The sequence below is a fragment of the Kribbella antiqua genome, from assembly GCF_004345665.1.
GTDB lineage: Bacteria > Actinomycetota > Actinomycetes > Propionibacteriales > Kribbellaceae > Kribbella > Kribbella antiqua.
The window spans coordinates 57,028-113,223 of the sequence record NZ_SLWR01000017.1 but is presented as its reverse complement, the minus strand read 5'-3'; the positions used below and the strand labels follow the sequence as shown (position 1 = coordinate 113,223).

The following is a 56,196-nucleotide window of genomic DNA, read 5'->3' as shown; positions in this document are numbered from 1 at the left end:
TTCGACCGCGGCCGACCGGGCCGCGCGGGAAGCAGCCACCCGGAAGCTGATGGAGCAAAGGGCTGCCAGCACCGATGAAGCCGAGCGGCAACGTCTGCTCGAAGAAGTCGTCGAGCTCAACATCGAGATGGCCCGGGGGATCGCGCGGAGGTTTCGCGGCCGCGGCGCCGAGGCCGACGACCTCGAACAGGTCGCGTACCTGGGCCTGGTAAAGGCCGCACACCACTACCGGCTGGAGGCGGACACGCCGTTCATCGGGTTCGCCATCCCGACCATCCGCGGCGAGGTGAAACGGTACTTCCGCGACTGTGCCTGGACGGTCCGGATCCCGCGCCGGCTGCAGGAGATGCAAGGCACCATCGCCACCAAGCTGCCGATCCTGGAACAGCAACTCAACCGCGAGCCGACCCCGGCCGAGATCGCCGAGCACCTGCACGTCGAGGTCGAGGATGTCGAGCAGGCACTGGCTGCGAAAGGCTGCTTCAACGTGCTCTCGCTGGATCGGCCGTCCGATGTGGACGCCGATCTGACGCTTGCCGACGTGGTCGCGGACGTCGAGGACGGCAGCATCGACCAACTGGAGACGGTCGAGATGCTGCAACCGGTCCTTGAAGATCTCGGTCCACGCGAGCGCCGCATCCTGCAACTGCGGTTCATCGAGGGCTGGACGCAGTCCGAGATCGGCCGCGACATCGGAGTCAGCCAGATGCAGGTCTCCCGCGTCCTGCGCAAGATCCTGGACGACCTCCGCGCCAAACTCACTCCGATGGCGGCCGCCGCCTGATGCCGCGTACGGCGCCTGCACGTCTCGCAGGCGCCGTACGTCGATGCCTGGATCTCCTGAAGACTCGCGCGGTGGGGGTGGTCACTCACGGTGCTGGGTACCGGCACAATGGGGGAGAGCTAGGGATGGAGTCGGTGGTTTGGCGTTCGGGATGATCAGGACGGTGCCCGCGGACGCGGTGGCGATCGTGCGGGCGTATCCGCCGATGGTGGTGTGCTTCGCGGCCGCGCTGACCGGCACCGCGCTGGTCTTCGATGTCTTCTACCTGGCGGCCAACCCCGGATTGACGCTCGCGCTCGTCTACACCGTGCCGGTCCTGGCCGGGCTGATCGCCGGCCTGGTCGCGGCGGCCGACGACGTCGAGCTGGACCGGCGGGTGATGATCCGCACGGTCGGCGTTGCCGTTGCCCTCGGCATCACCAACTCGGTCGTGGTGGCAATGATCGCCGCGATGCGCCGCACCGATCCGTCGAACTGGTCCGCCGGCGGCCAGGCGGTCCTCTTCGCCGGCTGCTCGGTCCTCGCCGTCGCCGTCTCGATCGTTGCCTGCCGCAAACTGATCGATGCGCTCGGCATCGAACTGCGGACGAAGCTCCCACGCCGCCCGGCCCGGGTCCCGATCGCGGCCGCAGCGGTAGCCGCCCCCGAACCACGGGCGAGCAAGGAATCCGTCGCCCGCGCCCAGCCCGCACCGGTCCAGCCACCGCCACCTCCGCCACCACCCCCGGACGAGGAGGAGACCATCGCCGTCTTCGTCCCGCCACCACCGCGTGTGGTCGACCTGGACGAAGCCCGCCCAGTCACCCCCTGGACCGAATCCACCGGCCACGCCGACCGCCTCAACCGCCCCAGCCGCGTCCAATCCCGTCGTACGCGCAAACCTGGCCAACGCCCGGGGACTTAGCAGCCTGCGACACACTGGAAGGGATTTGGAGGCAGTGTGTGGGATCTGGTGGTGGTTGGGGGTGGGCCGGCTGGGGCCTCGGCGGCGTTGGGGGCGTTGGCTGTTGATCCGTCGTTGTCGGTGCTGGTGGTTGATCGGCGGGAGTTTCCGCGGGACAAGGCTTGTGGGGATGGGATCGCGCCGCACGTGTTCGACCTGCTCGGTGAGGTCGGCGTGAGTGGGATTGTCGATGACTGGACGCCGGTACGGCGGTTCGCGCTGACCAGGGGTGACGTCGGAGTCGACCGCGAGATGGCCCGGCCGAACTGGGTCGTGCCGCGGACCGTCTTCGACCAGCGCCTCGTCGAAGCCGCGCAGGCAGCCGGCGCCGAACTCATCCGCCGCCGCGTCCGCGGTCTCGAAATCCAGCCCCGGTTCGTCACAGTCGACGGCGACCTCGAGGCGCGGTTCGTGGTCGGTGCGGATGGCGCGTATTCCGTCGTACGGCGGGATCTCGGGCTGGCGGCGGGACCGGTGGCGCTGGCGGTTCGCGGGTATGCGCCGACGCCAGCAGGCCGGGCCGCGAGTCAGGTGATCGCGTACGGACCGGGGCGGCAGCCGTCGTACGCCTGGTCGTTCGATCGCGGCGACGGCTGGTCCAACGTCGGGTACGGCGAGCAGCTCACCGGGACGCGTCCGACCAGGGCTGAGCTGATGGAGCATCTGGAGGCGTTGCTCCCAGGTGCGACCGATGGTGGCAAGTCGTGGTGGGGCCATCATCTGCCGCTGTCGAGTTGGTCCTGGCGACCGCAGGCGGGGCCGGTGATGCTGGCGGGCGACGCGGCCGGGTTGATCAACCCGATGACGGGGGAGGGCATCTACTACGCCGTGGCGACCGGTCTGCTCGCCGGACGAGCGGTTGCGGAGGCCCTGAGCAAGAACAGCGCCGACGCGGGATCGTCGTACCGGCATCAGGTCACGCGGCTGCTCGGCCGGCACCTGCGGCACACCGCACTCACCGCTCAGCTCAGCCGCTCCGGCCGAGTCCTGAACGCGGGAATCCGCGCGGCCGCGGCGGATCAGCGGATCTTCGACGACCTGGTCGAGCTCGGCCTGGCCGACGGCCTGATCACCCCTCGACTACTGCGCGCCCTGGTGAAAGCGCCGCGACCTGAGCAGGTGTGAGCTGAACTGATTCGTGGGTACCGGAGAGTGACTGGCTTCGAAACCGAGGAGCGAGAGATGCAGAGTCGCGCAAAGGCTATGGGGCATGCGATCCACCCGGTGCTGATCGTGTTTCCGCTCGGGCTGCTGAGTACGGCGGTCATCTTCGACATCCTGTACCTGATCACCGACCGCGACGGGTTCACCGTCGCGGCGGCGTACGCCATCGCGGCCGGAGTGATCGGCGGACTGCTCGCCGCCGTCTTCGGCCTGATCGACTGGCTGGCGATCCCGGGCGGCACCCGGGCCAAGCGCATCGGCGCCCTGCACGGCATCGGCAACGTCGTCATGGTCGTCCTGTTCGCCGTCAGCTATCTGCTGCGCTCGCGCGCGGTCGACTGGGACCCCAACGCCGGCGCCCTGATCCTGAGCTTCCTCGGCTTCGCCCTCTCCGGCGTCACCGGCTGGCTCGGCGGCGAACTCGTCGAACGCCTCGGCATCGGCGTCGAGGAAGACGCCAACCCCAACTCACCGAGCTCCCTCGGCCATCACCCCCGCCACGGCCACGCCTGAGCATCCCCTGAGCACGCTGTCTGAGATCGTCGAGGCATGGGTGAGCTCATGGAGGTGTGGGCGGTGGGGCGGCCGGGGCCGGTCGATGAGGGGGCGTTGCAGCGTGTACGGCGTGCTGTGCCCGAGCCGGCGGCTGGTGAAGTGCTGGTGCGGGTGGAGGCGTGCGGGATCTGCCGGACCGACCTGCACCTGACCGAAGGCGATCTCGAGCCGCGCCGGCCGAGCGTCGTACCAGGTCATCAGGTAGTTGGATCGGTGGTGGGCCGCGGCGCTCGGGCCGACCGTTTCGCTGAGGGAGACCGGGTGGGGATCGCGTGGTTGCGCGGGACCTGTGGGACGTGCGACTTCTGCCGGACCGGGTCCGAGAACCTCTGCCCGCGGTCGTCGTACACCGGCTGGGACGCCGACGGCGGATTCGCCGAGTACGCCGTCGTGCCGCAGGACTACGCGTATGCGTTGCCGGCCGACCGGGCAGCCGACGAGCTGGCGCCGTTCCTGTGCGCGGGGATCATCGGCTACCGGTCGTTGCTGCGGGCCAACCTGCCGCCGGGCGGGCGGCTGGGGATCTACGGCTTCGGGTCGAGCGCGCACCTCACCGCGCAGCTCGCGGCGGCGCAGGGCGCCGAGCTGTTCGTGATGACCCGCGGCGAGCAGAACCGGGCCTTGGCTCGCTCCCTGGGAGCGGCGTACGTCGGTGAGACCGCGGACCGGCCGCCGGTCCAGCTGGATTCCGCGATCGTCTTCGCGCCGGCGGGCGAGGTGGTGCCGTATGCGCTGGAGGCGCTGAAGCCGGGTGGTACGTGCGCGATCGCGGGGATCCATCTGAGCGACGTACCGGTCCTCAACTACGAGCGTCACCTCTTCCATGAGCGCGATCTGCGCAGCGTGACGTCCAATACGCGCGCCGACGGCGAGGAACTCTTCCGGCTGGTTTCCCGGCTGCCGGTGAGCGCCCATACGACGGTCGTGCCGTTCGCGGAGGTCGACCGGGCGCTGTCCGACGTGGCGCACGGCCGCGCCGCGGGCTCCCTGGTCGCGGTGCGAACGGATCGTTAGAACTGGGTGAAGATTGAATTCCGGCACTACCCCGGGCTTCAGGCCTGACGGCTAGCTGCGTTAGATTTGATCAAATCTTACCGAGCTGCCAGGGAGTGTGAACGCCATATGCGGGGTCTGACCGGGAAGTCGAGGTCGGTCCTTGCGGCTGCCGATCCCTGCGCACTGCCCGCGGAAGACGGGCTGTGCTGAGCAAGGTTCTCGGCGCGGTGGGTGTGGTCCTGCTGATCGCCGGGGTGTCGTTCGCCGTCCGCCCGGTGGAGGTGGACGGGCGCCGGTGCGGCTCGGTGTTCCAGCCGGAGAAGGGCATCACGCCGATGCAGTGCGACGCCCGCCTCGGCACCCGTGGCGACCTGGTCGTTGGTCTCGGCGCCGGCGGAGTCGCCTTCATGCTTGCCGGCTTCACCGTTGCCGCTGTCCGCGACCGCCGTACCAGCGTCGCCTCGTAACGGTTTGAACCTCCCGGCTCTGGATACCCGGGACGGTGGGGTTCCTTCGAGCGAGCGCGAGGTTTCCTGGTGGCGCGGGGCATGCAAGCGGAACGGGCACGGTTGGTGCAGGACGCGTTGATGGCGCGGGACATCGCGGACCAGCGAGTGCTTGCCGCTGTCAACGACGTACCGCGGGAAGCCTTCGTCGCACCTGAGCTGGCCGAGTTCGCGTACCAGGATCGCGCCCTGCCGATCGGCCTCGGACAGACCATCTCCCAGCCGTACATCGTCGCCCTGATGGCCCAGGCGCTCGAACTCGGGCCGGACGCCCGGGTGCTGGAGATCGGCACCGGCTCCGGCTACGGCGCCGCGATCCTCAGCCGTCTCGCCGCCGAGGTCTTCACCGTCGAACGCCACGCGGAGCTGGCCCTGCTGGCCCACGACCGGCTCGCCGAACTCGGGTACGGCAACGTCGTGGTCCGCCATGGCGACGGCGGCTCCGGCTGGGCCTCCCATGCGCCGTACGACGGAATCCTCGTCACCGCGACGACTCCGGAAATCCCGGCCGCCATCCGTGACCAGATGTCGCTCGGCGGGCACTTGATCGTCCCGGTCGGCGACCAGACCGGTCCGCAGCAGCTGCTCAAGCTGACCAGGATGAGCCCCGACGAGTTCGACCGGACCAGCCTCGGCTCGGTCCGTTTCGTCCCGCTCCGCCCCGGCCGCGCCGGCGACCCCAGACTTTGAACGTCTGGGACTGTTGACCTTCACACGGTGTCAAGCCGGAAGGTGGTCGCATGTTCACCATCGGAGACTTCGCAGCGTTCGGGCAGGTGTCCGCCCGGATGCTTCGGCACTACGACGCGATCGGGCTGCTCCGGCCGGCGGTCGTCGACCCGGCGACCGGCTACCGGTACTACTCCGCGGACCAGCTTCGTCGGCTCAACCGGGTCATCGCGCTGAAGGATCTCGGGTTCACCCTCCAGCAGGTGCAAGAAATCGTCGAGGCCAAGCTGAGCGCGGAGGAACTCCGCGGCATGTTGCGGCTCCGGCAGGCCCAGCTCGAAGCGGACCTGGAGCGCAGCGCGGCCCGCTTGGTCAGTGTCGAGGCGAGGCTCCGGCTGATCGAGAAGGAAGGTCACATGCCCACCGATGACGTCGTCCTGAAACGCATCGCACCCACCAAGGTCGCCGAACTGTCCGCGATCTCGCCTAGTTACGACGGCGAGGACATCGGCCCGGTGATCCAGCCGCTGTTCGGCCAGTTGTTCGAGCGTCTCGGCGCGGCCGGGGTGATGCCGGCCGGCTCACCGGTCGCGTACTACGAGGATGCCCCGGACGACCAGATCGTCGTCCACGCCGCCGTACCGGTCGAGGCCACCGAGCTGGCGGACCTCGAGCTGAAGGAGCTCCCCGAGCTCCCACAGGCCGCGACCATCGTGCATCAGGGCGACATGATGGACGCCGCGCGCAGCATGCAGATCCTGGCCCGCTGGATCGACGACAACGGCTACCGCAGTCAGGCGTACGCCCGCGAGGTCACCCTCCAGTTCGACCCGGAGAACCCGGCCAACTGGGTGCACGAGTTCCAGATCCCGGTCACCCGCTGAGGAGAGCCCCGGCTCCAACCGGAGCCGGGGCCAACAGCTACACCTCGACAGTGATCGTCGCGAAGGAGTGCGGCGGCAGGGTCACCCGCAGCCCCCGGGCGTCGGTCTCCAGATCAAGGGCAACCGGCGCCACCGCGGCCGGATCCGCGGTCGTGTTGTGGAACTGCAGCTTAGGTGCCGTGAGCAACCGTCCCGCCGGGTTCCGGATCTCCGCTCCACGAAGATCCAGTACGACGTCCGCCGACGCCGACGGGTCAAGGTTCGTGACGGACACCAGCGCCTGGCCGTCCTTCACACTGGCCGACGCGGACAGCAACTCCAGCGCCTTGCCGTCGTGCTCGTACGGCGCCGGCCGCTCGACCACATGAACCGGGACGGACGTCGCGTCGTGGTGACCCTTGTTCATCTCGAAGACGTGGTACGTCGGAGTGAGCACCAGACCGCCGGACTCGTCGGTCAGGATCATTGCCTGCAGCACGTTCACGGTCTGCGCGATGTTCGCCATCACGAGTCGCTCCGCGTGCTTGTGGAACACGTCGAAGTGCACACTCGCCACGAGCGCGTCCCGCAACGCGTTCTGCTGGTACAGGAACCCGGGGTTCGTGCCCGGCTCCACGTCCCACCAGGTGCCCCACTCGTCCAGCACCAGGCCGATCTTGCGCTCGGGGTCGTACGCGTCCATCACCGCGGAGTGGCCGCGGATGATCCGGTCGATGTCTTGCGCCTTGACCATGGTCCGGTAGTAGTCGTCCAGGTCGAAGTCGGTCGCGCTGCCCTTCGAGTCCCACGGCCCGGCCAGCGTGTAGTAGTGGAACGAGATCGCCTGGAAGAGGTTCCGGACGTCGCGCCCACATCCCAAGCAGCTGACGGCCTTCATCAGCGCCTCGGTCCATACCAGGTTGTCGTCGGACGCGCCGGCGGCGATCCGATAGAGCTTGTTGTCACCGTGGTCCCGGCAGAACGTGGCGTACTGCCGCGCGAGATCGGCGTACGCCTCGGCGCGCATGTTCCCGCCGCAGCCCCAGGTCTCGTTGCCGATACCCCAGAACGGGATCTTCCACGGCTCGTCGCGGCCGTTCGCCTTACGCAGCCGGACCATCGGGCTGTCGCCGTCGCGGGTCAGGTACTCGACCCACTCGCTCATCTCCTGGACGGTGCCGCTGCCGACGTTGCCGTTCACGTACGGCTCGGCGCCGAGCAGCTCGCACAGCGCCATGAACTCGTGGGTGCCGAAGTGGTTGTTCTCCTCGACGTTGCCCCAGTGCGTGTTCACCATCGACGGCCGGTCGGCCTTGGGCCCGATGCCGTCCTTCCAGTGGTACTCGTCGGCGAAGCAGCCGCCGGGCCAGCGCAGGTTCGGGATGTTCAGCGCCCGCAGCGCCTCGACCACGTCGAGCCGGATACCGCCCTCGTTCGGCAGGTCCGAGTCCTCGCCGACGTAGAAACCGCCGTAGATACAGCGCCCGAGATGCTCGGCGAAGTGCCCGTACAGATGTCGGCTGATGATCGGACCGGGAACGTCCAGGTCGATCACGACCCGTGATGCTGTGGACAACGAAAGCTCCTTGTTTTCTTGGCGTTTCACACAGTACGACGTAAGTCGAGTTCGACCGCTTCGTTGCGGTCACAGGTGAGCCGGTTGCCATCGGCACGCAGTACGGCGACATGGACGTCGGTCAGCCGGCGTGGGTCGACGACATCCGCAGCGAACCCGAAGCTGCGGTGAGTGAAGTAGAAGATCCAGCCGACCTCGCGGCCGTCGGCGTCGCAGCCGATCACGACATCCGCGTGGTGGCCGAAGCCCTGGTCGAGCGCCCGCGAACCCGGCTCGTCGAGGAGCTGCCCTGCTCGCTCCCAACTCGCCAGATCGAGCGACCGGTACACCGCCTGGCCGCGCCACTCGTCGGTGATCATCCAGTAGTAGTCGCCGAGCCGGAACACGTTCGGCCCCTCGTGCGGCGGACCGCCGATGGCCTGCACCGGCTCAGACCACGTCACCAGATCAGGCGAATCCACCGACCACGTGGTCGATCCGTGGGCCTCGTCCTTGTACCAGAGCCGCCAACCGCCCCCGGGTAGTTCGTGGGCGCACGCGTCGATCACCCGGTCCGACGACAGCGGCAGCACTCCGTCGTACTGCCAATCGACCAGGTCGGGCGAGGCGTGGTGCAGGATCGTCCGGGAATGCCCTTCCCAGCGATCGGGTACGCCGGGGATGTAGCTGGTGAACATGTGATAGCGGTCGCCGTCGAAGACCACCTCGGGCGCCCAGAGCGTGTTCCGCCCTGGATGGGGATCGAGGCCGGCGACGACTCCGTCGTACGTCCAGGTCAGTCCGCCATCCGTCGATCTCGCGACGCCGATGTCGGTCCCGTGCACCCAGGTGTGTCCGCCGGCCTGCTCTCGCGCCCGGCGTTGGGTGTAGAACATCCACCACGACCCGTCCGGCGCGGCGATCAGCGACGGATCGGTCGGCGCGAGGTGCACCGGGTCGGTGTAGAGCGGTGAAGGGGCAAGGGTCATGACTTCACGCTGCCGGCGAGGAGTCCGTCGACGATGTGCCGTTGCGTCAGGATGAAGAACACGACCATCGGGATCAGCACCACGACGCTCATGGTCATGAAGCCCGGCCAGTCGGTGCTGAACTCGCCGACCGAGCGATAGACCTGCATGACCAGCGTCTGCTTCTCGGGTGAGCTGATGAACACGTTCGGGGTGATGAAGTCGTTCCAGATCCACATCGTCTGGAACACGCCGACGGTGGCCAGGATCGGCCGGATCAGCGGCAGCACGATCCGCCAGTAGATCTGGAACGGCCCGGCGCCGTCGATCCGGGCCGCCTCGATGATCTCGAACGGCAGCCGGCTGATGTACCCCTGGATCAGGAAGTAGACGAAGATCGAGCCGCCGGTGTAGATCACCACCAGCCCGCGCAACGTGTCGACCAGTTCGACACCGACCAGCATCCGGTAGAGCGGGATCAGCGTCGACTGGCCCGGCACGATGAAGCCGAGCAGCAGCAGCGCCCCGAAGATCCGGTTGAACCGGCTGGCCCGCATCGCCATCGCGTACGCCGCGGTCGAGCCGACGAACAGCATCACCAGGATCGAGGCGACCGTCACCAGCAACGTGTTCAGGAAGCTCCGCCCCAGCGGCACCGTCTCCAAGACGTGCCGGTAGTTGTCCAGGAACAACTTGGCCGGCAGTCCGAGCGGCGACCGGGCCATCTCCTCCTGCGTCTTCACCGTGTTGACGACGATGTAGTACAGCGGCACGCCCACCAGGCATGCGAAGCCGATCATGATCACACTGGTGATCGGAGACCGTCGTTGTTTCAAAGCACCCTCCGTTCGATCCGGCGCGACACCCATAGCTGCGCGACCGCGACCAGGCCGACCGCGAACGCGAACAGCGTGGCCAGAGCCGAGGCCAGCCCGTACCGCCCCTGCGCGACACCGCTGGTGATGATCGACTGCGTGATCGTGTACGTCGCGAAGCCCGGGCCACCCTTGGTCAGGGTGTACGGCAGGTCGAAGACCTTGAGCCCGCCGGTCATCAGCAGGAAGTTGCTGATGACAACCGCCGGAGTGAGCAGGGGCAAGGTGATGTGGAAGAACTGCTGCCGCGCCGACGCCCCGTCGATGGTTGCCACCTCGTAGTAATCGGCCGGAATCGACTGCAGATAAGCGAGATAGAGCATCGAGTGCCAGCCGGTGCCACCCCAGACCGCGACCACGATCACCGACAACCGGGCCAGTGTGTCGTCCGACAACCACGGGTACGGCCCGGCGTGGAACAGCGTCTCCAGCACCGAGTTCAGTACGCCGGATCCCAGCGGGGAAAGGATGTAACCCCAGACCAGGCCCAGAATGGCGATACTCGGGATGGCCGGGAAGAAGAACACCGACCGGACGAAGTTCCGCCCGAAGAACTTCTTGTTCAGTACGACGGCCAGCGGAATCGCGAAGGTGGTGATCAGCAGCGCCGTACCGATGGTGAAGGCCAGGGTGAAGCCGAGACCGGCCAGCATCGACGGGTCGGTCAGCACCTTGCGGTAGTTCGACAGCCCGACGAAGTTCACGTCGGCGGAGTATCCGGTGAAGTCGGTGAAACTCCAGTAGAACGTTTGCGTCAGCGGCACCACCAGGAGCACCACGAAGACCAGTGCGACCGGCACCAGGAACAGCTGGTTCGCGGAGGTCTCGCGCGCCCGCGCCCAGTTGAACCGTGGTGGCCGGCCGGCTCCGGCCGGGACCTCGGTGGAGGTCCCCGCCGGAGCCAGGGTTTGAGCGGTCACGACGTACTCGCGAGCTTGGTGTCGAGGGCGTTCGCGACTTGTTCAGGGGTCGCCTTGCCCTGGACCAGCAGCTGCAGCTGCGCGGTCGCCTCGACGTTGAGGATGTCCTCGGCCCGCTTCCAGGCGATCTGCGGCAGGTAGACGTTGCCGGCCCGGACGTCCTTCACGATCGGGCTCAGCGCCGGGTCGATGGTCGGCTGGAAGTCGGAAGTGACGGTGATCGCGCCGGTCGCCTTCTGGTAGATCGCCATCGCTTCCGGCGTGGCCAGGAAGGCGAGGAACTTGTCCGCCGCCTCCGGGTTCTTCGCCTTCGAGTTGATCGCGTAGCCCGGGCTGGCCGCGCCGGCCAGGTACGGCTTGCCGCCGGCGATACCGGGAACGGGCGCCATCTCGATCTTCAGCTTCGGCGCCGCCTTGCGGATGCCCGGAATGTCCCACGGGCCGGCGATCATCATCGCGGCCTTGCCGGTGACGAACTCCTGGCGGACCTGGTCACCAGTCAGGCCGACGGCGGAACGAGTGACCAGACCCTCGGTCCACAGGCGCGACCACTGCGTCAGCGGCTCGACCCAGTAGTCCTTGAACTTCGCCGACCCGTCGAAGATCTTCTTGTCCATGGTGTCGCCGGTGGTCTGGTTCTCGGCACCGAGGAACGCCGCCAGCGGCGTCGACATCCCCTGCACGGACTCCAGGTACGGCGTGACGCCGGCGTCCTTCAGCTTGTGGCACAGGGCAAGGAACTCGTCCCAGGTCTGCGGGATCGTGGTCGCGCCGACCTTGGCCAGCAGGTCCTTGTTGTAAAGGACTCCGGCGCCCCAGGACGCCACCGACAGCCCATAGACCGCACCGTCCGGGCCGGAATACGTGGTCTGGTTGAACTTCGGCACATTCTTCAGGTACGGCTTGTCGCGCAGGTCGACCACGTGCTTGCCGTTGATCAGGTTGGTCTTGTTCTCCGCGGCGATGGCGAACACGTCGGCCGCCGTACCGGACAGAATCCGCGACTGCAGCGTGGAGATGTACTCCGGGACCGGCGGCGCGTTGGAGAACTCGACCTTGATGCCCGGGTTCTCCTGCTCGAACTTGGCGATCACCGGTTTCATCGTGTCTTCTCCGTCCCAGGAGAAGAACGTGAGCTTTCCGCTGTTGCTGCCGCCGCTCCCTCCCGAGCCGCCGCAGGCGGCGAGCGGAAGAGCCAGGGCGATGGCCGCCAAGGCGGCCAGTGTGCGACGTTTCGTCATCGCGACTCCAAGTTGTGCTTTAGGTTGGGGCTATGAAGCGACCGGGGCGGTGGGGCGGGGATAGCAATAGACGAGCGTCCACCGTGGTGACGATGGCGGATGTGGCGCGGTCCGCGGGGGTGTCCACGATGACCGTGTCGAACGTGATCAACGGGCGTCCGCGGGTTGGCGCGGCGACCCGGGAACGGGTACTGGCGGCGATCAACGAGCTCGGCTACCAGGTGAACCTGGCCGCCCGGCACCTGCGCGCCGGCCGGACCGGCGTGGTCGGACTCGCCGTACCGGAACTGGAACGCCCGTACTTCGCGCAACTCGCCGCCCGGCTGGCCGACCGGTTCGAGGCGCACGGGCTGCGGATCGTGATGGAGCGCACCGGCGGCGGCCGCGAGGGCGAGCTGGACGCGGTCGCGTTCTCCCGCCTGCGGATGTACGACGGCCTGATCCTGAGCGTGGTCGACATCGACCCGGCCGAGCTGAACCAGCTCCGCACCGACGCACCGGTGGTGATGATCGGCGAGCGGGCGCTGCCGTCGCGGTTCGACCACGTGATGATGGACAACGTCGGCGGCGCCCGGCAGGCGACCGCGCACCTGCTCGCCGTCGGTGCCCGGCGCATCGCCATGCTCGGCGGCAATCCCGACACCGCGGCGACCATGCCGGCACTGCGGGCCGAGGGCTACACGCTCGCGCACGAGGAGGCCGGCGTACCGGTGGATCCCGCGCTCACCGTCCGGACGAGCTTCGGGCTCCAGGACGGGTACGATGCGATCCAGTCGCTGCTGGACCGGAAGATCGCCTTCGACGGGGTGTTCGCGCTCACGGATGTGGTCGCGATGGGCGCACTCCGGGCCCTGGCCGACGCCGGGCTCAAGGTGCCGGACGACGTCCAGGTGGTCGGCTTCGACGACATCGACGAGGCGCAGTACCTGGTCCCGTCGCTGTCCAGCGTGAACCCAGGCCACGAGGAGATGGCCGACGCCATCACCTCGCTGCTGATCGCCCAGGTCGCCGGTGGCCAGGCCGACAAGCCCACGGAGCTGATCGTGCCTGCGCGCGTGGTCGAACGCGGCACGACAAAGCGGGCCGGCTGACGGTACGCACCTCATCGACGAACTCCCCGGGGGCTGGGCTGTTGGTCAGAGGTATATCGATAAACCTCGCCTCCGGCAAGACCTCGGCCTGGTCTTTCCGGGACTGTCCGGCCGGTCAGGCGTGGGTCAGCTCGGCGCCGCCGCCTTTGGTTGGACGAGAGCGCCGAGCTGGTCTTGTTGTCAGCTGTCCGCGTGCTGCGGCGTACGCATCCGCCGCTTGCCCTGCAGGGTCGGGACGTCGCCGGCTTCCTCATGCACCGTCCACTGGACGTCCATGAACTTCACGCCGGGAATCCGCTTGATCGCGTGCCGGGCCGTCTTCTCCTCGTCCGCCAGTACGTCGCCGACCAGCGTCACGGTCCGGCCCTCCACCCGCACCTGGATCGCGTGCGGATGACTCACACACCGCCCGAGCTCAGCACGCACCCGGTCATGCAGTACGGCGTCGTCCGCCCAGCGCCCGGTGAGCCGGTAGCGCGCGGCCATCGCCATTCCGCGCCCGCGGTTCGACATGTTGTGCGACATGCCCCCGAGCCCGTCGTTCAATTCGTGCGCCGTGTGCATCGTCTTGTCGCGCAGCCGGGCGCGTCGTGCCCGCCCTCGGTCCGGATCCAGCAGGTACTCGGTCAGCATGCCGGCTCCTACGCCGGCAACGGCGAGCCCGGCTCCCTTGAGTACTCGCATGTGCCCTCATCCTCTCGACGATCGCTCACCCACGCGGTACCCAATGGGCTGAGGCTCAGTCGTCGAGCAGTTTCGCGATTTCCGCCATCTGCTCCGCACTGAGCGGGCCGTGCGCCATCGCGGCCGCGTTCTCCTCGGCCTGGGCGACGGTCCGGAAGCCGGGGATCGGCACGGTCCGCGGGCTGCGCGCCCAGATCCACGCCAGCGCGCCTTGCGCCAGCGTCCGGCCGTCGCTCTGCAGTACGTCGCGGATCGCCGACACCTTGTCCCACCACTCCGGCGCCGGTACGCCGCCCTTGTCGAAGAACCGCAGCCACGACGGCGGCAGGGTCCGGATGTCGGCACCGGTCGCCGGCCTCGTCGTGTCGCGCCGGCCCAGGATGCCCATGCCCAGCGGGGTCCGGTTGATGCTCGCGAGGTCGGCGCGTTCGCACAGTTCGAGCATCTCGGGAGCGTCGTGCAGCACGCTCAACTCGTGCTGGACCGCCGCGCAGTGCTCGCCCTCGGAGAACAGTTCCGCGCTGCTCGGGGTGTCGGTGCTCCACGCGTAGCTGCGGATCAGCCCTTCGCGGACGAGATCCTCGCAGGCCTCGCGCAACGGCAGCGCGACGTCCGCGGTGGTGTCGAAGTGCAGCTGATAGAGATCGATGTAGTCGGTGCCGAGCCGGTCGAGGGACGCCCGTACGGCCTTGTGCACGTATTCGACCGAGCTGTCCTTGTCGTACATGGTCCGGGTCGACTCGTCGAAGGTGTTGCCCCACTTGGTGGCGATCACCACCTGGTCGCGGATTCCGGCCAGTGCTTGCCCCAGCACCCGTTCGCTGTGCCCGGCGCCGTACACATCCGCGGTGTCGAAGAAGGTCACGCCGAGCTCGACGGCTCGCCGTACCGCCCGGATCGACTCTTCGTCGTCCACCTCACCCCAGCCCAGCGGCTCCCTGGTGGGATGGGCGAACGGCCCACCGATCGCCCAGCATCCGAACCCGACCGGGCTGACCTCGATATCAACTCGTCCCAACGTGCGCATATCCATACGGCTGACTCAACCATCGTGAGGTTGATCCGTCCAATGCATCTTTTTCTTAGTTTTGATGCACAGCGAACATCAACGCTCGACGCCGGTCACCCGGCCTTGGTCGTCGGTGATGTAGAGCCCCTTGGACAGATCCAGCAGCACCAGCGTGTTCCCGAACGGATCCTCGACCACGGCGCACCGCCCGACCGGGATCTCGAACGGCTGCTCGATCACCCGCCCGCCGGCGCGCTCGATCTCCTCGGCGGCCTCGTCGGCGAAGTTCACCAACCAGCTCGGCGCGTACTCGAGTTCGGTCGACAGGACGATCTCGGTGTCGCTGTCCGGCAATCGCAAGCCGGCCTGCCCGATCGTGTCGCTTCGCCACACCACCTCGTGCCCGAGCCGATCCCGGTAGAACTCCAGCCCGCTGTCCAGATCCGGAACCCGGACCGTCACCGCATCAACCTTCCGCAGAAGTCCACTCATACGACCAGCCTCCTGCAACCCACCGACAGGTTGGGTCAGCGGGTGGCGCGGGTGGCGACGGCTTGGTTCATGGCGATGAACTGGGGCTTGATGGTTTTCATGAGCATGGAGTGGGTGAAGGGCACGGCGACGCCGCGGAAGGTCTCCTCCTGGATGAGCCGGGTGCGGCCGTCGGGGAGAGCCTCCAGGCGGAAGGCATGTTCGCCGTCGAAGACGCCGCCGAAGGCGACCTTGCCGATCCAGCGGAGTTCCTTGTTCGGTACGACGGCCAGCAGCTCAGGGCTGAACGTGGTCTCCTTGCCGTCGGTGTCGCGCAAGACGTTGGTGATGGTATTGCCAACTGTCAGCTCCCCGGTCGAGGAGATGATGAATGGGTTCCACTCCGGGTACGCCTGCCGGTCTGCGAGCACCTTCCATACCTGCTCCGGTCTCGCGTCGATCTCGAGCTCGGTGTGCAGGACGAACGGCCGGGCGATCGTGTAGACGGCGTACCCGGCGAACAGGACGACGATGGTGCCGAGGGCAACCAAAAACTTCTTCATGACTGCTCCAAAGGGCCGAGGGCGCTGTCGACCAGCTCCCCGACATAGGCGGAAGTGATCGGCTCCCCGGTGATGAGGAGCCGGTAGTACAAGGGCCCGACGAGCTGATCGACCAGTACGACGGGGGAGGTGCCGGCCGCGACGAGTCCGTCCTCCTGCGCCTTCGCCAGGACCGCGACGGCCGCCGCATGCCGCTCGCCCCACAGCGCCCGAACGCTCTCGCCGACCCTCGGCTCGCGCGCAGCCGCCGCGGCCAGATCGGCGATCAATGTCCTCGGTACGGCGGTCAGCGTTGACGCGACGGCGGATACGAGCTCGGAGAGATCCCGCCGCGAGTCACCGCTCGGCTCGAACGGTACGGCGGAACGCAGCTGGGCGATCATCGCGATCACCAGCTCGGCTTTGGTCGGCCAGCGCCGGTAGAGCGTCGTCTTTGCCACGCCGGCCCGCTCGGCGACGCGGTCGACGGCCATCCCGTCGTACCCGCGCAGCCGCATCTCGGCCATGGCGGCCTCCAGCACGCGTCCCTCCACCCCGGCATCCCGCGGCCGCCCTCGCCCAGCCATCGCCATCCTCTTTTCGCTACAGCGGTGTCGAAAAGAACTCTAGGCCGGGCGATCGATTTACGCAACTGCGGTAGCGAATCAGGTGTTTCATCGCTGACATGTACGTGAAGCGGCGCGGATCCGACAGGACTTATATAAGTGCTGTTATGATGCGGTCATGGACGATCCGACCGAGCAGAGTCAGTGGCGGGGCCTGCATCACTTGCTGGCGCGGATGGATGCCGATATCGCCGGCATCTACACCGAGCGGGAGATCAAAGGGCTCAAGCCGAGCTTCGTGATGGAGTTGCTGCGGCTGCACGCCAAGGGGCCGATGACGATCACCGAGCTGGCGGAATCAGTGGGACGGACCCACTCGGCGCTGAGTCAGAAGGTGTCGGCGATGCGGGCGGCCGGCCTGGTGCGGACTGTGCCGGGAGCCGATGCCCGGAGCAAGAAGGTCGCGCTGACCGCCAAGGCGAAGGGCATCGTCGAGTTGCTGGCCGCCGAGTGGCGTGCGACCGAGGCCGCGATCACCGAGCTCGAGGCCGAGCTCCCGTACGCGATGACCCAGGTCGTCCGGGATGTCGAGGAGGCCCTGGCCCGGAAGAGCTTCCACGACCGCATCGCCGAGAAGCTCGAAGGCCACCAGAAGTGAAGCACGCGCTGATCGACCTGGAGCCGTTGCGCGTCTCCAGGGTCTTCAGAAGGCTCTGGGCCGGGCAGTTGTTGTCGGCGTTCGGCGGCCAGTTGGCCTTCGTCGCGGTGATGTTCCAGGTCTGGGATCAAACGTCGAGCCCGGCCTGGACCGGCGCGGTGGGGATGGCCCAGGCGCTGCCGTTGATCGTCCTCGGCCTGTTCGCCGGAGCCGTCATCGACCGGGTCGAGCGGCGCCGGGTCTATCTGATCACCGTCACTGGGCAGCTGCTCACCTCGGCCCTGATGGCCGGCCAGCTGATCGTCGGTCCGGTCCCCGTCGGCGTCCTCCTCGGACTTGTCGCCGTACAGGCCTCCTTCGGCGCGGTCGGCGGGCCAGTGGCCCGGACGGTCCTCCCGCAGTTGTTGCCACGTGAACTCCTTGCCGGCGGGATCGCGCTCAACCGGATCGCATTCCAGGGCGCGATGCTGATCGGCCCGGTTGCCGGCGGTCTGATCGTCAGCGCCTGGGGCGCCGGCGTCTGCTACCTCGTCGATTGCCTGAGCTTCCTTGCCGCCCTGTACGGCGTACTCGGTCTGCCGGCCATGCGAGTCGAGGCGGTCGCCCGGCCGGGTCTGCGAGGAGTGCAGGACGGATTGGCCTTCGTGGTCTCGACGCCTGTGGTGCGGGGCGCGTTGATCACTGATCTCGCGGCGACGGTGTTGTCGATGCCGATCAGCCTGTTCCCGGTCATCAACGCCGAGCGGTTCGGCAACGATCCGCGGACGCTGGGGTTGTTCCTGACCGCGATCGCCGTCGGCGGGGTTGCGGCGTCCGTACTGTCCGGGTCGTTCACGCGACTCGGGCGGCCCGGTGTGGTGATGCTTGCCGGGTCGGCGGGGTGGGGGATTGCCCTTGCTTTGTTCGCGTTCTCACCCAACCCGTGGGTCGCACTGGCGTTCCTCGCCGTGGCCGGGGCCGCCGACACCGTCTCGGTCGTCTCCCGCAGCACGATCATCCAGTTGCACACGCCGAACGAGCTCCTCGGCCGCGTTGCCGCTGCCGAACAGATCGTCGGTCAGGCCGGTCCCGACCTCGGCAACCTCCGCGGCGGCCTGGTCGCGCAGGCATCCTCAGCCCTGATCGCCCTGGCGAGCGGCGCCTTCCTCTGCGTGGCCGCGGTCGCCACCGTTGCCGCTACCACCCCCGGCCTGCGCGCCACCGTCGTACGCGAGAAGGTCTGAGACCGTGCGGAAGCCGGCGTTGCCCATGGAGGATTCGGGCGTGTTGGAGGAGCGGGCGGCGTTGCGGTAGCGGTTGCAGTAGGAGTCGTGGCAGAGATACGAGCCGCCACGCATCACGCGGGCCGCGCCGAGTGACGGGCCGCGCGGGTCTTCGTCCGGCGAGAACTTGTAGTACCGCGGCCCGAACCAGTCCCCGCACCACTCCCACACATTGCCGACCGTCTGCCACAAGCCGAATCCGTTCGGCTTGAAGGTCCGCACGGGCGCGGTGTTCAGGTAGCCGTCCTCCACGTCGTTCCGGTCCGGGAACGATCCCTGCCAGATGTTGCAGCGCCACTCACCGTCATCACCGAGCAGCTCGTCACCCCACGGATAGCGCGCGCCTTCGATACCGCCGCGGGACGCGAACTCCCACTCGGCTTCGGTCGGCAACCGCCGCCCAGCCCACGTGCAGTAAGCAACCGCGTCGTTCCAGCTCACATGTACGACGGGATGGTCGTCGAGCCCATCGAGATCGGACAACCGCCCACCGGGGTGCCGCCAGTCTGCTCCGCGGACGCCGGCCCACCACGGCGTACTCGCGGCCGGACCCATCACGTCGTCCGGCTTCGCCTGCAGCGCGAGGTGGAAGACGGCCGAGAACCCGAAGATCTCCGCTTCGGTCCGATAACCGGTGTCGTCGACGAACCTCCCGAAGTCGCGGTTGGTGATCGAGGTCGCGTCGATGCTGAACGGCGCGACCCGCACCTGGTGGATCGGCGTCTCCCCGTCACCAGGGTTGCCGTCCCCGGTGCCGTCACCCATCGCGAACTCACCGCCGGCGAGCGCGACCTGCTCCACCTCGTGCCGGCCCCTGGAGGTCGGCGCGGCCGGGGGAGCGGAGGTCACCCCCCGCGCAGGTGCGCAGCAGGACGGTTGCTCGTCACTCATGCTCCTAGGATCTCAAAGCGCCGGCGGGCCTTGTTCGATGCGGCGCAGGACCGGATCCAGACGGTAGAAATCGTCGCCGGTGATGAGTTGGCGTTCGTCCCACCAGGTGGCGCCGGCTTCGGCCAGCGGCTCGATCAGCGCTGCGGCGTTCTTGGGATCGCTCATGCCGCCGACGATGACGTCGTACGGGCGTTCATCGTCACCGCGCAACTCGCGCAGGTAGGCGATCAGGTCGCGGAGTTCGTCGACGGGTGGCGCGACGCCGTGGTTGGCGTCCAGGAACAGCGGTACGGCGCCGTCCCAGCGGGCGGCGCGGCGCATCGGGGTCTTGCGCGGCCAGTAGCCGGCGATCCAGACCGGCGGGCGCGGCTGCTGAACCGTTGCCGGGAGCAACGTCACGTCGTCGACCCGGTAATGCCGGCCCTCGTGGTTCACCGGCTCACCCGACCAATAGCGAGGGAGCAGGTCGAGCCCTTCGTCCAGGCGTTCCGCGAGGACCTTCGGGTCGGTGGAATCGCCGAAGCTGCCGAACTCGTCCTGGATCGGGCCACCGAGCCCGGCGCTGAAGATCACCCGGCCGCCACTGAGTGCATCCAACGTCGCGACCTGCCGGGCGAGCTGCTCCGGCCGACGTCGCGCGACCGGGGTGACGAGCGTGCCGAGCTTGAGCCGCGACGTCGCCAGGGCGGCCGCGGTCAGCAGCATCCATGGATCACCAAACGGCTGGCCCTGCCGCTGCACCTTGCTGTGGACGACATGGTCCCAGACGAACAGCCCGTCCCAGCCGGCCTCCTCGGCCACTGCCGCCACCCGCGTGACCGTGTGAGCGTCGGCGAAGTCCCCGAAGTTCGGAATATTGACGGAGAAGCGCACGCTGGGATCCTCCCTAAGACAGGTGGAGGTGGATGAAGGGGATGGTGTCGCCGGGGAGCAGGTAGGTTTCGACCTCGGTGAAGCCGTGGGACTTGGCGAAGCGGAGGCCGTCCTCGTTGCTGGCGAGGATGTGGGTGTCGATGCCGTCGGTGCTGAGTTCGCGACCGCGGGCCAGGCTGCGGCGGTAGATCGCCGTACCGAATCCTTGGCGGCGGTGCTCAGGCAGTACGCGCGCGATCACGGTCGCCGCGGGGGTCTCGTCCGAGGGTGGGCGGACGGTCGAGCAGCCGACCAGGACGTCACCGGCGTAGGCGACTTCGAGGACGTGGTGTCGGGCCCGCTCGCGGATCTCGTCGACGGACAGGGGCGCGGTCGGGATGATCTCGTTGTGTACTCGCTGCCAGTCCAGCAGGGTCGCGTCATCGCTGACCGGCACGATCCGAAGGTCACTCACCCGGGAAGTCTAGTAGCGTCCGTGGGGTGCGGATTCTCTTCGTGGGAAACAGCTTCACGGCCCGGAACAATCTGCCCGGCCTGCTGACCGGGCTGGCGGGTGCGCGGGGGATCGACCTCGAGCACCGGTTGATCCAGGCTGGTGGCGCGTCGCTGCGGCAACATCTCAACGCCGGGAAGGCGCTCGAGGCGATCGCCACCGGCGGCTTCGACGTCGTCGTACTGCAGGAGCAGAGCACGCTGCCGATCAAGAGCCCGGATCGGTTCCGCGAGAGCGCGCGCGACTTCGACGCCGCAATCAAGGCGGCGGGCCTGCGGACCGCTTTGTATATGACATGGGCGCGACGGAATGCTCCCGAGACGCAGCAGGCGCTGACTTCGGCGTACGCCGGTAGCGCGGCTGAGCTAGGCGCGACGCTCGTGCCGGTCGGCGTGATCTGGGAGCGGTTCATCAAGCAGTACGACGAACCCGTTCTGCACGACAGCGACAACAGCCACCCGGCGCTGGCCGGCAGTTATCTCGCGGCGTGCGTGTTCCTCATGGCGCTACTCGAGCAGGATCCGGTCGGGATCGACGTACCGGTGAAGGGCCTCGATGCGGACACCGCCGCCCTTCTCCGTCAAGCTGCCTGGGACCTAACGGCCGCCGAGTAGACCGCCCATCAGTAGCGCGAGCTACTTGGCGTCGTGGAAGACGAGTCCGAGGGTGTGACGCTGTCCGCTGCGGATTGCGGAGACGCCATGCCGGACGGGCGAGGCCGACCAGCCGCGGGCGGATTTCACCGGGCGGTCCCGGGTGGTGAACACGAGTCCGTGGCCGTGGGGGATCAGCGTCGCCGTACCGCGAGATTGTGCCCGCGGCCGTTGTTCCACCAGGAGGAACTCCCCGCCGGTGTGATCCACTCCGGGGTCGTTGAGGTTGATGACGACCTGCAGCGGGAAGACCTTGTCGCCGTACAGGTCCCGGTGGAGTGCATTCCAGTCACCTGGTCCATACCGCAACAGGATCGGGGTCGGTCGAGTCTGGCCGGCCCGGTGGCAGATCTCCAGCCACTCGTCCAGCGTGTCGGGCCACTCGGCTTCCCGACCGAGCCGGGCGTACCAATCCCGTGCTATCGGCAACAACCGCGGGTACAGCGCCTGCCGCAGCGACTGAACGGCCTCCGGGAACGGCTCGCCGAAGTACCGGTACTCACCCTCCCCGAACCGGTGCCTGGCCATGTTGATGGTCGCCCGGAAGCGCTCGTCGTCGTCGTACAGCCCGGCGATTTTGGCGGCCTCGGTGGGGGTCAGCAGCTGGGGTAGCAGCGCGCATCCGTAGTCGTCGACCTCGGCAGCCACCGCCTGCCAGTCGGCCTTCGCGACGCGGTTGGCGAACCTGTCCATCAGAGCAGTCCTCTCCAGTCGTCCTCAAGTCATGGAACGGCCCGGGGGCCGGAGGTGTGAGGGTCTTCTCCGCCGGGGCGCGCGGGTGCATCCTGGGATCGTCGGCAGTGGTTTGAGAGGGCGCCGGCTCGGCAACTGGATGAATATGGTGGACAACGGGGCCCGCTATCGAGTGGCGTGGCGATCGGCCGTGGTGGTGCTGACCACGGTCGGTGTTCTTGCCGCGTTCCTGTTCGTCGGCCTGTCGAGCATCGTGGTCGCGTTCCTGATGGGCGGGATCATGGTTGGTTCGGTCCAGCTGAGTGTGGGGCTGGCCCAGGAGCGGCAAGCGCCCGAGCTGGTCCGGTCGGTGGTCCGGTGGGCTGTCCGGGCCGGGTTCGTCGTGGTGGCGATCTGCGGGTACGCGACCGCGACCGGGACGGCCACCTTGGCCCTGCTCCTGCTGATCGGTGCGACCTCGCCACCCGCGATCCGGTGGCTGTATCCGAACCTGGCGGATCCGGCCGCGGCGCCGGCCGAACCCAGGCCGGTCGAGACGATCGTGGTCGAAGCCGAGCCGCCCAAGCAGAAGCGGAGACGCCGGAAGCGCGTCGAGCCCGAGCCGGCCAGCCCGGAACCTGAGGTCTCGCCGCCACCCGCACCGGTCGTCCTGACCGAGCTCAGCGAGGAAGAGCTGTGCCTGGCCTGGCGGCGAAGTTTCACCGAGCTGGAGCACTGTACGACGGACGCGCAGCGGCTCGAGGTGGCCGCCCGTCGTACGGCGGTCCTCGACGAGCTGGAGCGGCGCGATCCCAAGGCGTTCGCCGAGTGGCTCGACTCGGGCCCGCGAGCCGCGGGGGATCCTTCCAAGTTCTTCACACCCCGGACAAACCACGGAGAGCCGGACTGAGACGTGCCGGTCGCACCGCCCATCCGCCGCCCGATGAGCGGGGTGCACTGAGCAGTTCGGCTGCGATGAGGTCGATCGCGTGCCGGGCGGCGGACAGGACCGCGGGGAAGTTGAGGAAGGCGTGCATGGTGTGGGCGTACTCGACGAGCCGCGCTTCCTCCAGACGCGCCGCGTAGTTGCGGGCGTCGTCGCGGAGCGGGTCGCGACCGGCGGCGAGGATGAGCGCGGGCGGGAGACCTTTGAGACTCTCGGCCCGCAGTGGTACGGCGGCTGCCGGGAGCTCGCCTTCGGGGAAGTACTGCCTCGACGACCAGCGGCCGGGAGCAATGCTGAGGAAGGTGCCGTCGAAGAGCCGGTACGACTCGGTGTCCTGGTCCAGATCGAGGCAGGGATAGCAGAGGATCTGCCGATCGGGGAGTGGCCGCCCCTCGTCCCGCGCGAGCAGACAGGCTCCAGCAGCTAGCGCTGCGCCCGCACTCTGTCCGCCCACGACGATCGTCCCGTCGCCACCTAGCTTTGCCGTCCGCAACCATTCGAGCGTGTCCCGTACGTCGTGAAGCCCTGCTGGATAAGGGTTTTCGGGCGCCAGGCGGTAGTTGAGCGAGACAACGATCACGTTGCCTCCGGCGGCTATCCCTGATGCGGCGTACTCGATGTCGCGCAGATCGCCGCCGATGAACCCACCGCCGTGCAACCAGAGCACGATCGGTCGGGGCTCCTCGGTGTGCGGCCGGTAGAGGCGTGCTTGGAGAGAGCGGCCGGGGAGGGGGATCGTCAGGTCTTCCTGGCGAGTCTGTGGATTGCATTCGCCGGCCAGCTCGGGATCGGGCAGCTCTTTCCGGTCGAGCAGGAGCGCTTGATACGGGCCGAGGTCGGGCCCCTCGGGTTGAGCGGCGAAGTGTGCGAGGAGTGCGTCGGTCTCGTGCTTGAAGCCGGGGAGGTCGATGGTGTTCATGCGGAAATCTTCGCGGGGTTGAGGTGACGGGCCGCGTGCGCGAACAGGTTGCCGTCGGGCGGGGTGGCGGCGTACTCGGCCAGTGCCCCGATGCTGCCGTCGTACGGGCCGCCGGTGGACGCGTCGTTCCAGGACGTCTCGTCGTACTGCTCGATCTCGGCGACGATGGCCTCGGTCACGTTGTGGAAGCGGTGCAGGAGGAGCCCGGATGGGATGTGGCGGCCGGCTTCCACGCCGCCCACGTTGAGGGCGCTGCCCGCGTCCGGCGTCTCCCAGCGCGGGTCGAGGCTCCAGTGCAGCCGCCCGGCCGCGGCGTCCCGCAGTACGGCCAAGGTGATCTCGTCCCACATCAGGATGTGCGCGGTCAGGTCGTGCAACGAGTCGCAGAAGTGGCCGAGGATGCCGGCTTCCACACGGTACGGCGCTCGCAGTTCGGCCTCGGTCAGTCCATCGATCCGGTCCCGCAGCAGTTGATGATCGGCCCGCAGTAGTTGAGCGGCCTCAGCCGGGGAAGTAGTCGGTGTACGCATGCCTCTAAGCGAATCATCGCGGCCGCAGGGTGACGCTTGGATTGAGCAAAACCTTCAATCCATCGACGTGCGGTACTGCTTCATCTTCGAGCGGGCGCCGCAGGTGTTCATCGAGCACCAGCGGCGCCGGCCGGCCCGGCTCTCGTCGACGAAGAGGAGCGAGCAGTCGTCACTCGCGCAGGTGCGGATGCGGCCGGCCAGCGGGCCAGCCAGCAAGTCGACGGCGTCGCGGGCGAGGAGCGACAGCACGCCGTCGGCATCCGTCCTCGGGTACTCGAGCTTTAAGGTCGCTGTCAGTTTTGGGCCGGGGAGCGGGCGGGCGCTCCACCGGTTCACCAGCTCCAGGTCGGGTCTGAGCGTCGTACCGGTGAAGAGGCGGTAGAGGGCTTCGCGGAGCTCGAGCGCTTGCGTGTAGTCGCGGCGCGAGACGGCCACGGTCGACAGCTTGGCTTCGCGGAACCAGCGGGCCAGGTCTTTGGGTCCGGGCAGCCGTTCGAACTCTTCGTCCAGTCGGCGCTTGCCCACGGTGGCGGTGAAGTCGACGGACGGGCGGCCACCGACCCAGGTGAATTTCATGACGATAGTCTACCATCGCTGTTACCAGTTGAACCGGTAACGAAAGAGTGAGGTCATGACACGGATCGCAGTGGTCGGAGCGCGGCGTCGGTGGGTACTTCGGTGGCCGGCTCGCCGCCGCCGGGCAGGACGTCAACTTCATTGCACGCGGCAAACACCTGGACGCGCTGCAGTCCGGTGGCTTGGTGGTGCGGAGCGTGGTGGGTGACTTCGACGTACCGGTGCATGCTTTTGGCGACTGCGCCGAGGTCGGCGAAGTCGACTACGTGCTGCTCTGCGTGAAGACCTGGCAGTTGCCGGACGCAATTACCGCGATCGCGCCGCTGGTCGGTTCAGGTACGGCGATCGTCACCGTCCAGAACGGCGTCGAAGCTCCCGATCAGGTCGCCGCCGTCTACGGCCGGGCGGCGGTGCTGCCCGGCGCGGCCGCGGTGATCGCTTACGTCGACGGTCCCGGCATCATCCGGCATCTCGGCGGGCCCGGCCGGCTGACCTTCGCCGAATGGGACAACGAGCCGACTCCCCGGATCGACTGGTTGCGCACGGCATTCATCGACGCAGGCCTGGACGCGGTGGTCGCGGCGGACATCTGGGCCGCCCTCTGGTCCAAGTTCCTCGCCATCGTCCCGTCCGGCGGCCTCGGCACCGCGACCGATTCGCCGTACGGCGTCCTGCGCGCCAGCCCCGGCACCCGCCGCCTGCTCACCGAAGCCACCACCGAGATCCGCGACGTCGCCCTCGCTCTCGGCATCAACCTTCCCGGCAACATCGTCGAGACAACCCTCGCCTGGATCGACCAGCTCCCCGCCGACGGCACCACGTCCCTCCAACGCGACCTCCTCGCCCGCCGCCCAACGAACTCGACGCCTGGACCGGCGCCGTCGTACGCCTAGGCGCGCAAGCCGGAGTCCCCACCCCTGTCAACACCGTCCTCTACGAACTCGCCGCCACCCGAACCGGAGACCTATGAATCGACGGGCCGCTCACCCGCCGCGGGAGCACTCTGCGCGCTCGCCTGGTTCTCAAGCGGAACCGAAACCAGCAATTGCTCACTCATGCCGCCCCCTCATCGTCCGCGCCGGCCCTGTCTGGCTTAGGCCACAGGTCGTCGCATGAGAGATCCAGAGCGCGCTCAAGGCCCCGGACAAGACACCCGACACGATCAGCCCGCGGTGAGCATCCATCGTCAGCGACGTCTCGCCGACCAGGGCCAGGATGAACAGCCCCGACGTGAAGAGCCCCGCGACGAGCCCGATCGCGGTAGCGAAGCCTGTCGAGATTTACGTATGGTCGGCAGATCGCCGCCGCTACAAGTGCCGGCATCACGATGCCGCCTGCCACCAGAATGAGCCGCTCCCAGCCGCTCATCCAGCCCGAGTTGCCACCGTCTATCTGCCGCCATCCGCTGTCGACGCGGGTGCCTGTCTCCCACCAGGGCAGCGTCCCCGAGAATGCGAGCCCGACCGTCGCTCCAACCAGCAGAATCCGCTCGTGAACCTGCTTCGCCGTCAGCTCCGTCACGCCCGGATGCCACCGGCCACCAGGTCCGAAGCTGGCCGGTTTCGTACGGTGACGCCGTCCTCGCCTCCTTCATATAGTTGCCGCCAGCAACGGCGACCTACAAATGGCCAGCACTGCAACGGATCCCACCATCCACAACCTCACTCCGAGGATTTGGCTCGCTCGAACACTTGTTCTAATATAGCTGCATGAGAGGGCTGACGATCACCAAGGCCGACGGCGACCATCCGGTCCCCGCCGACACGGCCAGGCCTGCCACGCCCGTCTCCCGCCGCGAAAACACCGCCACCGCCGGTCTTGCCGCCGCCACCTCCAGCCTTGCCGCCGGCGCCACATCGCCGCCCCTCGCACGCGTCGACACGGTCCCGTCCACCGCGACGGTCACGTCGTCTGCATCAGTCCGCGACACCACCACGCCGTCGATCTCCGACCGTGCAGCCTGCTGCGCCCACTGCGCTGCCCGGAATACCTGGAAGGCCTGGGATTCCGCCGCACCGGACGACGCCTGGCTGGTAGACGACGATTACGTCCCCGACGACCTGCACTACCCCACCGACCCCGAGATCCCCGGCGGCCCGCCGGTGCTGACCGAGCAGGAGTGGCTGGACGCCCAACTCGACGAGGCCCTCGGCCGCACCCGGTCCTCGCGCGTCGACGACTTCGAGTGGCAGGAATGGCACGGTGTCGAGCAGGACGAGGCCGAACGCGCCCTGCTGGCCCTGGACGCCCCGGCCTGGCTGTCGCTGCCGCCCGGCGGCGCCCTCGCGGCCGCGCTGGAAGACACCCGTCCGCGAGCGATGTCGCCGATGGCGTTGATGGAGCTGATGAAGGCCACCACCCGGATGGTCGCCTGGGCCGAATCGATCAAGGCCGAGGCGATGGCGTCGTTCTACCGGCACCGCCACGCCGAACACGCCGAAGCCCCGCGTCCCACCCAGGTCGACACCCGGGGCCGCCCGATCGACCCCGAACGGTCCTGGCACGCTGAGCTCGCCCTCGCTCTCGGCCTGTCCCCCACCACCGTCGCCCGCCACGTCACCACCGCGCTGCGCCTCACCAGCACCCTGCGCGCCACCCACACCGGGCTGAAGTGCGGCGCGCTGACCTGGGGCAAGGCCCTGGCGATCTCCGAGGCCACCACCAACCTGCCCGATGAGGCCGCCCAGGCCGTCGAGGCCCATGTGCTGAAACGCGCCGCGACCCAGACCCACCGCAACCTGCTCGAATCCCTGCGCCGCCAGGTCGCCAAACACCGCGTCCGCGAGGACGCCGCTGACCACCGCGCCGCCGTCGCCGACCGCACCTGCAAAATCGTGCCCCTCCCGAACGGCATGGCCGGGCTGTGGATCGTCCACACCGCCGACAAAATCCAGCAGATCTGGGTCACCATCCAAGCCATCGCCACCCTCGCCAAACGCGGCACCCCCACCCACCCGACCAGCGACGCCCCGACCAACGGCGCTGCCAGCAACGACGCTGCCAGCAACGAGTCTGCAACAAGCGCCGCCACGAACGCGCCCGCCGCGGGGCAGCCCGCCGCCAACACGAACACCACTGGCCGCCCCACCACCGGCGACACCACCACCAGTTCACCCACCGGCGACACCACCAGCGCCGCAGAGTCAGTCACTTCCGCGGAGGACACTGCCGACGACACTTCGGCCGACGCCCACACGGTGGGCGCCACCGAGCCGACCCCCACTGACACCGCGAGGCCGACTCCCGCGACACCCAAGGACCGGGCGGCCGCAACGAGCACCGCGAACCCGGCAACATCTACCGCATCAGCCACCCCGCCGACAGACACCGGCCCGACCACCCGGCCCGCACCCGACGAACCGGGATCACACACCGCGCACAACAACGCACCGACCACCGCCACCACACTCACCCCGGGCCGTGGTGCACCGACCAACGCCCACCCCACCGAGCAACCCCGCACCGCCGAACAGGCCCACACCGACACCTCCACGGAACCGGCCAAGGACACCCGGACCGCCGAACAACGCCGCGCCGACGTGGCTGCGGATCTGTTCGAGCACATCCTGCGCAACGGGCTGGACTGGCTCGGCCGGCGCCTGCCCGACCAGCATCGCCGCCGCCCCCACATCGAGGTCGTTGTGCCCGCCTCGACCCTGCTCGGCCTCGACAACGACCCCGCCGAGTTGACCGGCTACGGCCCCATCCCCGCAGACCTGGCCCGCCGCATCGCCGCAGACGGGACCTGGCGGCGGCTGCTCACTGACCCGGTCAACGGCATCGTGCTGGAAGCCGCCACCACCCGCCACGACCCCGGCACCCTCGTCACCGAAACCCTGCTCGCCCGCCACCCGGTCTGCGCCTGGCCCGGCTGCAACCGCACCTCCCGCGACTGCGACCGCGACCACACCACCCCCTTCACCCAAACCGGCACCACCCACCCTCACCGGACTGGCGCCGTACTGCGAATACCACCACGTCATCAAAGACACCCCCACCTGGGGCTGGACCACCACCAGCCACCCCGACGGCTCCATCACCCTCACCACCCCCACCGGCCACCGCCACACCACCGTCCCACCCGCCCGCGGCCCCATCACCACCCACAGCCACAGCGATAGGCACAGCGCCACGGCCAGTGGCCTCGGCATCAACGGCATCAACACCGGCACCGGCGCGGGCGTCGAGCCCTGTCCTGAATCGGCCGCTCGCGGACCGATCGGTCTCGGCGTCAACGGCCAGCCCAACTCCGCGGGCAACGTCCGTCACACCGCCAGCGGGTCGACGGTGAGCCCGCGCCGAGCGCCTGCCGACGATCCGCCGCCGTTCTAGAGAACGGTTCTCCACGTCTTGCCGCAGGACGTGTTTCGGTCTTGTTGTTGCCTGCGTTCCGTCTTGCCGCAGGACGTGTTTCGGTCTTGTTGTTGCCTGCGTTCCGTCTTGCCGCAGGACGTGTTTCGGTCTTGTTGTTGCCTGCCTTTCCGCCTCGCCGCAGCACGTGTTTCGTCTTGGCGCAGCACGCGGTTCCGCCTTCGTTGCTTGCGTTCCCGGCGGCGATGGTGTTGCTCGACGAGTGCAGGCTGCGGCTGGATGACTCGCTTGCCGCGGCCTCGTTGTAGTTTGCGTGACTGCCTCGCTGGAGCGTGCATGTGCTTGGGTGAGGGCACACGTCCGCCCAGCGAGGTGTCTCCCATTGCAGCTCGTATGTTGCCTCGCCCTGGGCTGCGCGTCCGACTCTGGCGCACGTCAGTGTCGCTGCCCGCAGGTTGCATACCGACGTCTCGTAGTTGCTAGAAGCAACCTCGGATGGCGATGGCGTGGGCGTCGATGAGATAGCCCATCAGGTGGTGGCTTCGCGTCGGCACGGTGAGGCGCTTGCTGAAGGCGGCCTGAGCTTGAGGGTGGGGCGTTGAGCTCGGGGGTCGGGTGTTGAGTCCTGTCCTGAAGCGGGCGCCCGCGGAGCGATCGGCCTCGGCTTGAACAGCCAGCCGAACGGGATTGGGCAGGGTGTGACGTTGGCGACCGGGCTCGGACGAGGACGGCGGTAGTGCTGAAGGCTGCGGCGTTGGCGTCGTACTGGAAGAAGGAGTACGAACGCCAAGCTTGGCGACCACTAGCACCGAGGCGGCGGCGCGGGTCGCGATCAATCAAACGCGCCGAAGTCAGATGAGTTCGCGTTGGCGTCGGAGGACGCTGCTGACAGGTTCCGGTCGGGGACTGAGCGGTCGGTGATGGGGCGGCGAGGGTCAGGACTGGCTGGAAGAGCCAGAAGTAGATGGCGATCCAGGTTTCGCGGGGACCGATGGTTGAGGACTCGGCGAGGGTGGCGATCGACCAGCCCGGCATCGGGCCGACGGGCGAGGGGCGAGGGGCGAATGCACCGCACGACGCGCATCAGAGCACCGGGCAGGAGGATCCACCCGAACGTGCGGCGCACGTTCGAGCGGATAGTCCTGTCCACCCCTCGCTCAGTGCTCGATTCGGGCGCGGAGGCGGTCTGGGCGGGTGGTGGTTGAGTGGCTTGGCAGCGTGTAGATGGCGAAGTACAGCACGGCGAGAGTCGCGCCGTAGATCGCGACGCCGACCGGCAACGCGCTGGTGAAGCTCAGGCCGATCATGGCCAGCGACCACACCCCCGCAGCGAGCGGCGCGTACCGCCGCCAGCCGTGCCATTCAGTTGATCGCAGTACGGCGACGCCGGCGATGAGGAGGCCAATTGCGGTGAGGCTGACGCCGAGGCCGAACACGCTGCCGACCACCTGGGGGCCAGTCTCATCCATCCGCTGGTCGGCGAACGGGATGGTCGCGAACTCCGCGAGGAAGAGGACAAACGTTCCCACCACCGCCAGCATCGCGCCGACCCGACCGCGCCGGATAGTGCCGGCGAAGGCGAGCATGCCGAGGAGGACGAGGAGGTGGAGACCGGCGAACACGATGGACACCGGCGTCAGTGCGTCGCTGCTCCACGGGTAGCTCCACATGTCGTCGGACACGTCGGAGGCCGGCTTGACGACCGCCTCGATGAGGATGCCCGACGCGACGGTCGCGACAGCGCCGACGAGTCCGGCCACGGCGAGCCGGCGGATGGAAAGGTTGTTCATGATGGTCCCGCCCTTCAGTGGAAAGCTGATGCCATCGACGCTAGAAATCGGCACAGCCCAGCGCATCGGCGCCAGTACGAGACCTGGATCAGCGAGTACGCGCGGACCGCCGTAAGTGCCAGCACTGTTGGCCGCGACCGTCGCGCGCTGTCACGATGGGCGCGTGGGCCGACGGGCTTTGCCGGTAGTGCTGTTCGGAGCGACCGTGGTCGTGGAAATCGCCGCGGTCGTCCTGTCGTGGCGCCTGGAGCCGACGTACGACACCCTCCTGTACGCCGTCTTCGGCCTGACCACTGTCGGCGCCGGCGCGGTGATCGCGCAGCGTCGGCCGGAGAACCCGATCGGCTGGCTCTTCTGCGGCTTCGGCCTGCTCAACACGGTCACCTCAGATCTCCTTCAAGGCTGGGGACTCCGGGCCGCAACCGAGGGCTGGCCGGGCGGCCCGCTCGCTGAATGGATCAGCTCGTCCAGTTGGCTGACCAGCGGCTACGGCTGGACGCTGACGTTCCTGCTCTTCCCGACCGGCCGCCTGCCCGGCCCGCGATGGCGGCTGGTGCCATGGACCGGCGCGGCCGGCCTGGTGCTCGGTACGGCCGCCTGGTCCCTGAGCCCGGATCGCGGTCGCGACTTCGTCGGCGGTCGCAATCCGTGGGCGGTCGAGTCGCTACCGACCGGTCTCCTGCTCGCCGTCGGGATGCCGCTGTTCCTCGGCTCGCTGATCGCCGCCGTACTCTCTCTCGCTGTCCGGTTCCGCAACACGAGCGGCCTGGAACGCCAGCAGCTCAAGTGGTTCGTACTCGCGGCCTGCGTCGCCGGAGTGGCTCTCCCGATGAGCTTCGCGCTCTGGTACGTGACCCCGGTGGCCGGCGTCCTCGCCGCCGTCGCGCTCTCCGGCCTGCCGCTGGCGGCGGGTGCGGCGATCCTGCGCTACCGGCTCTACGACATCGACCTGTTCATCAGCCGCACGGTCGCTTATGCCACGCTGACTGTGTCGCTGGCGGCGGCGTACGTCGTACTGATCATTGCCCTCGGCACCTTGTTCGGCCGGAGCTCGGGCTGGGCCACAGCGGCGGCCACGGTGGTGTGCGCGATCCTGTTCCACCCGCTGCGCCGCCGGATCCAGGACGCCGTCGACCGCCGCTTCAACAGATCCAGGTACGACGCCTTGCGCCGGATGGCAGCCTTCCTCGACGACGTCCGCGGCGGGCGTCGCGCACCGGAGGATGTGCAGACCGTCCTCCGCGACATCTTCGCCGACCCGCACCTCGAGCTGCTCATGTTCCTCCCGGAGAGCCAGCGGTACGTCGATCTGGCCGGGAACCCACGGTACGACGACGACCGGCACCGGATCGCGATCGAGCGGGGAGCTCAACCGATCGGCGTCGTACTGCACAACAGCAAAGCTGAATTCAGCCCCGAGCTGCTGCGTCGCGTGGTCGAGGAGGGCGGGCTCGCGGTCGAGATCGCGCGGTTGCGCGCCGAGGTACGCCTGCAGCTGAGCGAGGTCGAGGCGTCCCGGGCCCGGATTGTTGCCGCGGGCCACGCCGAGCGCCGCCGGATCGAGCGAGATCTGCACGACGGCGCCCAGCAGCGCCTGGTGTCCATCGGACTGGCGCTTCGGCACGCTCAGCATCAACTGGGCTCGTCTGCGGATGCCGTCGGATCGACGCTGGATCGCGCGGTCGCGGAGGTCAGCGTCGCGATAGGGGAGCTGCGCGAACTTGCTCGCGGGCTTCCGCCGACGCAGCTGGACGCCGGCCTGGCTCCGGCGTTCCATGATCTCGCCCGGCGGGCTCCGCTGCCGGTCTCGGTGGATGTGCCGAGTGAGAGGTTCGAGCCGGGCGTCGAGGCGGCGGCGTACTTCATCTGCTGTGAAGGCCTCACCAACGCGGTCAAGCATGCGAACGCCACCCGCGTCGACCTCGCTGTCCGTTGTCATCAGCAACGATTGCTGGTCACGGTGAAGGACGATGGCGCCGGTGGTGCCGATGCCGCTCAAGGCACTGGACTGACCGGCCTCGCCGACCGGGTCGCTGCCCTGGGCGGTACCTTCCACATCGACAGCACCCCTGGCAAAGGGACGACACTCACTGCGGAGCTGCCATGCGGATCGTGATCGCTGAAGACCAGGTGCTGCTGCGCGAAGGGCTGGCGATGCTGTTCGTCGACGGCGGGCATGAGGTCGTGGCGACTCTGGGCGATGCGGAGGAGTTGCTCGCGGCGGTGACGTCGTACCGGCCCGATCTGGTGGTGGCGGACATCCGGATGCCGCCGACGTTCAGCGACGAAGGGGCTCGGGCGGCTCAGGCGGTCAAGCGCGCGCATCCGGAGGTCGGCGTACTGCTGCTGTCACAGCACATCGAGACTCAGCATGTAGTGGAGCTGGTGTCACTCGGCGGGTTCGGCTACCTGCTGAAGGACCGCGTCCTCGACGTGAGCGAGTTCCTGGCGGCGGCGGAGCGGGTCGCGCGCGGTGGGTCGGCGCTGGATCCGCAAGTGGTGGCCGGATTGGTGGCTCGCAGCGATCCGCTGGCCCCGCTGACCGATCGGGAACGGGACGTGCTCGAGCTGATGGCGGAAGGGCTGACCAACAACGGGATCGCGAAGCGCCTGTTCCTCAGCGAACGCACGGTCGAGGCACACGTCCGCCACGTCTTCACCAAGCTGGACCTGCCCGAAACAGAGGACGGTCACCGCCGCGTCCTCGCCGTACTGACCCATCTCAGCGCGGCGGCCCGCTAGTTCATCCCGAGGTCCCGCAGGACATCTCCGGCCCGGCCAGCCTGCGCCGCGATTCCGGACTGGTCGTGCACTGGGCCAACGCGTCGTCCGCCACCCTCGACCTGAATGGCGGAACCGTGTACGGCGCTCCGCTCTGGGATGAGAACCGGGTCACTGCCGACAACCCGATGCAGAACCTCGAGCGGTACCGCGACAAGCGGATCTTCCTGGTCGCCGGCACCAGCCCCGACCCGGTCAACTGGTTCGACACCGTAAAGCCTGAGCCAGGGACGGGTCCCGCCGGGGTTACTGGACCGGCCGGGTTGCCCGCCTGCGGTGGCGCTGGTCTACGACGATCAGCAGGGCGCCGACAGCGACGAAGAATGTGAAGGATGCGACCGCCGAGAGCGCGGGGACCGCGAACACCTCAGCGGTGTGTCGCCGGCCGACGAAGTACTTGACGTCCTGGTTGGTGCAGCTGACTTCGACCGTCTGCGCCGGGACCTTGTGCACCGAGTGCGCGACGACGTAGTACACGGCGCTGCCCCTGTCCCACTTCTCCGACCGCGACGGCTCCTTCAGCGCGATCTCCGCGCCGCTCGCGTCCTTCGCCGTACAGGTCTGACCGGCATTTCGCGTGGTCGAGAAGATCGTCAGCCCCACCCCATCCAGCTGCACCGGCCCACGATCCACCCGCGCCGGCGCGCCCGGGATCACCCCGAGCAGCCGCACAATAAAGAACCCACTCACCCCGAACGCCACCACAAAGGCCCCGACCGCACCCCAAAGCCACTTCGTCATCCCCGAACCGTAGTAGCTCCGCCGGTCGAATTGGACCCCGCGGCCCTCGCGCGGCAGTAACTAGTCCTCCGACAGGCGAGTCAGCAGGCGGAGGAGGTCGCTTCTCTCCGCAGCGGACAGGCGGTCGATGAGGGTGACCATCGCGTCACGGCGGTTGCGGCGGATGGTGGTGAGGAGCTCGGTGCCGGCGGGGGTGAGGGTGACGAGGGTCGCGCGGCGGTCGTTGGGGTCGGGGCTGCGGGCGACCAGGCGGGCGGCTTCGAGGTCGTCGACGACCGAGGTTGCCGAGCGGGGGACGATGCCCAGCTGGTTCGCGAGTTCGCTGAGGCGGAGCGCGCGGTCCGCGTGGTCCAGGGTGCGCAGCATCCGCAGCTGCCCGTGGGTGACGTCGAGACCTTCCTTGGTCGCGCGGCGCTGACGGCGGACGAGGCCGTCGAGCAGGGCCGCGATCTGTTCAGCGGTGTCATCCGGTGCGGGCACGAGCAGAGCCTAGTGGGTTGACGATCTTGTGAGTCTAGCTCATAGTGAGCTAACCTCAGTATATCTGCCCTTTCCAAAGAAAGGCATCTATGTCGATGGCCTTCGGCGGCGGAGGTGGTGGTGGCGGGGGTCGCGCGATGCGTTCCCTGCTCAAAGACACCTCGGTCCGCAATCACAAACTCACCGCGGGCACCTTGCGCCGCATCCTCAAGTTCGCCGTCCCCTACCGCGGCTACATTGCCGTCTTCCTGTTCCTGGTCGCCATCGACGCGGCCACCGGCGCCGCCACCCCGCTCTTGTTCCGCGAGATCATCGACCGCGGCATCGTTCCCGGTCGCACCGACCTGGTGGTCTGGCTGTCACTCGCCGTCGCCATGCTGGCGGTAGTCAACAGCGCGGTCACCCTGGCCGAGCGCTGGTTCTCCGCGCGGATCGGCGAGGGTCTCGTCTTCGACCTGCGTACGGCGGTCTTCGACCACGTCCAGCAGATGCCGGTCGCGTTCTTCAGCCGCACCCAGACCGGTGCGCTGATCCAGCGCCTCAACGGCGACGTCCTCGGCGCGCAGCAGGCCTTCACCTCCACGCTGTCGAACGTGGTCAGCAACCTGCTCAGCGTCGCCCTCGTGCTCGGCGCGATGTTCGTGATGTCGTGGCAGATCACGCTGCTCGCCCTGGTCCTGCTGCCGCTGTTCATCCTGCCGGCCCGGCTGATCGCCGGACGGTTGCGCGAGGCAACGGCCGAGACGTACCGGCTGAACGCGACGATGGCTCAGACGATGACCGAGCGGTTCAACGTCGCGGGCGCCGTACTGGCCAAGGTGTTCGGGCGGTCGCAGGAGTCGTCGCAGGACTTCGCCGGCAAGGCCGCCCGGGTCCGCGACATCGGCGTGACCACCGCGATGTACGCCGCCGTCTTCCGGGTCTCACTCACCATGGTCGCCGCGCTCGCGGTCGCTCTCGTGTACGGCGTCGGCGGCGTCTACGCGATCGAGGGAGCCCTCGGGATCGGCACGGTCGTTGCCCTCACCGCCTATCTGAACCGCCTCTACGGACCGCTCACCGCACTGTCCAACATCCAGGTCGACGTGATGACGACCCTGGTCAGCTTCGAACGGGTGCTGGAAGTTCTCGACCTCCCGCCGATGGTTGCCGACCGCAAGGACGCGAAGGAGCTGCCGGCAACGGTCGCGCCGTCGATCGAATTCGACCACGTCTCGTTCCACTACCCGTCGGCGCAGGAGGTGTCGCTCGCGTCGCTGGAGTCGGTCGCGACCCTGTCGGCCGAGACGGGTGAAGAAGTCCTGAAGGATGTCAGCTTCACCGTGATGCCCGGTCAGCTGATCGCCGTCGTCGGCCCGTCCGGCGCAGGCAAGACCACACTCGCGTCCCTGGTCTCCAGGATGTACGACGTGACCGGCGGCGCCATACTGGTCGGGGGAGAGGACGTACGTGCAGTCACCCAGCGCTCACTGCGATCCGTCATCGGCGTGGTCACCCAGGACTCGCACATGTACCACGACACGATCCGGTCCAACCTGCTGCTGGCCCGCCCCGATGCCACCGAGGCCGACCTGCATGAGGCGCTCGAAGCAGCGCAGATCGCGGCACTCGTGGAGAGCCTGCCCGACAGACTCGACACCGTGGTCGGCGACCGCGGCTACCGCCTGTCCGGTGGCGAACGCCAGCGCCTCGCGATCGCCCGCTTGCTGCTGAAGTCGCCGTCGATCGTGATCCTCGACGAGGCGACCGCCCATCTGGACTCCGAGTCGGAGGCCGCCGTACAAGCGGCACTGGCAAACGCCCTCGAGGGCCGCACGTCGCTCGTCATCGCCCACCGTTTGTCGACGGTCCGCAACGCCGACCAGATCCTCGTCCTCGACGAGGGCTACATCCGCGAACGCGGCACCCACGACCAACTACTAGCCGCAGGCGGCCTGTACGCCGACCTCTACACCACCCAATTCGAAAAGGCTGCCTAGGCCGGGGCGCGGAGGCGGCGGCGTGGGGGTGGGGTGCTGGCGGGGCTGGCCAGGCCTAGGTCGCCGAGGAATCGCTCCAGGGTGAACGCCGCCATTCCCAGGGCGACCGGGTTGCCCGGGACTCGGGAGGCCTCGACTGCCAGGCCCGGAAGCGAGCCGGGTAGCACGTGGTCGGGCAGCTCCTCGCGTACGGCGGGAATCAGCCAGTCGGCAAGGGCCGCGGTGGTCCAGCCGGTGAGGGTGATGTGCGGGATGTTGAGCAGGTTGACCAGATCGCCCAGCGCCGCCGCGAGGTAGTGGGACGTACGACGAGCCAGCTCGACCAAGGCTGGGTCGTCGGCAACCAGACCTTCGGCGACCGCGTCGACGAAGCCGCGTTGCAGGGGCTGGCGGAGCGCGGGGTGCTTCGGCGCGATCTCGGCCAGCGACATCTCGAGCCCGTGCACCCCGAGATACGCCTCGACACAGCCGCGCCGACCACAGCGGCATTGCCGGCCGTCGAGCTGGAGCAGCGTGTGACCCCACTCGCCGGCGTTGTTCGCGGAACCGCGCAGCAGAGTCCCGTCGATCGCGATGCCCGCACCGACACCGGTGCCGAGGTTGACGACGGCCATGCTCTTCGTCACCCGGCCGACGCCGAACCACATCTCCGACAGCGCGACCGCCTTCAGCGGGTTGTCGACGTACACGGAGATCCCGAGGCGTTGCTCGAGCAGTTCCTCGATCCGTACGTCGTGCCAGTCCCAGTTCGGCGCGAAGACCGAGACGCCCGCGTCCGGACGGACCTGTCCGGGCATGCTGACGCCGGCGCCGATGATGCGTTCACGCTCGGTGCCGCTCGCCTCGACCGCTGCCTCGATCGCCCGGACAATGCCGTTGACGACGTACTCGGTGTCGTTCTCGTGCTCGTCGAGGGCGACCTCACCGTGGCCGAGCGGGCCGAGGGTGACGTCGTACACAGTGGCGTCGACGTACGTCTCGGCCACGTCGATGCCGAGGATGCGGCCGCGGTCCGGGTCGATGGTGAGTCGCTCGTACGGGCGCCCGACGGTGTTCTGCTCGACGGTCGCGATCCGCAGCACACCCTCGGCCAGGAACTGCGTTACCAGGGTGGCCACGGTCGCCGTACTCAGTCCCGTGTGTTTGGCGATCTCCTGCCGGGTCGAGGGCCCAAGCGTGAACAGCGCATGGAGAACCTCGAACCGGCTCTCGTTGCGCAGGTCACGGGACGTCTGCCGCGGCAATCTCTCGACCCCCTCAAACGTTGTAGAGACTTATCGTACGCAGCTCCGCATCGGCCGGTCCTTCGACGCCCCTGACCAGCAGCGTCAGCTCGGACCAACCCGCCGGGATCCACAGTACGTCGGGATCGCCGCCCGAGAAGGCCGGTCGGTCGCCCACCCAGACCCGCCCGATGCACTCGCCGGAAGACCAGCCGGTCACGCGCAGTTGCGCTCCGTCGACTCGCACCAGGCGTTCGCTCTCAGACGCCGGCAGCTCCACGTCCAGCCAGGCTTCCTCACCAGGCGCCAAGGTCAGCGGCAGCGTCACGTCAACCGCGGGCTCGGCGTGCCCGGCGAAGGCGGTCAGCAGTTCGTCGTCCTGTACGGCGCACGTCCAGTCCGTCACCGGGTTCAGCGTGAGCAACTCGGCGCGGAGGCCGCCACCGCTCGGGTCGTGCGGCACGGTGATCGAGACCTGCTTGGTCCCGGCCGGCAGCAGCACCCAGGGGTTCTCGGTGTGGACCGTGATCGGCTCGCCGTCGTCGATCGTCACGCCGACCGGCGCGCGAACCCCTTCCAGGTGCAGAGCGGTCAGCTGGGAGAGGTCGACACGACGTGTGTAGGTGATCGGCGTACCGACGCGCGTACTGCTCCAGCCGGTGAGCGATCGTAGTGGCGCCGGCTCACCGGCCCAGTGACCCTCGACGGTCCACAAGGCGGAGAAGTCCTGCGTCTCGACGATGGTCCAGACGCTGCCGAGCCCGCGTAGCGCACCAAGCTGTAACGACGGAAGGCGTACGTCGTCGAAGTTCGCGTGCCCCCAGATCTCCACCGTGGCGTGGATGTCGCCGGTGAGACCGCGGACATCGATCCGTTGTGTCGCGCCGAAACCGGCAAGCGTTTGAACCCGGCCGCCGATCGAGAGGTCCACGATGTCGGACGCCCCGACCAGCAGCAGCTCGTCGACGTCCGTCAGGTCCGCGGTCGCGGTGTAGGTCCCGCGCCCGCGATACGTCCCGAGTGACTCCAACGTCGGCGGAAGCTCATGCGTACCGGCAGGCTTCGCCGGAGCAGTAGCCGTCCGGCGAGAGACCGTACTCACCACGCCTGACAACGATTCCTCGGCCGGTACCACGTCCACCGGCGACTCCACGGTGACCCGGACACCGCCGACGACCAGAGTGGCACCGACCGCGACCTCGACCGGAGTGTTGCCGATGACAACGGTCACCGGCACCTTGGACGAGAACACCAGTCCTTCGTCCGACCACGAGACCAGATCGGCCGATGCCAAGGTCAACGTTGTCTCCGGCAACGGGAAGTCGATCAGCATCAACGGACACGAATCCGCCGCCACCGCGACCGAAACACCGTTGACCAGCGCCCGCCCGTCCTCGTCACCGAGATTCGGTACGGCGACCAGCCGCCCACCACCCGCGAGGTCGAGCGCCGAAGGCGACGCACTCGTGGGGAAGTCGGCGGCAACCTCCACCGGATCTCCCAACGTTGCCAGAGCCAGACGCGACCCGAGCGCCGAGATCACTCGCGCGAACATTTGCGCTTCGCCGTACTCCGGCCGCTCCGCACCGGTTGACGACACGTAGCCGTGGAAGTCGTAGCCGTGGCTCATGAAGTTGCCCGGCTGACCCCAGTTCCCGCTCGACGGCGTGTACCCGAAGTTCCACCCCGACGACTGCAGGTACGGCGCGATCAACGACGCACCGCTGGCCAGCATCCGGCGCAATGTCCGGTGCCGCCGGTTCGTCTCGGTGATCAGCAGCGGCAGCCCGCGATCCGCGAGCAGTGCCGCATATCGTCGTACTTCGGCTTCGATGAACGGCGAATCGTCGTTCGGATAGAAGTTGCACGCCGGTACGACGCCATCGACGTTGCCGGTGGCACCGAAGAGGTCGCCTTGGCCCGCGCAGGCGATCAGCGGAACATCGATGCCGGAAGCAAGCTCCCGCAGGGCGGTGATGTACCCGGTGCGATCCTCGCAGTCGAAGAAGTCCAGCTCGTTCTCCAGTTGGACCATGATGATCGAGCCGCCCGCGCCATATTGACGGGCCGCCAACAGAGGCAGCACCTGGTCGAACCAGGCCGCGACCTGCGTCAGGAAGGCAGGCTCGTTCTGGCGGACGCGCAACGAAGGATCGAGACCGAGCCACGCGGGTAGCGCGCCGCCGTCCCACTCCGAGCAGATGTACGGACCCGGCCGGGCGATGACGTACAGCCCGACCTCGTGGGCGAGGTCCAGGAACGCCGCCACATCACGCCGGCCCTCGAACGACCAGCGGCCGGGCGCGAGCTCATGGAAGTTCCACGGCAGGTACACGTCCACGCAGGTGTAGCCGGACGCGCGTACCTGCTCGAGCCGTGCGCGCCACTGCTCCCGGGGCAGACGGAAGTAGAACAGCGACGCGCACAGCACGACCTGCGGCTGACCATCGATCTGGATGCCGCGAGCATCCAACGAAACCGAACTCACTTGACCCCCGCGCTGCCGCCGCTGATGTCCATTTCGTACAAGTACCGCTGACCGAGGTAGTAGACCAGGATCATCGGCAACGTGAGCAGGATGGACCCGACCATCACCAGGTTCCACGGCGGCGCCTGGAGCGCGGCCGACGTACTGGTGATGTACTGCACGCCCAAGGCCAGCGGCATCTTGGACTCGTCGTTCAGGTAGATCAACGGGCCCATGAAGTCGCCCCAGGTCGCCGTCAGGGTGAAGATGCCGATCGCGATCAGTACCGGCGCGAGCATCGGCAGCATGATCCGGCGGTAGATGCCGAAGAAGCCGAGCCCGTCCACCATCGCGGCCTCGTCGATCTCGCTCGGCAGCCGGGACACGAACTGCCGGACCAGGAAGACGTTGAACGCGTTGGAGAAGAAGTTCGGCACGATCAGCGGCAGGAAGGTGTTCACCCAGCCGAGCTCCTTGAACAGGATGAACTGCGGGATCATGGTGATCTGCGAAGGGATCATCATGGTCGCGATCACGATGATGAACAGGGCGTTCTTCCCCGGTGCCCGCAGCCGCGCGAACGCGTACCCGACCAGCCCGCTGGACAGCACCTGCCCGGCCACGGCACCGAGCGAGATGATCACCGAGTTCAGCAGGAACTTCTGCATCGGCAGGTCGGTGCCGAACACCCGGGTGAAGTTCGACCAGTGGAACTCGCCCGGGATGATCGTGAACGTGTTCGCGTTGACCGTCTGGTCGCTGGCCAGCGCGATCGACACCACGAACACCAGCGGCACGCACAGCACCGCGGACACGATGATCAGCGTCGCGTAGGTGAACGGGGTCGCCTTGAACACCCCGATGACCCGGTCCCTGCTGCCGCGCCCTCGCTCGGGCCCCGGTCCTTGCTCCTGCTGCTGCGGCGGTGCGGCAGCGGAGATGATGGTGGCCATCACTTCACCTCGGTCTCGTAGAACACCCAGCGCCGGGCGGTGCGGAAGGCGAGCAGGGTGAACACCAGGATCACCGCGAACAGCATCCACGAGATCGCCGACGCGTACCCCATGTGGTAGAAGCTGAACGCCTCGTCGAACAGCAGCGGAACCATCGTCTGGCTCGCGTTGTTCGGCCCGCCCTTGGTCAGGATGTACACCTGGGAGAACACCTGGAAGGCGCCGATCAGCCCCATGATCAGGTTGAAGAAGATGATCGGCGTCAACTGCGGAACGGTGATGCTCCAGAACTGCCGGATCGGGCTCGCGCCGTCCACCTCGGCCGCCTCGTAGAGCTCCCGCGGGATGCCCTTCATGGCCGCCAGCAACAGCACCGTCGCACCGCCGGCGCCCCAGACGGACAGCAGGATCAGCGCGGGTTTCACCCACACCGCCTCCAGCAGCCACGACGGACCGGGGATGTGGAAGATCCCCAGTACGTCGTTCAGCGGTCCGGCCGGCGCCAGCACCATCTTGAAGATCATCGCCGTCGCGACCAGCGGGACCAGCGTCGGCAGGTAGATCAGCGTACGGAACACCTTGCGGGCGCGAACCTGCTTGTTCAGCAGGTTCGCCAGCCACAAGCCGATCACCAGACCGAGCGGGACCGAGATCGCGGCGTAGTAGAAGGTGTTCCACAACGCCTTCCAGAACACCGGATCCTCGGTCAGCAGCCGGGTGTAGTTCTCCAGCCCGACCCACTTCGGCGGCGTGAACGAGTCCCAGTCGGTCAGCGAGATGTAGATCGACGCGATCATCGGCCCGAGCAGGAAGACGATGAACCCGATGATCCACGGCGAGGCGAACAGGTAGAACCAGAGCGCCTCGCGCCGGCGTAGTTTGGACATCAGCTCGGCTTGACGATGGTCTCGAGACGCTTCTGGATCGCGGTCAGCGCGGTCCGGGCGTCCTGCTTGCCCAGCCAGAAGTCCGCCAGCCCGTCGTCGAACGCCTTCTGCATCTCGTTCCAGGCGGGGATGAACGGCGCCCGGTAGACGAAGTCGCTCGACTCACCGAAGACGTCCATGTTCACCGGCTTGGTCATCCAGGCCGGCTTGAGGAACGCGTCGCTCTTCTGCACCTCGATGTTGGCCGGCACGTCCTGGCCGGTGGCGATGATCTGCTGCTGTGCCTCCGGCGAGGTGAGGAAGTCGATCGCCTTGAACGCCGCCTCCGGGTTCTTCGCGGTCCGGGAGATGGCCAGGCCGCTGCCGAACGCGGTCACCGCCTGCTGCTTGCCCTTCCACAGCGGCGCGATGTCCCAGTCGATCTTGCTCTTGGTCAGGCCGCTGATACCCCAGAAGCCGGTGGTGTTGACCGCGACCTTGCCGTTGGCGAAGGCCGCGTCGCCGCCGACGTCGGCGCCCATGTTGGCGTAGTCCTTCTGGGTCGGTACGACGCCGTGCTTGAAGATCAGGTCACCGGCCCACTGCAGCGCCTCGATCACCTCGTCGCTGGCGACCGCGGGCTTGCCGCTGTCGTCGATGATCTTGCCGCCGTTCTGGTACACGAAGCTCCACCACTGCGCCCACCAGCCGGAGCCGGCGTAACCCCACTGCTTGCCCGGGACGGTGAGCTCCTTGAACGCGCCGAGCGCGTCGTCCCAGGTCCAGTCGGCGGTCGGCGCCTTGATGCCCTTGGCCTCGAACAGCGCCTTGTTGTAGTACACGATCATGGCGCCGGAGCGGTCCGGAACGGCGTACACCTTGTCCTGGTACGAGTAGAGCTTGCCGATCGAGCCGAATCGCTTCTCCAGGTCCAGACCCGCCTTGCTCGCCAGGTCGTCCAGCGGCTGGATCTGGTTCTTGCTCGAGTAGACGTTCACGCTCTCGGCGACCTGCATGATGTCCGGGCCCTTGCCGCCGGCGATCATGGTCTGCACCTTCTGCGCGTACCCGTCGTTCGGGATCAGCTGCAGCGTCACCTTGATGTCCGGGTACTTCTTGGCCATCAGGTCGAGCCGCTTCTGGTACGTCGTCTTGTCGTTCTCGCCGCCCCACACCGTCATCACCAGGTTGGCGGCGGTGGAGTTGCCTCCCGACGAGGAGGATCCGCTGTCGTCACCCCCGCACCCGGTGAGCGTGATGACGCCCGCGGCGAGCCCCATCCCGAGAAAACCCCGACGCGAGTACTGCGCCCTGTCCATCGTCATCGCGCTGAACCTCCCACGTGTTGAACCCTGAGGTTTTCTGTTGAACCCTGAGGGTTTTCGTGGCGGTTAAACTAACCATTGGAATAATCCTTGACAAGACCTCGTGCGGCAGTTGCCAAACCGTGACCACCGAGAGCACTGGTCCGGTGGCGCAGGGATCGCGCTCTCATGGCGCACACGTAGCGACCACCCGCCTGGACCTGGCGGGTGGTCGCTACGTGGTCAGCGGCGGGGGCGGCCGGAAACGGCGTGGTGTTGGGTGAGGTTTGGTCAGGTGATGTCCCGGACGTGGAGAACGGCCCCGTTCGCGACGTCGCGATCAAGCAGGGACCAGATCGTCCTGGCCACGTCCTCGGGTTTCGCCAGCCGGCCCTCTGCCTCTAGCTGCCGGAAGCGGTAGACCTCGGGGAACATATCGGCTCTGGCGGCGCGGAGCTCGGCCTGCATGTCGGTATCGATCGCGCCTGGTGCCACGGAAATCACCCGGCAACCAGGGTTGCGCCGTTGCTGTTCGAGTCCGACGGCTCGCACCCATTGATCCAGCGCCGCTTTGCCCGCGCAGTAGCTGGACTCGCCTTCGTGCGGACGGCGGCCGGCGCCCGACGACACCATCACGAGGTGCTGCTCGAGCTTGCTATCGGCAACAGCTCGCAGGAACGCATGACCGAGCACCTGCGCGGCCGCCGAGTTGAGCAGCACGTTCCGCGTGTACTCGGCGGTGCTGACCGCGCCGGCAGGACCCAGCGGCGTCAAAGTGGCGGCGTTGTGAACAAACACCACGCCGTCGCCGTCAAAGGTCGCCAGGCGGCGGTTGAAGTCCTCCTCGACCAGTGGCCACATGTCCGGGTTGGCGAGATCTACCGCGACGTGATGAGTCCCCGGCGTACCCCCGCGCCGGGAGATGTCCACCAGCTCGGCATCGAACGGGATCGTTGCCGCCAGCGCGGCACCCAGCCCGGCCGACGCGCCCGAAATCCAGACCAGCATCCGCCGAAACGCACCCACGGCGTTACCTGGCGCACCGGCCTGGTCCACTTGGCATCCGCCCGTGTCTGGATGGCGCACGAAAGTCAGTCATGTGCAGTTCCCCCCTGCAGCTGTACGGATCCCCGTTCAGCGCCACGTGGCGCCCCCGATTGCAGCGTACGTCTTCTGTCGCGACAAACACAGCCAGGTCAGCATGCAATTCTCCGGCAATGAGGCCTCCGGCAACGAGGTGAGCGGAGTGATGCGGAATGGATGACAGGCAGATCGACCGGCAGGGTGGCGGGACGCGCCCGGATGTCTTGGTTGCCGCGGGCACACCCAGTGTCGTGGGTGACGCTGGCGGTGACTTTACCTTCGGGTTTGCTGGGAGTTTCGTGTCGTTCCTGCGGCGGCTCGGAGCCTGAACGTCGACGGTCAAGTCGCCGTGAAGAGTTGGCCGTAGTTGGCTGGTTTCGCTGCGGAGTTGGCGGCTTGGAGGAGGCCCCAGAGGAGGCACTGGTTGGCGGTGAGGACCGGGCGGTGGAGGTCTTGTTCCAGGGCGGCGATGATGCCGACGGTGCGGAAGCCGTTGCCGCCGATGAAGACGGCTTCGGCGTCGGCGGGTGTGTGGCTGGTGATCCAGGCGAACAGTTCCGACGGGTTGATGCTGCGCTGACTGCTCGGCAGACCACACGACATGTGCGCGACGACGTCGAAGCCTTGGGATCTGAAGTACTCCGCGCCGAGCCGGTTGAGTTCGGCGTCGAACCACGGTGGGTCGAAATGCGCTATCCGGTTGGCGTTCAGTTTCCGTAGGCCGGCGACCGCGGAGGTGCAGGTCGCGACCACCGGGATGCCGCCGCTGCGCTCCATCAGCCGGTCGACGACCTTGTGCTCGCCCTCGGCGCCGACGACGTACGCCGAACTCGTGAAACCGATGCCGATGGCACCGATCGGTGCGGCGGCGAGCAACGACACGGCTTCGTCGATGTACGGCGGTTCGACGAACGCCTGCAGCGGTGCGTGCGGAATCGTCGGGTCCATCAGCCCGCCGGTCGTCATCGCCCCGAACGGAACCCGCGCCGCATGCACCCGAACACCCTCCGGAGCCATTGCCTGCAGCTCCGACTCCGGTCCCACATCTGCGTGCGGCGCCAGTACGCCGAGCCGCACCCGCACATCCCACCCATCTGGCTGCCACATAGTTCCCCTCCGTCCCCGTTACTGCCGAGTGTGCGCCGGAAAACCGCTCGACGTAAGGCGGCAGCTGGATAGCATCGGCAGGTGAACTCGGGCGAGTGGACCTGGCAGTGGGACGAGACTTTGTTCGCCGGTAGTGCCGAGCACTACGCGGTGGGACGGATGGAATATCCGGCTGAGCTGGCGGAGGTATTGCGTTCGGAGCTTGGGCTGGACGGCCGGGGGCGGCTGCTGGATGTGGGGTGTGGTCCGGGCTCCCTGACGGTGTTGCTGGCGCCGTTGTTCGAAGCGGCCGTGGGGGTGGACGCCGATCGGGAGATGATCGAGGTGGCGTCTCGGCGATCCAGCACCATCGAGTGGAGGCAGCTGCGGGGCGAGGCGCTGCCCGCGGATCTCGGGACCTTCCGGGTGGTCAGTTTCGCGCAGGCGTTTCACTGGATGGATCAGGAGCTGGTTGCGGAGAGAGTCCGCGACATGATCGAGCCCGGTGGCTTCTGGGTCCATGTCGCCGCCTCCACCCATCGGGGCGTGGACGGCGACGACCCGCTACCGCACCCGCGTCCGCCGTGGGACCGCATCGACGAGCTGGTTGCGAAGTACCTGGGTCCGGTACGGCGTGCAGGCCAAGGACACCTGCCTACCGGCACCCGAGGCGGCGAGGAGAAGGTCATGCTGGCAGCCGGCTACCAAGGCCCAACCAGAGTCTCCGCCGGGGGCAACGAAGTCGTGGAACGCTCCGTCGAGGACGTCACCGCGGCCGTCTTCTCACTCTCCAGCTCAACCCCGAACCAGTTCGCGGACGACCTCCCAGCCTTCCAAGCAGACCTCCGCGACCTACTGACCAAAGCTTCGGACCAAGGCCACTTCTCCGAACGCACCCGCGAGGTCGCCGCAGTCATCTGGCGCCCCTGAGGTGGGTACGGCGACCCTCGCTTCGGCCGCCGCGGATCGCAGTACTGGAAGGCCTTTGTCCTGGTGTGGATCTCGTCGTACGGCGCGTGTGGTCCGGGGGAGGAGGTGACGTCGTTGGTCCAGGCGGGGACGATCGCGGCCAGGTACTCGTCGGTGATGGCGCCGCGACGGTCGAACGGTACGCCGAGAGCGGCGTACTCCTCCGACGACCAGCCGGAGCCGACGCCGAGCACGAACCGGCCGTTGCTGAAGGCATCGAGATTGGCGCCGGTTCGTGCGACCTGCAAGGGATGCCGGTAGGGGAGGACCAACACCGACGTGCCGAGCAGCAGGTCGCTGGTGTTCGCGGCGAGCCAGGCGATGGTGGTGAAGGGGTCGTAGAAGGGGACCGGATACAGCGCCTGCACCTCCGGCGTCAGCGCGATGTGATCAGAGATCATCGCGATCGCGAACCCTGTTCTCCTCGGCGAAACGCGCCCAGCCGAGCAGCACCTCGGGCGTGGTGCCGGGACCGTAGTTGAGCAGGTTCAGCCCGAGCTTCACCGGCGTTGCTCCAGGAACGCGGCGAACGGTTCACGAGCTTCGGGTAGTTCGATCTGCGAGATCCGGTCGGGATCGAGTTGGCGAGCCGCCGCCTGGATGTCGAACAGCACCGGAGCGAACGGCGTGCCCAGGTCGGGCACCCACTCCTTCGGCGCCGCGTACACGATCCGGTCCACTTCCGCGGCGATCGCGATCGTGTGGCAGATCGGGCAGGGCTCGCAGCTCGTGTAGAGCGTCGTACCGGCCAAGGTGATTGTGCCCAACTCCCGGCACGCCGCCCGGATCGCCTCGACCTCGCCGTGTGCGCTCGGATCGTTGTCGCGCAACGAGGTGTTCACCCCGACCGCGACGACCTCGTCGTCTCCACGCGCGATCACCGCCCCGAACGGCAACTGTCCCTCGGCCACGTTCACTCGCGCCAACTCGACCGCCTGCCGCAACAACTCAAGATCTCCCATGAGCCGACGCTACCGGCCGCGAAGAATCCCGTAGACGATCGAATCGTCCTTGCGGCCGAGTCCTTTGCGCCGACCGGTCAGGTAGAGCTGTTCCGCGACGGCGGCCAGAGGCGTGGGTTGGTCGACCGACTTCGCGGTCGTGGTGACGATGCCCATGTCCTTGACGAAGATGTCGAGCGCACTGCGGACGTCGTCGAAGGCGCCGGCGACCATCCGGCCGCCCCGGTCGCCGAACATGAACGATCCGGCAGCTCCGGCCTTCAGCACCTCCCAGGTCGCTTCGACGTCCAGGCCCATCGAGTCGGCCAGTGCCAGGGCCTCGCCGGCCACGGCGATGTGGACCCCGCACAGCAACTGGTTGACGACCTTGACCTTCTGGCCGTCGCCGGGCACCGGGCCGACCACCGGGGCGGTCGAAGCCATCGCGTCGATGATCGGTCGCGTCGCCGCGAGATCTTCGGCGGAGCCGGACACCATCACCAGCAGATCGCCCTTGGCGGCCCGAGCGACACCACCCGACACCGGCGCGTCGACAAGTCCCACGCCAAGCTCGCCGAGCCGGCGCGCCCAGCTCTCGACCGGTCCCGGACCGACAGTCGCCATCACCACGACGACCGCGCCGGGCTCCAGCTCACCGGCCGCGCCACCCTCGCCGAACAGCACAGCCTCGACCTGATCCGGCGTCGCGACCATCAGGACAAGGACCGTCGCGCCCGTGGCAGCTGCCCGGATGGAGTCGACTGCAGTCAGGTCCCCGCCGGCCAACGATCGCGCCCGCTCGAGTGAGACGTCGTACGCCGAAACCGGGTAGCCGGCAGCCGCGACGCACTGCGCCATCGGGCCTCCCATAGCGCCCAGTCCAATCCAGCCGATGGTGGTCATGCCAATGCTCCTTCAGTAGCGGCTCGGAGGCGGTCGAGGACGAGTGCCAATGCGTCGGGTCCGCCGACGTTTCCGGGGAAGACGACGTACGGGCAGCCGATGACTTCGGCCGGGGCCTCGTCCGGGGTGAGCAGGGAGATCTGTCCGGGCAGGAATTGTCCGGCGACCGTCGCCCGCCGGATCCCCAGGCCGCGGACCGCCAGATCGTGGGAGGTGATGCCGCCCTTAGCGACGACCCACGCTGGCCGGGCTGCGCGGGCCTTTTGGACGACGCTGACCAGCGCCGCCGACACTGTGCGGGAGATGTCCAGGCTCGCGTCGGGGTCGCCGTCCACCGCAACCAGGTCGCGGCTGGTGCAGACGAGTACGTCGGACACCGGCAGGGCTGCGACGATTCGTGCCGCAGCTTCGTCGATGTGAGCCGCGGCAGTCCGCGAGTCGAGCAGGTCAGGAACCCGGAGCTCGACCTCGACGAGACCGCCGCGCTGTCGCGCCGCCTCCACCTGCCGAGTGGTGAGCCCGACGTGGCTACCGACCGCGATGAGGCCGTGCCGCGCGCGGGACCTGTCGATCGCGATGTCGGCCGGACCGAGGGCCTCCTTCGCCTCGATACCGGCCAGCGCCCGGACGAAGGAAGGCCCGGACCGGGTCAGGAAGGTCTTGCCCGCGTCCTGGGCGTGCTGCAAACCGAGTGCGACCACTTCGAGATCGGCGTACGACGTGCAATTGACGATGACCCAGCCGAGTCCGGAGACCGCGGTGAGGATCTCGGCGACCCGCTCGGGGCCGCCGACCCGGATGTCCTCCAGCGAGAGGCTGTGCACGACCGCCGTACCGCCCGACCGCTCCGCGAGGAAGTCCCGCAGGTTCGAGGAGGTGTAGCCGAAGGTCTCGTCCCTGGCAAACTCCGTCTGGCCGACCGGCGTCGGCTCGCCGTCGACAACGGCGAAGTGGACGTCCTCGACAGTGAAGCGGCCGGCTTCGAGCATCGCCGGGCAGAACAGCACACCGTCGACTGGTCGGCCGGTGACGGCCAGGTGTTCGGCCGCGATCGTCTCGACCTCGGCGAGCACATGGCCGCGGAGCGTGCTGTCACTGCGCGACACGACCTCGACGGTCGCCCCAGCGGCGTCGGCAAAGGCATAGAGGTCGTGCGCAGCAGTGCGGTTCAGCGCGACGGCCCGGTTCTCGTCGAGCGCCCGTGTGTTCGTGAGGATGAAGCAGGTGTCCCCGGGGGCGGCGAGCCCGGCGGCGTACTCGGACCGTTCGAGCACGGTCACGATCGAGACGCCGTGCACCGCCTGGGAGCCGGTCGGATCGTCGTCCAGTACGGCGAGTCTGCGGCCGGTGCGGAGGTTGTACTCGCGGATCCGTGCCGCGGCGCCGGGAAGCTCGAGCACAGCCGGCACCGTCGGGGAGGCGCTCATACCAGAGCCCCTGCGGTCTTCAGCTTGCGGCCGACCGGCTGGATCTTGCCTTGGTAACCCACGAACGTGATGCACGCGAACAGGACCATCCCGATCACGCCCACTCCGGCGATGGTGTACGTCGCCATGTCCTGGGCATGGGCGTTGACGGCCAGTTGAGCGGCGTCGAGAGTGCCGGTCTTCGGCGGCGAGACGAAACCGTACGCGTTGAGGACGGCGGCCCGGATGTTCGGGGCGAAGAAGCCGCCGAGGTTGCCGAGCGAGTTGATCAGGCCGATGCCGGTGGCCGCGGCGGCGCCGGTCAGGATCGAGGCGGGGAAGGTCCACATGATCGGCTGGACCGAGACCAAAGAGCCCGCGACAAGGCAGAGGAAGGCGATCGCGACGACCGGCTCGGCCTTGAACAGCACCGATCCGGTGAGACCGATGACGGCCAGGGAGTAAGCGAAGACAGCCGTCCAGCGTCGCTGCCCGGTCTTGTCGGAGAACAGCGTCGTGTACCGGGTGATCACCAGCGCGACCACCCACGGGACAGCGGTGATGACGCCGACCAGGAAGCCGATCTTCTGGCCGGTGAGCGCCTGGACCTGGCTCGGCAGGTAGAAGGTGAAGCCGTACATGCAGATCTGGACGGAGAACGAGCACAGCGCGACGTACACCAGTCGCGGATTGGTCAGCGGCTTGTACCAGGGCTCGTGGTGACCATTGCCGGCCGCAGCGCGCTCCTCGTTGTCCAGCGCGATCGCGGCGTTCAGGACCTTCTTCTCCTCGCCTGTCAGCCACTTCGCGTCGTCCGGCTTGGAGTCCAGGTAGAAGTAGATCCACACCCCGAAGACCACGGTGAGCAGACCCTCGAGACCGAACATCCACTGCCAGCCGGCCAGGCTGAGTGCGCCGTGCAGGTCGAGAAACGCGCCTGAAAGCGGCCCGCCGAACACATAAGCCAGCGGGATGCCCATCATGAACAGGCCGGTGAACCGCGAGCGGTACTCCGCCACCGCCCAGTAGGTGATGTAGAGGATGACGCCCGGGAACAACCCGGCTTCCGCGACCCCCAGCAGCACGCGGACGCTGTAGAAGATCCATTCGTTGTGCGCGAACGCCATCAGCGCGGAGATGATCCCCCAGGTCACCATGATCCGGGCCAGCCAGAACTTCGCGCCGACCTTGTGCAGCAGCAGGTTCGACGGCACCTCGAAGAAGGCGTAGGCGACGAAGAAGATGCCGGCGCCGAGCGCGTACGCCGCCTCGGTCAGCCCCGTGTCGGCCATGTACTCGGTCTTGGCGAAGCCGATGTTCACCCGGTCCAGGAAGGCGAGGGTGTACATCAGCAACAGGATCGGGACGAGGCGCCACTGCACCTTGCGCATGATCGAGCCGAGGGTCGCCTCGGCGCTGCCGGAAAGGGTGGTGGACATGGTGTCGGACCTCGATTCGTGGGGAGTGGCGGGAAATCTATATAAAATAGATTTTGAGATCCAGAGGCAGGCTTGTGTGACCTGCGTCACATTAAGGAGAGGGTCAGCGCGACGGCTGTGCGGCCAGGTCCTTCAGGGACCGGCGGCGGATCTGTTCCATGTGGGTGCGCATCGCGGCGATGGCAGCCTGTACGTCGCCCTGCTGGAACCCGGCCAGGATGGCGGCGTGCTCACGGACCGCGAACTGCGTGTCGTTCACCCCGACCACAACACCCTGGCGTCGCCGGTGCAGGTGACCGCCCAGACCTTCGGCCATCTGCAGGACGTACCGGTTGCGCGAATGCCGGAGGATCGCCAGGTGGAAGTCCCAGTCGGCCTCGAAGTACTCGCGTTGCCGGGTCATCACGGCCGGGTCGCCAGGCGGAAGTGCGGCGAGGTGCCGGGCCGCCGCCTCGTGCCGCTGTTGCGCCGCTTCGAGTTGGGGCACCAGCTGATCCAGCTCGCCGGAGATCAACTCCATCGCCCCGAGTTCCACGAGTTCGCGGGCGTCGATCAGTTCCGACATCTGCGGCTCGGCCAGCAGTGGAGCCACCCGGTAGCCTTTTTGGGCGACCCGCGTGACCAGGCCGGTGGCCTCGATCTTGGCGAGCGCCTCCCGGACCGGAGTCGGGGAGACTTCCAGCAGGTTGGCCAGATGCTCGATCCGCAGTGCCTGACCCGGCGTGACGCGGCCGCTGATCAGCAGGTCGATGAGTGCGTCGTACACCCGGTCGCGGAGGACGAGCCGTTCGCTCTCGTCGAGCGGGCCAACCGGCAACGACACAGCTGCCCCCTTCCGTTCCACTGATACCCGATCAGTAGCCTAACCCGGTCGCCCTTGGGCGATGGTGACGACCAGATCAGCCGCGCGACTGGTGAGTTCGCGCTTGCCGATGACGCCGGCGTGGATCTGCATCGCGACGCCGTCCAGCACGGCGGTGACAAGTCGCGCCCGGGCGGCGGCCTCCGCCTTCGGTACGCCGGGGGAGACCTGCCGGATCAGGACGCTGAGTTCGCGGTAGAACGTCGCGTAGATCTCGCGGTTGAGTTCGCGGAACCGGTCGTGGTGATAGGCGAGCAGCGACATCGTCCCGAAGACGCTGCCGGCGCCGGTCGTCCAGTTGCGGACCAGCGCACGAGCGGCCGTCTTCAACCCCTCCGCCGACTCCACGGTGGTCGCCCGCCGCAGGGCGTCGAGATCGCGGTCGAACTCGGCCCGGATCACGGCCTCGAGCAGGTCGTCGCGGGTGGCGAAGTAGTACTGGAGGTTTCCCAGTTTCATGTCGGCCTTCGCCGCGACCCGCCGCAGCACGAACTGGTCGAACCCTTCCTCGACCAGCAGGTCCCGCGCGATCTCCAGCACCGCGTCCCGGCGGACCTGGCCGCGATTGCTCAGCGTCGTACTCATGCGCCTACCGTATCCTAGGTCAATGACCTATATTTGGTCACCGACCTAAAAAACACCTGTAAGGGGAACTCATATGTCAACCCGCCTGACCGTTGCCGAGCGCGAGGCCTTTCTGTCCGACGTCCGGATCGGCGTCGTCAGCGTCGCGTCGGACCGGCCCGATCGGGCACCCGTCAGTGCTCCGGTCTGGTACGACTACAGCCCCGAGACCGGCGTCACGATCATGATGAACGCGAAATCCCGCAAGGGTGTGGCCCTCGAATCCGCCGAGCGCTTCGTCCTCGTCGTACAGTCGGAGTCGATCCCATACCGCTATGTGACCGTCGAGGGTCCGGTGATTGAAACACGGCGTCCCGACACCGAGCAGGATCTCCTTCCACTCGCCGTGCGCTACCTCGGCGACGAAGGTGGCAAGGCCTACGCCAAAGCTTGGGAAGAAGCCGGTGCCGCCGAGACCGATCTGGTCTACGTCATGAAGCCGACCCACTGGAACACAGTCGACTTCACCAGCGATCTCGGGTAACACTCGGTGTCGCTGCCGCGATGTCTGGGGGGAGTCGACGGCGTCGATCGAGGGGTGGGGATCAGGGTGGAGCATGCGCTGGTGGTTGTCTCGCCGGATGAGGCGGCGGAGCTGGAGGAGTTGACCGCATCGGTGGACGGCGCGTCGGAGCCGGTCGGGGCGCGACCGTTCGACGGTGTGGTCGTCGTACAGGCAGAGATTCCGTTGACGGCGGCCGCGGTGGCGATCCTGAAGGACTGGGTCAAGGCGCGGTTCGAGCAGAAGAAGTCGCAGACCGTCGTGGTGCGGGGCGCGAAGTTCATGGGCTACTCCGCGGACGAGATCAGGGAGCTGTTCGCCTGGCTCGACAAGGAGCTCACGCAAAGCTAGTGCTTTCCGGTGGTGCTTTCGCGGACGATGAGTTCGTAGTCGGCCGGGAGTTCGGCTGGAGGGCTGGTGTCGCCGTCGAGGCGGCGGAGCAGGAGCTCGACCGCATGCTGGGCGATCTGGGTCTTGTTCGGGCTGATGGTGGTGAGGCTGGGGGTGCTGTAGCGGCCGTCCTCGATGTCGTCGAAGCCGACCAGGGCGATGTCCTCGGGGACGCGCAGGCCGTGGCTGAGGATGGTCCGGAGGGCGCCGAGCGCGAGCAGGTCGTTGTAGCAGAAGACCGCGTCGGGGGGATCGGGCAACGCGAGCAGGTCCGCCATCGCGGCGGCGCCGTCGGCTCGGTGGAAGTACGTCGTCGGGCGGATCAGCTCGGGTAGCGGCTCGAGACCGGCGGCGTTCAGCGCGGCCTGGTAGCCCTCAGTCCGAAGGCGGCCAGTACGGCGGCTCTCGTCGGACTGGTCGCCGATCGCCGCGATCCGCCGGCGGCCGAGCTCGACCAGGTGCCGGGTCGCGACCTCGGCGGCGCCGACGTTGTCGATCATGATGTGGTCGAGACCGCCCTGGACCACGCGCTCACCCAGCAGTACGACGGGCGTCGACGACGGGCGGTCGCGCAGGTCGGCGCCGCCGAGTGCGAGCGGATTGAAGATCAGCCCGTCGAACATCGCCGCCCGATTGCCGCGCATCACCAGCTCGCGCTCGCGCACTGGGTCGCCGTCGGTCTGATCCACCACCACGGTGTAGCCGGCGGCCGCCGCCTGCTCGATGACGGCCCTGGTCAGCTCGGCGAAATACGGTACGTCGAGCTCCGGCAGGACCAGCGCGATCAGGCCGGAACGGCCGCGCCGGAGCGTCCGGGCGACCGCGTTCGGCTGGTAACCGAGCTCGTCGAGCGCGCGCTGCACCCGCGCCCGGGTCTCCGGTGCGACCTGGGGGAAGTCGTTGACGACGTTCGACACCGTCCGGACCGAGACACCGGCTCGCTCGGCGACTTCGCGCAGTGTGGCGGGCACTGGGCACCTCTTCCGGGGGATAGCGACCTCTTGACACTTGCAACGTTGCAAGCATAGCGTTCCGAGCACCACTTGCAACGTTGCAAGCCCCGCGAAAGTCATGAGGAAGCCGCCATGACCGATCTGTTCTCATCTCCTGTTTCCCGCCGGCCTCTGTCTCGCCGCGCTGTGCTCCGGGGCGCAGGTGCCGCCCTGGTGGCCGGCGGTCTCGGTGCCTGCGCGCCGGGCAGTACGACCGGCAACACCCCGCTGCCGACCAGCAGTGCGACCACGCCGCCCTCGGGCGAGCTCACCATCTGGGACCGCACCGGCGATCTGTTCAAGGTCTTCGACAAGGCGATCGCGACGTTCACCGCCAAGTACCCGCAGGTGAAGGTCAACCACGTCGCCGTCGACATCAACGCCAAGCTCCCGGCCACGCTGATCAGCGGCGCCGGCGTCCCCGACGGCGCGTTCTACGACGACGCCCTGCTGACCGGCGTCGCTCCGCACCTGCACGACCTCAGCCAACTGATCGAGCAGTACAAACCGGACATCGCGCCGTACAAACTCGGCGTCGTCACGGTCGACGGCAAGGTTGTCGCGGTGCCGTGGGATCTCGACCCCGGACTGCTGTTCTACCGCGAGGACATCGTCACCCAGGCCGGTGTCGACCCCGCAAGCCTGACCACGTACGACGCTCTGCTCGGCGCTGCCCGCACGGTCCGGGACAAGTTCCCCAAGGCCAAGCCGATCCATCTGGAGAACGACCAGTTCCTGGCTCAGCTGTGGATCGACATGTTCGCCAACCAGCAGGGCGGCGCGATGGTCGATGCCCAGGGCAAGCTCAGCATCGACTCGGATCCGTACCGCAAGACCCTGACCTGGCTGGACACCGTGCGGTCCGAAGGACTCGGGACCCTGGCCAAGTACACGCAGCCGACCGACCTGCAGACGCAGGACAACGGGACGCAGGTGTTCGTGCCGTGGGCGCAGTGGTTCGTGTTCGCACCGCAGCAGTTGCTGAAGGCAAGCAAGGGCAAGTGGCGGGCGACCGCGCTGCCGGCCTGGCAGGCCGGTGGCCCGCGGGCGGGTGTCATGGGCGGTTCGTCGTTCGTCATCCCGGCCAAGGCGAAGAACCCTGAGCTGGCCTGGAAGCTTTACGAGCATCTGGTCTTCAGCAAAGAGGGGTACACCGCCGTCTATGGACCGAACGCCGTCTACCCGGGTGGGCTGAACACGTCGATCCCGTCGTACCTGCCGGCGCTCGA

At 67.9% G+C, this 56,196-nt stretch carries 55 protein-coding genes and 2 pseudogenes (2 of these 57 cut by a window edge); 22 read left to right on the top strand and 35 right to left on the bottom strand.

Annotated features, from left to right (window positions below; translation table 11 throughout):
* The 8 genes from EV646_RS35990 to EV646_RS35955 form a co-directional block, all read left to right on the top strand.
* Positions 1–784, top strand: partial view of a SigB/SigF/SigG family RNA polymerase sigma factor gene (locus EV646_RS35990; protein ID WP_132156778.1) — the 3' portion only. The gene continues 38 nt to the left of window position 1, outside the view; 784 of the gene's 822 nt are visible here — the last part of the coding sequence; its start codon lies off the left edge, out of view; its stop codon occupies positions 782–784.
* A gap of 151 nt (positions 785–935) precedes the next feature.
* Positions 936–1,688: a DUF2231 domain-containing protein gene (locus EV646_RS35985; protein WP_241996547.1), complete on the top strand. Its 753-nt coding sequence runs from the start codon at positions 936–938 to the stop codon at positions 1,686–1,688.
* 36 nt (positions 1,689–1,724) lie between these two features.
* Positions 1,725–2,852, top strand: coding sequence for an NAD(P)/FAD-dependent oxidoreductase (locus EV646_RS35980; RefSeq protein ID WP_199237406.1), 1,128 nt, complete (start codon positions 1,725–1,727; stop codon positions 2,850–2,852).
* 57 nt (positions 2,853–2,909) lie between these two features.
* Positions 2,910–3,404, top strand: coding sequence for a DUF2231 domain-containing protein (locus EV646_RS35975; RefSeq protein ID WP_132156774.1), 495 nt, complete (start codon positions 2,910–2,912; stop codon positions 3,402–3,404).
* A gap of 36 nt (positions 3,405–3,440) precedes the next feature.
* The gene (locus tag EV646_RS35970; RefSeq protein ID WP_241996546.1) at positions 3,441–4,460 is read left to right on the top strand and encodes a zinc-binding alcohol dehydrogenase family protein; all 1,020 of its coding nucleotides are present in this window, start codon (positions 3,441–3,443) and stop codon (positions 4,458–4,460) included.
* Positions 4,461–4,645: 185 nt separating this feature from the next.
* Positions 4,646–4,909, top strand: coding sequence for a hypothetical protein (locus EV646_RS35965; RefSeq protein ID WP_132156772.1), 264 nt, complete (start codon positions 4,646–4,648; stop codon positions 4,907–4,909).
* A gap of 69 nt (positions 4,910–4,978) precedes the next feature.
* A complete protein-coding gene (locus EV646_RS35960) occupies positions 4,979–5,638 on the top strand; it encodes a protein-L-isoaspartate(D-aspartate) O-methyltransferase (protein WP_241996545.1) in 660 nt (219 codons plus the stop codon).
* A 50-nt stretch (positions 5,639–5,688) separates the two neighbouring features.
* Positions 5,689–6,501 carry a MerR family transcriptional regulator gene (locus tag EV646_RS35955; RefSeq protein ID WP_132156770.1) on the top strand — a complete coding sequence of 271 codons (813 nt, stop codon included), beginning with the start codon at positions 5,689–5,691 and terminating at the stop codon, positions 6,499–6,501.
* A 37-nt stretch (positions 6,502–6,538) separates the two neighbouring features.
* Here EV646_RS35955 and EV646_RS35950 read toward each other — a convergent pair whose 3' ends face one another.
* Genes EV646_RS35950 through EV646_RS35930 form a run of 5 tightly spaced genes read right to left on the bottom strand, consistent with a single transcriptional unit; the run spans position 6,539 to position 12,039 of the window.
* A complete protein-coding gene (locus tag EV646_RS35950) occupies positions 6,539–8,056 on the bottom strand; it encodes an alpha-N-arabinofuranosidase (RefSeq protein ID WP_132156768.1) in 1,518 nt (505 codons plus the stop codon).
* A gap of 26 nt (positions 8,057–8,082) precedes the next feature.
* Positions 8,083–9,024: a glycoside hydrolase family protein gene (locus EV646_RS35945; protein ID WP_132156766.1), complete on the bottom strand. Its 942-nt coding sequence runs from the start codon at positions 9,022–9,024 to the stop codon at positions 8,083–8,085.
* The gene (locus EV646_RS35940) at positions 9,021–9,803 is read right to left on the bottom strand and encodes a carbohydrate ABC transporter permease (protein ID WP_199237404.1); all 783 of its coding nucleotides are present in this window, start codon (positions 9,801–9,803) and stop codon (positions 9,021–9,023) included. The genes EV646_RS35945 and EV646_RS35940 overlap by 4 nt, the downstream gene beginning before the upstream one ends.
* A gap of 32 nt (positions 9,804–9,835) precedes the next feature.
* On the bottom strand, positions 9,836–10,798 hold the full coding sequence (locus EV646_RS35935) for a carbohydrate ABC transporter permease (RefSeq protein ID WP_199237402.1): 963 nt from the start codon (positions 10,796–10,798) through the stop codon (positions 9,836–9,838).
* Positions 10,795–12,039: an ABC transporter substrate-binding protein gene (locus EV646_RS35930; protein ID WP_132156762.1), complete on the bottom strand. Its 1,245-nt coding sequence runs from the start codon at positions 12,037–12,039 to the stop codon at positions 10,795–10,797. The genes EV646_RS35935 and EV646_RS35930 overlap by 4 nt, the downstream gene beginning before the upstream one ends.
* Positions 12,040–12,131: 92 nt before the next feature.
* Between EV646_RS35930 and EV646_RS35925 the strand changes: the two genes are divergently transcribed.
* Positions 12,132–13,130 carry a LacI family DNA-binding transcriptional regulator gene (locus EV646_RS35925; protein WP_132156760.1) on the top strand — a complete coding sequence of 333 codons (999 nt, stop codon included), beginning with the start codon at positions 12,132–12,134 and terminating at the stop codon, positions 13,128–13,130.
* Between the two features lie 180 nt (positions 13,131–13,310).
* Here EV646_RS35925 and EV646_RS35920 read toward each other — a convergent pair whose 3' ends face one another.
* The 5 genes from EV646_RS35920 to EV646_RS35900 all read right to left on the bottom strand — a co-directional run bounded on the left by EV646_RS35920 (position 13,311) and on the right by EV646_RS35900 (position 16,423).
* Positions 13,311–13,814: a BON domain-containing protein gene (locus tag EV646_RS35920; RefSeq protein ID WP_132156758.1), complete on the bottom strand. Its 504-nt coding sequence runs from the start codon at positions 13,812–13,814 to the stop codon at positions 13,311–13,313.
* Between the two features lie 55 nt (positions 13,815–13,869).
* Positions 13,870–14,841 (bottom strand): aldo/keto reductase, encoded by a 972-nt coding sequence (locus EV646_RS35915; protein WP_241996554.1) that lies wholly within the window; start codon positions 14,839–14,841, stop codon positions 13,870–13,872.
* Between the two features lie 78 nt (positions 14,842–14,919).
* The gene (locus EV646_RS35910; protein ID WP_132156754.1) at positions 14,920–15,315 is read right to left on the bottom strand and encodes a VOC family protein; all 396 of its coding nucleotides are present in this window, start codon (positions 15,313–15,315) and stop codon (positions 14,920–14,922) included.
* A gap of 35 nt (positions 15,316–15,350) precedes the next feature.
* Positions 15,351–15,857 carry an SRPBCC domain-containing protein gene (locus EV646_RS35905; protein ID WP_132156752.1) on the bottom strand — a complete coding sequence of 169 codons (507 nt, stop codon included), beginning with the start codon at positions 15,855–15,857 and terminating at the stop codon, positions 15,351–15,353.
* Complete coding sequence (locus EV646_RS35900; protein WP_132156750.1) at positions 15,854–16,423, bottom strand: TetR/AcrR family transcriptional regulator; 570 nt, start codon at positions 16,421–16,423, stop codon at positions 15,854–15,856. The genes EV646_RS35905 and EV646_RS35900 overlap by 4 nt, the downstream gene beginning before the upstream one ends.
* 157 nt (positions 16,424–16,580) lie before the next feature.
* On the opposite strand from EV646_RS35900, the gene EV646_RS35895 reads away from it, so the two are divergent.
* Positions 16,581–17,060 (top strand): MarR family winged helix-turn-helix transcriptional regulator, encoded by a 480-nt coding sequence (locus tag EV646_RS35895; protein ID WP_199237400.1) that lies wholly within the window; start codon positions 16,581–16,583, stop codon positions 17,058–17,060.
* On the top strand, positions 17,057–18,283 hold the full coding sequence (locus EV646_RS35890; RefSeq protein WP_132156748.1) for an MFS transporter: 1,227 nt from the start codon (positions 17,057–17,059) through the stop codon (positions 18,281–18,283). The genes EV646_RS35895 and EV646_RS35890 overlap by 4 nt, the downstream gene beginning before the upstream one ends.
* On the opposite strand, the gene EV646_RS35885 is transcribed toward EV646_RS35890, so the two are convergent.
* The 3 genes from EV646_RS35885 to EV646_RS35875 are packed head-to-tail and all read right to left on the bottom strand — an operon-like array spanning position 18,173 to position 20,540.
* Positions 18,173–19,213 carry a formylglycine-generating enzyme family protein gene (locus tag EV646_RS35885; protein WP_132156746.1) on the bottom strand — a complete coding sequence of 347 codons (1,041 nt, stop codon included), beginning with the start codon at positions 19,211–19,213 and terminating at the stop codon, positions 18,173–18,175. The two genes, EV646_RS35890 and EV646_RS35885, sit on opposite strands and share 111 nt — an antisense overlap.
* A 12-nt stretch (positions 19,214–19,225) precedes the next feature.
* Positions 19,226–20,086: an LLM class flavin-dependent oxidoreductase gene (locus EV646_RS35880; RefSeq protein WP_132156744.1), complete on the bottom strand. Its 861-nt coding sequence runs from the start codon at positions 20,084–20,086 to the stop codon at positions 19,226–19,228.
* A 13-nt stretch (positions 20,087–20,099) separates the two neighbouring features.
* A complete protein-coding gene (locus tag EV646_RS35875) occupies positions 20,100–20,540 on the bottom strand; it encodes a GNAT family N-acetyltransferase (RefSeq protein WP_132156742.1) in 441 nt (146 codons plus the stop codon).
* A 26-nt stretch (positions 20,541–20,566) separates the two neighbouring features.
* On the opposite strand from EV646_RS35875, the gene EV646_RS35870 reads away from it, so the two are divergent.
* Positions 20,567–21,193: an SGNH/GDSL hydrolase family protein gene (locus EV646_RS35870; protein WP_132156740.1), complete on the top strand. Its 627-nt coding sequence runs from the start codon at positions 20,567–20,569 to the stop codon at positions 21,191–21,193.
* A 21-nt stretch (positions 21,194–21,214) separates the two neighbouring features.
* Here EV646_RS35870 and EV646_RS35865 read toward each other — a convergent pair whose 3' ends face one another.
* Positions 21,215–21,925 carry a 2OG-Fe(II) oxygenase gene (locus EV646_RS35865; protein ID WP_132156738.1) on the bottom strand — a complete coding sequence of 237 codons (711 nt, stop codon included), beginning with the start codon at positions 21,923–21,925 and terminating at the stop codon, positions 21,215–21,217.
* Positions 21,926–22,070: 145 nt separating this feature from the next.
* On the opposite strand from EV646_RS35865, the gene EV646_RS35860 reads away from it, so the two are divergent.
* Positions 22,071–22,814 carry a hypothetical protein gene (locus EV646_RS35860; protein WP_132156736.1) on the top strand — a complete coding sequence of 248 codons (744 nt, stop codon included), beginning with the start codon at positions 22,071–22,073 and terminating at the stop codon, positions 22,812–22,814.
* Here EV646_RS35860 and EV646_RS35855 read toward each other — a convergent pair.
* Genes EV646_RS35855 through EV646_RS35845 form a run of 3 tightly spaced genes read right to left on the bottom strand, consistent with a single transcriptional unit; the run spans position 22,780 to position 24,875 of the window.
* Entirely contained in the window at positions 22,780–23,769 is a 990-nt protein-coding gene (locus tag EV646_RS35855; protein WP_132156734.1) for an alpha/beta hydrolase, read from the bottom strand. The two genes, EV646_RS35860 and EV646_RS35855, sit on opposite strands and share 35 nt — an antisense overlap.
* The gene (locus tag EV646_RS35850; RefSeq protein ID WP_132156732.1) at positions 23,766–24,299 is read right to left on the bottom strand and encodes a hypothetical protein; all 534 of its coding nucleotides are present in this window, start codon (positions 24,297–24,299) and stop codon (positions 23,766–23,768) included. The genes EV646_RS35855 and EV646_RS35850 overlap by 4 nt, the downstream gene beginning before the upstream one ends.
* 54 nt (positions 24,300–24,353) lie before the next feature.
* Complete coding sequence (locus EV646_RS35845) at positions 24,354–24,875, bottom strand: CGNR zinc finger domain-containing protein (protein ID WP_132156730.1); 522 nt, start codon at positions 24,873–24,875, stop codon at positions 24,354–24,356.
* A 95-nt stretch (positions 24,876–24,970) separates the two neighbouring features.
* On the opposite strand from EV646_RS35845, the pseudogene EV646_RS35840 reads away from it, so the two are divergent.
* Both EV646_RS35840 and EV646_RS35835 read left to right on the top strand, forming a co-directional pair.
* Positions 24,971–25,845 (top strand): annotated as a pseudogene (locus EV646_RS35840) (2-dehydropantoate 2-reductase); the annotation flags it as partial.
* Positions 25,846–26,584: 739 nt separating this feature from the next.
* Positions 26,585–28,996 (top strand): DUF222 domain-containing protein, encoded by a 2,412-nt coding sequence (locus tag EV646_RS35835; RefSeq protein ID WP_132156728.1) that lies wholly within the window; start codon positions 26,585–26,587, stop codon positions 28,994–28,996.
* A 1,347-nt stretch (positions 28,997–30,343) separates the two neighbouring features.
* Here EV646_RS35835 and EV646_RS35830 read toward each other — a convergent pair.
* Complete coding sequence (locus EV646_RS35830; protein WP_132156726.1) at positions 30,344–30,976, bottom strand: hypothetical protein; 633 nt, start codon at positions 30,974–30,976, stop codon at positions 30,344–30,346.
* Positions 30,977–31,139: 163 nt separating this feature from the next.
* Here EV646_RS35830 and EV646_RS35825 point away from each other — a divergent pair, with 163 nt between their 5' ends.
* Positions 31,140–33,092, top strand: coding sequence for a sensor histidine kinase (locus EV646_RS35825; RefSeq protein WP_132156724.1), 1,953 nt, complete (start codon positions 31,140–31,142; stop codon positions 33,090–33,092).
* The gene (locus EV646_RS35820; protein ID WP_132156722.1) at positions 33,080–33,718 is read left to right on the top strand and encodes a response regulator transcription factor; all 639 of its coding nucleotides are present in this window, start codon (positions 33,080–33,082) and stop codon (positions 33,716–33,718) included. Before EV646_RS35825 ends, EV646_RS35820 begins: the two co-directional genes overlap by 13 nt.
* Before the next feature lie 285 nt (positions 33,719–34,003).
* Here the strand turns inward: EV646_RS35820 and EV646_RS35810 are convergent, their stop codons facing one another.
* Positions 34,004–34,498 (bottom strand): hypothetical protein, encoded by a 495-nt coding sequence (locus EV646_RS35810; RefSeq protein ID WP_132156720.1) that lies wholly within the window; start codon positions 34,496–34,498, stop codon positions 34,004–34,006.
* Between the two features lie 60 nt (positions 34,499–34,558).
* On the bottom strand, positions 34,559–34,978 hold the full coding sequence (locus EV646_RS35805; RefSeq protein ID WP_199237396.1) for a MarR family winged helix-turn-helix transcriptional regulator: 420 nt from the start codon (positions 34,976–34,978) through the stop codon (positions 34,559–34,561).
* Between the two features lie 137 nt (positions 34,979–35,115).
* Between EV646_RS35805 and EV646_RS35800 the strand changes: the two genes are divergently transcribed.
* Complete coding sequence (locus EV646_RS35800; RefSeq protein WP_241996544.1) at positions 35,116–36,957, top strand: ABC transporter ATP-binding protein; 1,842 nt, start codon at positions 35,116–35,118, stop codon at positions 36,955–36,957.
* Here the strand turns inward: EV646_RS35800 and EV646_RS35795 are convergent.
* The 7 genes from EV646_RS35795 to EV646_RS35765 form a co-directional block, all read right to left on the bottom strand.
* Positions 36,954–38,201 (bottom strand): ROK family transcriptional regulator, encoded by a 1,248-nt coding sequence (locus EV646_RS35795; RefSeq protein WP_132156716.1) that lies wholly within the window; start codon positions 38,199–38,201, stop codon positions 36,954–36,956. The genes EV646_RS35800 and EV646_RS35795 overlap by 4 nt on opposite strands.
* 13 nt (positions 38,202–38,214) lie before the next feature.
* Complete coding sequence (locus tag EV646_RS35790; protein ID WP_199237389.1) at positions 38,215–40,668, bottom strand: beta-galactosidase; 2,454 nt, start codon at positions 40,666–40,668, stop codon at positions 38,215–38,217.
* Positions 40,665–41,600, bottom strand: coding sequence for a carbohydrate ABC transporter permease (locus EV646_RS35785; RefSeq protein ID WP_132156712.1), 936 nt, complete (start codon positions 41,598–41,600; stop codon positions 40,665–40,667). The genes EV646_RS35790 and EV646_RS35785 overlap by 4 nt, the downstream gene beginning before the upstream one ends.
* Complete coding sequence (locus EV646_RS35780) at positions 41,600–42,487, bottom strand: carbohydrate ABC transporter permease (RefSeq protein WP_132156710.1); 888 nt, start codon at positions 42,485–42,487, stop codon at positions 41,600–41,602. The genes EV646_RS35785 and EV646_RS35780 overlap by 1 nt, the downstream gene beginning before the upstream one ends.
* Entirely contained in the window at positions 42,487–43,791 is a 1,305-nt protein-coding gene (locus EV646_RS35775; protein ID WP_132156708.1) for an ABC transporter substrate-binding protein, read from the bottom strand. The genes EV646_RS35780 and EV646_RS35775 overlap by 1 nt, the downstream gene beginning before the upstream one ends.
* A gap of 270 nt (positions 43,792–44,061) precedes the next feature.
* Positions 44,062–44,796 (bottom strand): SDR family NAD(P)-dependent oxidoreductase, encoded by a 735-nt coding sequence (locus EV646_RS35770; RefSeq protein WP_132156706.1) that lies wholly within the window; start codon positions 44,794–44,796, stop codon positions 44,062–44,064.
* Between the two features lie 396 nt (positions 44,797–45,192).
* Positions 45,193–45,960, bottom strand: coding sequence for a maleate cis-trans isomerase family protein (locus tag EV646_RS35765; RefSeq protein ID WP_132156704.1), 768 nt, complete (start codon positions 45,958–45,960; stop codon positions 45,193–45,195).
* A gap of 81 nt (positions 45,961–46,041) precedes the next feature.
* Here EV646_RS35765 and EV646_RS35760 point away from each other — a divergent pair, with 81 nt between their 5' ends.
* Entirely contained in the window at positions 46,042–46,869 is an 828-nt protein-coding gene (locus EV646_RS35760; RefSeq protein ID WP_241996543.1) for a class I SAM-dependent DNA methyltransferase, read from the top strand.
* Positions 46,870–46,994: 125 nt separating this feature from the next.
* Here EV646_RS35760 and EV646_RS41095 read toward each other — a convergent pair.
* The 7 genes and pseudogenes from EV646_RS41095 to EV646_RS35725 form a co-directional block, all read right to left on the bottom strand.
* Positions 46,995–47,309: pseudogene (locus EV646_RS41095) on the bottom strand (LLM class flavin-dependent oxidoreductase); the annotation flags it as partial.
* 99 nt (positions 47,310–47,408) lie between these two features.
* Positions 47,409–47,870 carry a nucleoside deaminase gene (locus tag EV646_RS35750; RefSeq protein ID WP_132156702.1) on the bottom strand — a complete coding sequence of 154 codons (462 nt, stop codon included), beginning with the start codon at positions 47,868–47,870 and terminating at the stop codon, positions 47,409–47,411.
* Between the two features lie 9 nt (positions 47,871–47,879).
* The gene (locus tag EV646_RS35745; RefSeq protein WP_132156700.1) at positions 47,880–48,752 is read right to left on the bottom strand and encodes an NAD(P)-dependent oxidoreductase; all 873 of its coding nucleotides are present in this window, start codon (positions 48,750–48,752) and stop codon (positions 47,880–47,882) included.
* Positions 48,749–50,179: a four-carbon acid sugar kinase family protein gene (locus EV646_RS35740; protein WP_132156698.1), complete on the bottom strand. Its 1,431-nt coding sequence runs from the start codon at positions 50,177–50,179 to the stop codon at positions 48,749–48,751. The genes EV646_RS35745 and EV646_RS35740 overlap by 4 nt, the downstream gene beginning before the upstream one ends.
* Positions 50,176–51,597, bottom strand: coding sequence for an MFS transporter (locus tag EV646_RS35735; RefSeq protein ID WP_132156696.1), 1,422 nt, complete (start codon positions 51,595–51,597; stop codon positions 50,176–50,178). The genes EV646_RS35740 and EV646_RS35735 overlap by 4 nt, the downstream gene beginning before the upstream one ends.
* A gap of 103 nt (positions 51,598–51,700) precedes the next feature.
* Positions 51,701–52,420 carry a GntR family transcriptional regulator gene (locus EV646_RS35730; RefSeq protein ID WP_158291112.1) on the bottom strand — a complete coding sequence of 240 codons (720 nt, stop codon included), beginning with the start codon at positions 52,418–52,420 and terminating at the stop codon, positions 51,701–51,703.
* A 39-nt stretch (positions 52,421–52,459) separates the two neighbouring features.
* The gene (locus EV646_RS35725) at positions 52,460–53,044 is read right to left on the bottom strand and encodes a TetR/AcrR family transcriptional regulator (RefSeq protein WP_132156692.1); all 585 of its coding nucleotides are present in this window, start codon (positions 53,042–53,044) and stop codon (positions 52,460–52,462) included.
* A gap of 73 nt (positions 53,045–53,117) precedes the next feature.
* Here EV646_RS35725 and EV646_RS35720 point away from each other — a divergent pair, with 73 nt between their 5' ends.
* Positions 53,118–53,567, top strand: a complete 450-nt coding sequence (locus tag EV646_RS35720) for a pyridoxamine 5'-phosphate oxidase family protein (RefSeq protein WP_132156690.1) — start codon at positions 53,118–53,120, stop codon at positions 53,565–53,567.
* 54 nt (positions 53,568–53,621) lie between these two features.
* Positions 53,622–53,936, top strand: coding sequence for a hypothetical protein (locus tag EV646_RS35715; RefSeq protein ID WP_132156688.1), 315 nt, complete (start codon positions 53,622–53,624; stop codon positions 53,934–53,936).
* Here EV646_RS35715 and EV646_RS35710 read toward each other — a convergent pair.
* A complete protein-coding gene (locus EV646_RS35710; RefSeq protein WP_132156686.1) occupies positions 53,933–54,946 on the bottom strand; it encodes a LacI family DNA-binding transcriptional regulator in 1,014 nt (337 codons plus the stop codon). The two genes, EV646_RS35715 and EV646_RS35710, sit on opposite strands and share 4 nt — an antisense overlap.
* 195 nt (positions 54,947–55,141) lie before the next feature.
* Here EV646_RS35710 and EV646_RS35705 point away from each other — a divergent pair, with 195 nt between their 5' ends.
* On the top strand, positions 55,142–56,196 hold the 5' portion of the coding sequence (locus EV646_RS35705) for an ABC transporter substrate-binding protein (protein WP_241996542.1). Its footprint extends 238 nt past the window's final position; the window shows 1,055 of its 1,293 coding nt (coding positions 1–1,055); its start codon is at positions 55,142–55,144; its stop codon lies off the right edge, out of view.

Coding starts and splice junctions, on each gene's coding strand:
- EV646_RS35925 (WP_132156760.1), top strand. CDS start 12,132: ATGGCGGATGTGGCGCGGTCCGCGGGGGTGTCCACGATGACCGTGTCG.
- EV646_RS35855 (WP_132156734.1), bottom strand. CDS start 23,769: ATGAACACCATCGACCTCCCCGGCTTCAAGCACGAGACCGACGCACTC.
- EV646_RS35975 (WP_132156774.1), top strand. CDS start 2,910: ATGCAGAGTCGCGCAAAGGCTATGGGGCATGCGATCCACCCGGTGCTG.
- EV646_RS35810 (WP_132156720.1), bottom strand. CDS start 34,498: ATGACGAAGTGGCTTTGGGGTGCGGTCGGGGCCTTTGTGGTGGCGTTC.
- EV646_RS35720 (WP_132156690.1), top strand. CDS start 53,118: ATGTCAACCCGCCTGACCGTTGCCGAGCGCGAGGCCTTTCTGTCCGAC.
- EV646_RS35750 (WP_132156702.1), bottom strand. CDS start 47,870: ATGGGAGATCTTGAGTTGTTGCGGCAGGCGGTCGAGTTGGCGCGAGTG.
- EV646_RS35910 (WP_132156754.1), bottom strand. CDS start 15,315: ATGAGTGGACTTCTGCGGAAGGTTGATGCGGTGACGGTCCGGGTTCCG.
- EV646_RS35845 (WP_132156730.1), bottom strand. CDS start 24,875: ATGAAATTCACCTGGGTCGGTGGCCGCCCGTCCGTCGACTTCACCGCC.
- EV646_RS35970 (WP_241996546.1), top strand. CDS start 3,441: ATGGGTGAGCTCATGGAGGTGTGGGCGGTGGGGCGGCCGGGGCCGGTC.
- EV646_RS35865 (WP_132156738.1), bottom strand. CDS start 21,925: ATGGACAGGTTCGCCAACCGCGTCGCGAAGGCCGACTGGCAGGCGGTG.
- EV646_RS35915 (WP_241996554.1), bottom strand. CDS start 14,841: ATGCGCACGTTGGGACGAGTTGATATCGAGGTCAGCCCGGTCGGGTTC.
- EV646_RS35850 (WP_132156732.1), bottom strand. CDS start 24,299: ATGCGTACACCGACTACTTCCCCGGCTGAGGCCGCTCAACTACTGCGG.
- EV646_RS35765 (WP_132156704.1), bottom strand. CDS start 45,960: ATGTGGCAGCCAGATGGGTGGGATGTGCGGGTGCGGCTCGGCGTACTG.
- EV646_RS35860 (WP_132156736.1), top strand. CDS start 22,071: ATGGTGGACAACGGGGCCCGCTATCGAGTGGCGTGGCGATCGGCCGTG.
- EV646_RS35745 (WP_132156700.1), bottom strand. CDS start 48,752: ATGACCACCATCGGCTGGATTGGACTGGGCGCTATGGGAGGCCCGATG.
- EV646_RS35820 (WP_132156722.1), top strand. CDS start 33,080: ATGCGGATCGTGATCGCTGAAGACCAGGTGCTGCTGCGCGAAGGGCTG.
- EV646_RS35785 (WP_132156712.1), bottom strand. CDS start 41,600: ATGGCCACCATCATCTCCGCTGCCGCACCGCCGCAGCAGCAGGAGCAA.
- EV646_RS35895 (WP_199237400.1), top strand. CDS start 16,581: ATGGACGATCCGACCGAGCAGAGTCAGTGGCGGGGCCTGCATCACTTG.
- EV646_RS35940 (WP_199237404.1), bottom strand. CDS start 9,803: ATGATCGGCTTCGCATGCCTGGTGGGCGTGCCGCTGTACTACATCGTC.
- EV646_RS35900 (WP_132156750.1), bottom strand. CDS start 16,423: ATGGCTGGGCGAGGGCGGCCGCGGGATGCCGGGGTGGAGGGACGCGTG.
- EV646_RS35800 (WP_241996544.1), top strand. CDS start 35,116: ATGCGTTCCCTGCTCAAAGACACCTCGGTCCGCAATCACAAACTCACC.
- EV646_RS35725 (WP_132156692.1), bottom strand. CDS start 53,044: ATGAGTACGACGCTGAGCAATCGCGGCCAGGTCCGCCGGGACGCGGTG.
- EV646_RS35780 (WP_132156710.1), bottom strand. CDS start 42,487: ATGTCCAAACTACGCCGGCGCGAGGCGCTCTGGTTCTACCTGTTCGCC.
- EV646_RS35885 (WP_132156746.1), bottom strand. CDS start 19,213: ATGAGTGACGAGCAACCGTCCTGCTGCGCACCTGCGCGGGGGGTGACC.
- EV646_RS35775 (WP_132156708.1), bottom strand. CDS start 43,791: ATGACGATGGACAGGGCGCAGTACTCGCGTCGGGGTTTTCTCGGGATG.
- EV646_RS35930 (WP_132156762.1), bottom strand. CDS start 12,039: ATGACGAAACGTCGCACACTGGCCGCCTTGGCGGCCATCGCCCTGGCT.
- EV646_RS35735 (WP_132156696.1), bottom strand. CDS start 51,597: ATGTCCACCACCCTTTCCGGCAGCGCCGAGGCGACCCTCGGCTCGATC.
- EV646_RS35955 (WP_132156770.1), top strand. CDS start 5,689: ATGTTCACCATCGGAGACTTCGCAGCGTTCGGGCAGGTGTCCGCCCGG.
- EV646_RS35920 (WP_132156758.1), bottom strand. CDS start 13,814: ATGCGAGTACTCAAGGGAGCCGGGCTCGCCGTTGCCGGCGTAGGAGCC.
- EV646_RS35945 (WP_132156766.1), bottom strand. CDS start 9,024: ATGACCCTTGCCCCTTCACCGCTCTACACCGACCCGGTGCACCTCGCG.
- EV646_RS35740 (WP_132156698.1), bottom strand. CDS start 50,179: ATGAGCGCCTCCCCGACGGTGCCGGCTGTGCTCGAGCTTCCCGGCGCC.
- EV646_RS35830 (WP_132156726.1), bottom strand. CDS start 30,976: ATGAACAACCTTTCCATCCGCCGGCTCGCCGTGGCCGGACTCGTCGGC.
- EV646_RS35985 (WP_241996547.1), top strand. CDS start 936: ATGATCAGGACGGTGCCCGCGGACGCGGTGGCGATCGTGCGGGCGTAT.
- EV646_RS35905 (WP_132156752.1), bottom strand. CDS start 15,857: ATGAAGAAGTTTTTGGTTGCCCTCGGCACCATCGTCGTCCTGTTCGCC.
- EV646_RS35835 (WP_132156728.1), top strand. CDS start 26,585: ATGAGAGGGCTGACGATCACCAAGGCCGACGGCGACCATCCGGTCCCC.